Here is a 45,080-nt window from a genome sequence, read left to right on the forward strand (position 1 = left end):
GCTTGTTCATACAACGCGTCTAACGGCATGGATTCACGAAGTGAATCCTTCGCCGACAGACTTTTGCAACAACGCCCGTTCGGGCCGCCAAGATGCGCCCCGGGTTTTTTGGGCCGCTGCAGGGCGCCTTTGGGACCTGCCCCCAAGACCCTGCGTCTTGATGCTCGGGCAGAGGTGTGGCACCTTGCAGCGAAATCTGCGAAATTTAATTTCGCATAGTAAAACGATTGGGCGTCATGAACCGATTGAAACGCGCCGCAATGCGGGGCCGCGCGGACGAGACCGTTGATCCCCCGACCAAAGCGTGCACCAGTTTGCTCCAGGCAGGGCCGATCGCGACGCCGGGCGTCGCCGTCCCGGCGGTGTCGCGCCCGATCCCGCAGGGCACGCCATGACCGACCAGAGCCAAGGCCCGAGCGACCGCAAATTCGCCAAAACGCTGGCGCGGGGCCTGTCGGTTCTGCGCGCCTTTCGGGCGGGCGACAACGGCCTGACCCACCGCCAGATCGCCGAGCGCACCGGGCTGGTGGGAGCGACGGTCACACGGCTGACCTATACCCTGTGCGAGTTGGGGTACCTCAGCCAGCAGAACGGACTTTACCGGCTGGGCCCGGCCACCACGGCGCTGGGATCGGTGGCGGCGGCGGCCTCGTCGTTCCTCGATCTGGCCGGCGCGCCGATGCAGGCGCTGGCCGACGCCACGGGCACGCTGGCGTTGGTCGCGGTGCGCGATGGCGACCGGATGCTGCTGGCCAAGACCTGGCGCCCGCAAGGCACCGCCTCGATCTGGCTCGAACCGGGGCACCGGATCCCGATCCTGGGCTCGTCGTCGGGGCAGGCGGTTCTGGCGGCGCTCGACGACCCACGGTTCGAGGCGCTCCGGCCCGACCCTGCGCTGCGCGATTTCCGGGCGCATGGGTTTAGCCAGCTTGTGGCGCAAGGCTTTGCCATCACGCCCGACGCGCTGCGCTACGCCCGCACGGTCAACGCCGTCGCGGTGCCCTACGTCGCGGGCGATTTCGGCGAACCCGTCGCCTTTACCTGCGGCGCCCTGCCCGATCACCTGACGCGCGAGCGCATGATGGCCGAGGTCGGCCCGAAACTGCGCGATCTCGTGCGCGATCTTGAACGACAGACCGGCACCTCCTCGGCGCTGGCCCGTCGCGGTTAACGAAAGGAAATCCATGTCCGACATCGTCCGTTACGACCGCATCGGCGACATCGCCGTGCTGACCGCAGACAACCCGCCGGTGAATGCCCTGGGCCACGCGGTGCGCGTGGGGCTGGTGACCGCGCTCGACCGTGCCGTGGCCGACGGGGCGCGCGCCGTCGTCCTGACCTGTGCGGGCCGCACCTGGCACGCCGGCGCCGACATCCGCGAATTCGGCAAGCCGCCGGTCGATCCCTGGCTGCCCGAGGTCTGCAACCGGACCGAGGCCTGCCCGCTGCCGGTGGTGGCCGCGTTGCACGGCACGGCACTTGGCGGCGGGCTCGAGGTGGCGATGGGCGCGCATTACCGCGTCGCCGTGCCGGGCACCCGCGTCGGCCTGCCCGAGGTGCATCTGGGCATCCTGCCCGGCGCGGGCGGCACCCAGCGCCTGCCCCGGTTGGCCGGTCTGGACGCCTCGGTCGACATCATCACCACCGGCCGCCACGTGCCCGCCGCTGAGGCGTTGTCGCTGGGCATCCTCGACCGCGTGGCCGAGGGCGAACCGCGCGCGCTTGGCCTGGCCTTCGCCCAGGACCTGCTGGCCCAGGGCGCGGGCCCGCGCCCGACCCGCGATCTGCCTCCGCCCGAGCCGGTGGATTTCGACGCGCTCTACGACCGGGTTCTGAAAAAGGGCCGTGGTCAGCTGTCGCCCGCCACCGCCGTGCGCGCCATTCAGGCCGCCTGCGAGCTGCCCTTCGAAGACGGCCTCGCGCGTGAGAGGGCGCTTTTCAACGAGCTGATGGAAACCGACCAGCGCAAAGGTCTGATCCATGCGTTCTTTGCCGAACGGCAGGTCAGCAAACTGCCCGAACTTGAAGGTGTAACCGCCCGGGATTGCGAGCATATCGGCGTGATTGGCGGCGGCACGATGGGGGCCGGCATCGCCACCGCCGCGCTTTTGGCGGGGCTGAACGTTACGCTGGTCGAGATGTCCAAAGACGCCGCAGAGACCGCCAAAGGGCGGATCGGGGGCAACCTGAAAGGCGCGTTGAAACGTGGCAAGATCACGCCGGAAGCGTTTGATCATATGATGGAAACTGCCCTGACGCTCGCCACCGGCCCCGAGGCGCTGACCGACGCGGACGTCATCATCGAAGCGGTGTTCGAGGACATGGCCGTCAAGAAAGAGCTCTTCGCCCGCCTCGACCAGATCGCCCGGCCCGGCGCGGTTCTGGCGACGAACACCTCTTATCTCGACGTCAACGAGATCGCCAGGGCCACGTCGCGGCCCGAGGACGTGATCGGGCTGCACTTCTTTTCGCCCGCGCATGTTATGAAACTGCTCGAGGTCGTGGTCGCCGACCGCACCGCGCCCGACGTTGTCGCCACCGGATTTGCGCTGGGTAAGGCGTTGAAAAAGATCACAGTTCGGGCCGGAGTCTGCGACGGGTTCATCGGAAACCGCATCCTGTCGGTCTATCGCGCCGCCGCCGACCACATGGTTCTGGACGGCGCCTCACCGCATCAGATCGATGCCGCGCTCGAGGCGTTCGGCTTTGCCATGGGGCCCTTTGCCGTGGCCGATCTGGCCGGGCTGGACATCGGCTGGGCCAACCGCAAACGCCTGGCCCCAACCCGCGATCCGCGCGAACGGGTGCCCACCTATGCCGACAAGCTTTGCGAGGCGGGGCATCTGGGCCAGAAAACCGGGCGCGGCTATTACATCTACGACGGCCGCAACCGAACGCCGAACCCCGATGTGCTCGCCCTAATTGAAGCCGAGCGTGAAGAACGGGGCATAACACCCCGGGAATTCAGCGATTCCGAGATTCAGAGCACCTATCTGGCCGCCATGGTGAACGAGGCGGCCAAGGTCGTCGGCGACGGCATCGCGCGGCGGCCCCTGGATGTGGATATGGTTCTGCTCTTCGGCTACGGCTTTCCACGGTATCACGGCGGGCCGTTGAAATGGGCCGATATGCAGGGGCTGGACAAGGTCCTTTCGAAGATCCGCAAGCTGGCGGAGACCGACAGCTTCTTCTGGCAACCCGCGCCGTTGCTTGAAAAACTCGTGGCCGAGGGCGGCTCTTTCGACGATCTGAACAGGGCGGTTTCCTGACGCGCTGCGGGACGCGCGATTCAGGACCGCAGGACTGATCGAGATATCTCAATGAAAAGAGACGGTTGATGGACTTATCTTATTCCCCGGATGAACAAGCCTTCCGCCAAGAGGTGCGCCGCTTTCTGGCTGACGAACTGCCCAAGGCGCTCTCGGACAAGGTGCGGATGGGCGAGGCGCTCACCAAGGGCGACCACGAAAGCTGGCACGCCATTCTGAACGCCCGCGGCTGGCTTGCGCCGAACTGGCCCAAAGCCTATGGCGGGGCGGAATGGAACGCGGTGCAGCGCCACATCTTTGAAGAGGAATGCGCCCTGCTTCACGCCCCGCGCATCGTGCCCTTCGGTCTGGCAATGCTGGGGCCGGTGCTGCAGAAATACGGCAGCGACGCGCAAAAGGCCCACTATCTGCCGCGTATTCTGAACGGCGACGACTGGTGGTGCCAGGGCTATTCCGAACCGGGGGCCGGGTCGGATCTGGCCAGTCTCAAGACCCGCGCGGTGCGCGATAGCGACCATTACATCGTCAACGGGCAAAAGACCTGGACCACGCTGGGCCAGCACGCCGATATGATCTTTTGCCTGGTGCGCACCGACCCCGACGCAAAGCCGCAAGAGGGTATCTCGTTCTTGCTGATCGACATGGCGACCCCGGGGATCGAGGTGCGGCCCATCGTGCTGCTCGACGGCTCGGCCGAGGTCAACGAGGTTTGGTTCACCGACGTGAAGGTCCCCGTGCAAAACCTTGTCGGGGAAGAGAATAAGGGCTGGACGTATGCCAAATACCTGCTGACGCACGAGCGCACGAACATCGCGGGCGTCGGCTTTTCCAAGGCCGGGCTCGAGGCGGTGAAACGCATTGCGCGGGCCGAGCGGACGAACGGCCGGCCGCTGATCGAAAACCCGCATTTCGCCGCGCGTCTGGCGCGGGCCGAGATCGACCTCATGGCGCTCGCCACCACCAACCTGCGCATGATCAGCAAGGCGGCGGCGGGTCAGGCGCCGGGGGTCGAAAGCTCGATGCTGAAGGTCAAGGGCACGGTGATCCGGCAGGAAATCAACGATCTCGCGCGGCGTGCCTGCGGGCCTCACGCCCTGCCCTTCGCCTCCGAGGCGATCGAGGGCGACAATGCTCTGCCCGGGCCCGACTACGCCCGCCCGGTGGCGGCGCAATATTTCAACAATCGCAAGCTGTCGATCTACGGCGGGTCGAACGAAATTCAGCGCAATATTATCGCCAAGACGATGCTGGGAGGGGGCCGATGAACTTCGATCTGACCGAAGAGCGGCAGATGCTGCAGGACACGCTGCGCCGCTTCCTGCGCGACCGCTATACCTCCGATTTGCGCAACGAGATCGTTGCTGGCGATACGGGCTTTTCGCCTGAAATCTGGGCCGAGCTGGGCGATCTCGGCGTGATCGGCGCGCTTTTTACCGAAGCGGACGGTGGCTTTGGCGGCGCCGGTTTCGACATCGCCGTGGTGTTCGAGGAAGTGGGCCGCGCTGGCATGGTCGATCCCTTTCTCGACACCGCCGTGCTGGGTGGCGGGCTACTGAGCGCGCTTGGCGCCAACGATCAGCGCGCGCTGATAGACGAGGTGATCGGCGGCGGGCTGCATCTGGCGCTGGCGCATGGCGAACCGGCCAGCCGGTATGATCTGACCCATGTCGAGACGCGGTTGAAAACCGACGGCGACGCGGTGATCCTTTCGGGGCGCAAATCCGTGGTCGTGAATGCCGAGGCGGCCGATCATCTTGTGGTCAGCGCGCGCGAGTCCGGCGCGGCGGACGATGCCGAAGGGATCAGCCTGATATTGGTGCCGCGCGACACGGCCGGCGTGACGCTGCACGGCTCGCCGCTGATCTCGGGCGGGCGTGCGGCCGAGGTGACGCTCGACGACGTGCGCCTGCCCGCGACGCAGCGCCTCGGCGCGCCTGGCGTGGCCTGGCCGGCGCTGGACGCTGTTTTCGCGCGCGCGCATGTGGCCATCGCCGCCGAAACGCTGGGCGCGATGGAAACCGCCACGTCGCTGACGCGAGAGTACCTCGGGCAGCGCAGGCAATTCGGCCGGCCCATCGGCAGCTTTCAGGCCTTGCAGCACCGCATGGCCGATCTGCTGATCGAGCTGGAACAGGCGCGCTCGGCCGTGATCGGGGCGGCGGGCCATCTGGACGGGCCACAGGGCGCGCTGCACATCGCGGCGGCGCGTAACCTTGTGGCGCGGGCGGGCCGGATGGTGGCCGAAGAGGCGATCCAGATGCATGGCGGCATCGCGATGACGCAGGAATATGCCCTTGGCCATATCGCCAAGCGTATCGTGATGGCCGAGCATCGGCTGGGCGATGCGGATTGGCATATGGAGCGGTTTATCGCCCTATCGGCGGCCTAAACGGGCATGTTCGGTATTTCATGAAATAGCGAACAAGGCTCACCGACCGTACCTTCGGCGTCAACGCGTCGCTGCGGCCAAGGCTGGTGCCAGGCCCTGGGAAAAACTGGACCGCTTCGTGGCCGAGCGTTTGGCGGGCGACGAGCGGTCTGGGTGTATTGTTCTGATCGGCAGGCTGCCAGAAGAACCTGCCGGATAATTTATTAAAAGCAGTACGTTAGAGTTATTTCCTGAAGCGCCGGGTCGGGATTATCGCCCCTTCCACACCGGGTCGCGCTTTTCGGCGAAGGCCCGCGCGCCTTCCTTCTGATCCTCCGAGGCATAGAGCACATCGACGGTCTCGAATTGCCGTTTGGTGATGCGGTTCAGGGCGTCCTGGAACTTCATATCCTCGGCCTCGCGCACGATCTCTTTGATGGCCGCATAGACCAGCGGCGGGCCGCTGGCGATCAGATCGGCAAGCTTGGCTGCCTCGGCCACGAGATCGCCACCGGGGTAGACGTGGTTGACGATCCCCCAGCGCGCGGCTTCTTCCGCGTCGATCCAGCGTCCGGTCAGCAGCATCTCCATCGCGATGTGATAGGGAATGCGCTTGGGCAACTTGAGGCTCGCGGCATCCGCCACCGTGCCAGACCGGATTTCCGGCAGGGCAAAACTGGCGTGGTCGGCAGCCAGGATGATGTCGGCGCTCAGCGCCAGTTCCAGCCCGCCGCCGCAGCAGATGCCGTTGACCGCCGCGATGACCGGCTTGTTGAGCCCGCGCAATTCCTGCAGCCCGCCAAAGCCGCCGACCCCGTAATCGCCATCGACCGCGTCGCCGTCGTTGGCGGCCTTCAGGTCCCAGCCGGGACAGAAGAACTTGTCGCCCGCGCCGGTCAGCACCGCGACCCGCAAGTCGGGATCGTCACGGAAACCGGCAAAGACCTCGCCCATGATGCGGCTGATCGCGAGGTCGATGGCGTTGGCCTTTGGCCGGTCGAGCGTCACCTCGAACACATGGCCGCGTTTCGCTGTCCTGACCGGAGAGGTCATGCTGCCCTGCCCTTTCTGTCGATGGTTCCTGTCATTGGTCCGCCTCGGTCTTGCGGACCAAGGCGTCGACCGCCACGGCGCGGGTCGGCGTGACGATCAGCGGATTGATCTCGATCTCGACGATCTGCTGCGCATGGTCCGTGACGTAATCCTGCACCGCCATCACCGCGCTGACAATGGCCGCCTGATCGGCCGCAGGCAGGCCGCGATAGCCGTGCAGCAGCGGCGCGATGCGCAAACGATCGAGCGCCTGGGCGATCTCTTCGCGGCGCACGGGCAACAGAAGGTTGACAGTGTCCGCCCACAATTCGGTCAGCGTCCCCCCGGCCCCGAGGGTCAGCACGAAGCCATGCGCGGGGTCGGCCAGAACGCCGATCAAGAGCTCGGCCACGCCGTCGGTCACCATCTCTTCGACAAGAAAGCGCGTGCCGCCGATGCGCCGCGCGGCATTCGTCACCGCCTCCGGGCTGCAAAGGTTCAGCGCCACCGCGCCCGCTTCGGTCTTGTGCGCCAAACCCAGCCCCTTGAGCGCCAGCGCGGGCCGTCCGTGCGCCCAGTCCGCCGCCGCCTCGGGCGTCGCGACCACGGCGCTTTGCGGGGTTTCGACGCCGTATCGCGACAGATCCGTCTTGACTTCGGCCTCGGTCAGGGTGACGGGCGTCCCGATGGCCGGGCCTGGCAAAACCGGCGGCGCAAAGACTTGCGGCGCGCCGAGCGCGATGCAGGCCGCGACCGCGTCCAGCGCCGGCTCCAGCCCGCAAAGCGGGATCAGCCCGGCCTGCGACAGCCGCAGCGCCATCGCTTCGGGCATGGTGTCGGGCAGGGTCGACAGGATGGCCAGCGGCATCCCCACCCGGCGCTGCGCGGCCGTGGCGGCGGCGACCAGCACCTCCCAATCCTGCGTGGCGCAGCGGTCGCTCCGCGGGAAATCGGCCACCAGCAGAGTGATGACGGCCCCGCCCGCCATCATCTCGGCAAAGACCATCTCCATCCGCTCGGCATCGCCCCAGATGAAGGCGTGATAATCCAGCGGGTTGGCCAGCGTCACCAGCGGCCCCAGCGCATCGGCGAGCCGCGCTTTCTGGCTGTCGCCGAGGGGTGCGAATGTCAGGCCGCGCGCAGCGGCGGCGTCGGCGATCAGCCCCGCCTCGCCCCCCGAGCACGACAGCGCGGCCAGCCGGTTGGCGGGCAATGGGCCGATGGCGTGGGCCAGTTTCAGCGCCTCCAGCAGCGCCTCGAGCGACGCGACCCGCGCCATTCCTAGCCGCGCCAGCAATGCCGCCGCCCCGGCATCCGACCCCGCGAGCGACGCGGTATGCGACACCGCCGCCACCCGCGCCGCATCCGACCGGCCGGATTTAAGCGCGATCACCGGCTTGCCAAGGCGGCGCGCGGTGGCGGCCATCGCCTCGAACGCCGCGATGTCGCCGAAGCCCTCGATATGCAGGCCAAGCCCGGTGATCCGGTCTTCGGCCAGCAAGGCCTCGGCCATTTCGGCCATCCCGGTCTGCGCCTGATTGCCCACCGTGCCGACAAAGGCCACCGGCAGGCCACGGGTCTGCATCGTCAGGTTCAGCGCGATGTTCGAGCTTTGGGTCAGGATCGCGACGCCCCGGTCGACCGGCACCAGCCCGTGGATATCGGGCCAGAGCGCGGTAGCGTCGAGCGCATTGATGAAGCCGTAGCAATTGGGCCCGACGATGGGCATGTCGCCGGCGGCTTCGATCAGGTCCCGGCTCAGCGCGCCGCCATCGCCGCTTTCGGCAAAGCCGCTGGCGAAACAGACCGCCCCGCCCGCGCCCATCTTGGCCAGTTCGCGCACGACGCCGATGGTGGCCTTGCGGTTGACGCCGATGAAAACGGCGTCGGGCGGGCTGTCTAACCAGCGCAGATCCGCGACGGCCTTGACCCCTTCGAGCGTGTCCGCGCGTGGATGCACCGCCTGCAGCGTCCCGGCAAAGCCCATCTTTTGCAGCCCGCGCAGCACCGCCCGCCCCCAGGCGCCGCCGCCGACCACGGCAACCGAGCGCGGCCGCAACAGGCGCGACAGATCGCGCGGCACCGGGTCAGGACCCAAGCGGGCGCAAAAGCTCGCGCCCGATGATATGCCGCTGGATCTCGCTGGTGCCGTCCCAGATCCGCTCGACCCGCGCATCGCGCCAGAATCGCTCGATGGGCAGGTCCGACATCAGCCCCATCCCGCCGTGGATCTGCAGCGCGGCGTCGGTGACCCGCGCCAGCATCTCGGTTGCATACAGCTTGGCGCTGGCGATCTCGCGGTTGGCGGGCAGGCCCTGATCCAGCCGCCAGGCCGAGGAAAGGGTCAGCCAATCGGATGCGTCGATCTCGGTGATCATGTCGGCGATTTGAAAGCTGACGCCCTGAAAGCGCCCGATGGGCTGGCCGAACTGACGCCGCTCGGCCGCATGGGCCAGCGCCAGATCAAAGACCCGGCGCGCACGGCCGACAGACATGGTGGCGACAGTGATCCGCGTGGCGTAAAGCCATTCGTTCATCACCGCAAAGCCACCATCCACCTCGCCCAGCAACTGCGCATCTGGCAGGCGGCAATCGTCGAATTCCAGAATGCAGTTCTTATACCCACGGTGGCTGACGCTGTCATAGCCCGCGCGAACAATAAATCCGGGATGGCCCCGGTCGACCAGGAAACAGCTGATCCGTTTCTTGGGGCCATGGGCTGTCTGGTCCTCACCCGTAGCGACGAAAACGATAAAGAAATCCGCGTGATCCGCGCCGGAGATAAAGTGTTTTGTGCCGTTGAGAACCCAGTCGCCTCCATCACGCCGCGCTGTGGTCTTCATGCCGCGCACGTCCGATCCGGCGTCGGGTTCGGTCATCGCCAGCGCGTCCATCCGCTCGCCGCGCACGGCGGGCAGAAGGTAGCGGTCGCGTTGATCGCCCTCGCAGGCCATCAGGATATTCTGCGGTCGCCCAAAGAAATGCGTGAGCGCCATGGACCCGCGCCCCAGCTCGCGCTCGACCAGCGCAAAATCAAGGTGGCCTAGCCCCGCGCCACCCACCTCTTCGGGGAAATTGCAGGCGTAAAAACCCAGCCCGATCACCTTGCGCTTGATCTCTTGCGCGATCTCTTGCGGCACCTCTCCACTGCGCTCGACCGCGGCCTCGTGCGGATAGATCTCGCGCTCGACGAAATCGCGCACGGTCGCGACGATCATTTCCTGTTCGTCTGTCAGCCCGAAATGCATGGTCAGCCCTCCGCGTGGCGTCGGGCCAGCCGTTCGACGGCGGCCTGCACTTTCGGCAGCGGCGGACACGAGCGGCGCGTCTCAAGCGAGACATGCAGCAGGAACTGGTCGCAGGTGGCCATGACCCCTGCATCAGCATCGCGCCGCATCTCGTGGAAAAGACGCAGTTTCTTGCCCTCACCCAAAGTCACCCTTGTGGTCACGTGCACCGTCTCGCCCGCATGGGTTTCGTTGAGGTACTTGATCGTGGATTCGGCGGTGAAATAGCTGTTGCCCGCGTCAACATAAGCCTGATCTGCGCCCACATGGGCCATCAGCACCTCCGACGCGTCGCTGAAGATCTGGCCGTAACGCCCCTCGTTCATGTGGCCGTTCATGTCGGTCCAATCCACCGGGATCACCCGCCGCACCGTGGTCAGCGGCACCTCGTCGGCAAGCGCGGGCCAGCGCGTCTTTTCGTGATCGCGGATCAGCGCGCCCGCTGCCGCGCCCTGCTGTTTCAGCGCGCGCATCATCGCGACAAGGTTGTTGTCACGAAGCCGTTCCAACTGCCGGATCGACATCTGCCCCGATTGCGCGTCGGATTGATCGGCGATCAGATCGACCAGCTCGTCAGTGAACTCGGGCACATCCATCAGCTTGGTCCAGGGCCATTTCAGGCAAGGACCGAACTGCGCCATGAAGTGGCGCATTCCGGCCTCGCCCCCGGCCACGCGGTAGGTCTCGAACAGCCCCATCTGCCCCCAACGCAGGCCAAACCCATAGCGGATCGCGTTGTCGATTTCCTCGGTCGTGGCGATGCCGTCCTTGACCAGCCAGAGCGCCTCGCGCCAGACGGCCTCGAGAAAGCGGTCAGCGATATGCGCGTCGATCTCGGCCCGGACATGAAGCGGATACATTCCGATTCCTGTCAGGATATCCTTCGCCTTTTCAATGGCCTCCGGGTCGGTCTTCACGCTTGGCACCAGCTCGACCAACGGCAACAGGTAGACCGGATTGAACGGATGCGCGACGACGATCCGCGCAGCCAGCGGCTGATCCTGCTGCAGCTCGGACGGTTTGAACCCAGAGGTCGAGGAACCGATCACCACGTCAGGTGAGATATGCGGCGCAATCTCATGATAAACATTGTGTTTCAGGTCCAGCCGCTCGGGCACGCTTTCCTGCACCCAGGCCGCGCCCTGCACCGCCTCGGCCAGAGTGGCGCAAAAGGTGATGCGGCCGCGTTCGGGCATAGGCGCCTCGTAGAGCATGGGCAACGTGCGGGCGGCGTTGGCCATGACCTCGGCCAGCTTGCGCTCGGCCTCCGGGTCGGGGTCGAAGACCCGAACGTCCCAACCCATCAGGGCAAAGCGCGCGGCCCAGCCGCCGCCGATCACGCCACCGCCGAGAATGGCCGCTGTTTGTGTCATGGCGTCAAAGTCTCCGTATGTCCGTCGATGGCCAGGATCTGGCCGGAAATCTTGCGCGCGCCGTCCGAGGCGAGCCAGAGCACAGTGTCGGTCACATCCTGGGCGGTGACCCAGCTGCGCAGCGACACGCCCTTGACGTATTGCGCGCGCACCGCGTCTGGATCGAGGCCCGAGGCCGCGGATTCCATCGCCACGACACGGTCCATCCGGTCGCCCTCGACCGCGCCGGGGCAGATGGCGTTGACGCGGATGCCGGCGGGGCCAAGCTCCATCGCGAGCGTCTTGGTCAGCCCGACGATGCCCCATTTCACCGTGGCATAGGGCGCACGCAGCGGATAGCCGAATTGCCCGGCGGTGGACGAGGTCAGCACGATCAGCCCGGCGCCCTGCGCGCGCATCAGCCGTGCGGCCCAGCGGCAGGTCAGGAAAGCCCCGGTCAGGTTGACGTCGATGCAGGCGCGCCAGCCTTCCAGCGGCAGATCCTCGATCCGGCCTGCCGGGCCGCCGGTGCCGGCATTTGCACAGACCACGTCGATGCCGCCCCAGGCGTCTTCGACGGCCTGCAGGAATGCCTGCATCTGGCCTTCGTCGGTCACATCTGCGACCGCGCCGATGTGACCCGGAAAATCCGCCTGGAACGCCGCCACCGCGCCCGCGTCGGCGTCGCAGATCGCCACCCGGTCGCCGCGCGCGGCGAAACCGGCGGCCATGGCCCGGCCCAGCCCGCTGGCCCCGCCGGTGATCAGAACGCGGCTCATGCGCCGCTCATCCGGTCGAGGTCATAGCCGTACCACGTTAGGATCTTGCGTGCCGCCGCCAGCCGGTCGCCCGGCGCGCCGGTGCGGTCCATGATCCAGACCCGCGATCCGTTGGGGTCGCCAAGCGCGGCGGTGCGGTTGCCGATGTCGAGCCAATGCACCCAGACCGGATCGCCGCCCACGAGCAGACGCCCCTCTCCGGTGTCGGCGAGCGCCAGGGCGACACCGTCCAGCTCCAGCGTCTTGGCCGTCACCCGAACCCTGGTGCCAGGTGCCAGCCCCGCGCCGGAGACGACGATCCATTCTCCCGCCAACCGCTTGAGCGTCACATCAGCCTGTGAGGCGATGGGGGCCGTGGGGTTGCGCAGGGGAATGTCCACCCGCGGCAACGTCGCCGCCGTAGTGCAGCCCGCCAGCACGAGGGGCAAAACCCATTTCATCCGTCGATCCGCGCCAGCTGACCGGCCACCACCCGCGCCATGGCCGCGCCAAAGCTCTGGTGCGCCTCGGCCTCCCAATGCACGCCGTCGGTGTCCGACACGGTGACGTGGTCGCCCGCATTCACGAAGCCACAACCGATCCGGGCGGCGGCGGCCTCGATCTGGCCGGCCATCCCGGTCTGGCGCGCCTCGGCCCCGGCGAAGACATCTGTCAGAACGCCGGTTTCGCGCACCGGCGGCGGCGCGATCAGAAGGTCGGCGGAATGCACGCCCTCGGCCCGCGCCGCGCGGATCATCCGTTCGAGCGAGCGGGCGATTTCATAGGCGCTCACGGTGAAGCGCGGTTTGAGGTCGTTCGTTCCAAGCATGATAATCATCAGGTCGACGGGCTTATGCGAATGCAGGATCGCGGGCAGCACGGCGAGGCCGTTGCGCACGCCGCCCTCGACCGGATCGTCGTGCACGGTGGTGCGGCCCGGCAGGCCCTCGGTGATCACGCGCACCTTGGGGCCCAAAGCCTCAGCCATGACGTCCGGCCAGGGCGTGCCGGGGGCATAGCGGCGCGATTCCCCGGCGACGAGCATCGGCTTGGTGCCGTGACTGTTGCTGTCGCCGTAGATCAGAACGGTTTTCATCCGCGTGGCGCCTGCTTGGTCAGGCCCAGCTTTGTGCGGACCTCCTCGGGGCCGATAACCCGCGCGCCCAGCCGCTCGACGATCCCGACCGCGCGGTCCACAAGCTGGGCGTTGGTGGCCAGGACGCCCTTGTCGAGAAAGAGGTTGTCCTCGAGCCCCACGCGCACGTTGCCGCCCGCCAGGACCGACGCCGCGACAAAAGGCATCTGGTTGCGCCCCAGCGCGAAGGCGCTGAAGGTCCAGCCCGCGGGCACGTTGTTCACCATCGCCATGAAAGTGTTCAGATCGTCCGGCGCGCCCCAGGGCACGCCCATGCAAAGCTGCACCAGCGCGGGGTCGTCCAGAACGCCCTCCTTGACCAATTCCTGCGCGAACCACAGATGGCCGGTGTCAAACGCCTCGATCTCGGGCTTGACGCCCAGATCGGTCATCATCCGGCCCATGGCCCGCAGCATGCCGGGGGTGTTGGTCATGACGTAATCGGCCTCGGCAAAGTTCATCGTGCCGCAATCGAGCGTGCAGATCTCGGGCCGGCATTCGGCCACATGAGCCACCCGTTCGGTCGCGCCGATCATGTCGGTGCCTGCGGCGTCCACCGGCAGAGGTGTCTCGACCCCGCCAAAGGTGATGTCGCCGCCCATGCCGGCGGTCAGGTTCAGCACCACATCCACATCCGCCGCGCGGATGCGGTCGGTCACCTCGCGGTAATATTCGGTCTTGCGCGAGGGCGCGCCGGTTTCGGGGTCGCGAACGTGGCAATGCACCACCGCCGCGCCGGCACGCGCGGCCTCGATCGCGCTGTCGGCGATCTCTTTCGGCGAGCGCGGCACATGCGGGCTCCGGTCCTGTGTGCCGCCCGATCCGGTCACGGCACAGGTGATGAAAACCTCGCGGTTCATGGTGAGTGGCATCGCGTCCTCCGTCCGACCTGCCCGCTCAGCATTGGCGCTGGCGCGGCGGCTCACCTTGCGGTATCAGACAAAACCATGCGTAATCGGACAGAAGCCTGCGACATCGCCTTTTTGCTGCTGCCGCGGTTTTCAAACCTGTGCCTGTCCAATTGCCTCGAGCCGCTGCGCGCCGCCAACAGCTTCCTCAGCGCGCCGCATTACCGCTGGCAGTTTCTCAGCGTGGATGGCGGCGTTGTCCGGTCAAGCTCGGACATGCCGGTTCAGCCCGGCGCAGGGCTGGCGGATATGGCGCCGGTGTCGCGGCTCTATATCATTTCAAGCTATGAACACCTGGCCCACGACACCGCCGCGCTGCGCCGGGCGCTCCGGCGCGCGTCGGCGCGGTCGGGGATGGTGTTGGGGCTCGATTCCGGGGCCTGGCTGATGGCGGCGGCGGGGCTGCTGGACGGGCGGCAGGCAACGATCCACTGGGATCTGCTCGAGGCCTTCGACGAGCGCTTTCACCGCGTGCAAGCGCAGCGGCAATCCTATGTGCGCGACGGCGACCGGGTGACCTGCGGCGGTGCGATGGCGGCCTTCGACCTGACGCGCGACATGATCCGGCGCGACCTTGGCCCGGCGATCACCCTGGACGTCGAGGGGCTGTTCCGGCCGCGCGCGCCCGCGCCGGACGTGCCGCAAGGCGATCCGCTGGTGGCGCGGATGGTGGCGCGGATGCGTGCGCGGATCGAGGACCCGCAGCCCCTGCCCCAGCTCGCGCGTGATCTGGGCACCACGCCGCGCACGCTGGCGCGGCGCGTGCAGGCGGCGACGGGGCAAAGCCCCTCGGCGCTCTATCGTCACCTGCGCCTGACCGCCGCGCGGCAGATGATCGAGACCGGCGCGGCCTCGGTCACCGAGGTGGCGCTGCGCTGCGGCTACGAAGACCCCACGGCGCTGACCCGCGCGTTCAAGGCGCGTTTCGGGCAGAGCCCGCAGGCGCTTCGCCGGACGATGGCCGCAAACCGGGCATGGTAACGCTTAAAATCGGCCGTATTCATCGGCGATACACCGCGCTGGGGCATCATCATCGCCGGGTTCACCGGCCGGAGCGCGCCATGCGTCACAGTCAAGAAATCGGTCCGCCGCCGTCGCGCCGGTCTCGTTATGCCCGGCTCTTCGCCTTGCACCGGCAGGTCTTTCCGACCGCCGGTGCGAACGCGGGTTTTCAGGAAATCCGGGTCGTGTCGCCGCAGTTCGCGCGGTTCTTTCAGCAGACCGCCATCGCGTCGCTGATGGCGCCAAAGCAGCCCGTCACTCCGACCCGAACAGAAGATTGAGTGCGGTGGCCTTCTGCACCGCCTGCACCGAGTTGGTGACCTGAAGCGCCTGGCGCGCGCCTTTCAGGTGCTTTTCGATGGTCGGTGCGCTCAGCCCCATGATGACGGCGATGTCCTGGGTGGTCTTGCCTTCGGCCATCCATTCCAGCACCTCGCGCTGACGGGTGGTCAGCGGACGGCTTTGCATCGGCTGCGGCAGCGACGCCACGCGCAGCTGGAAAAGGTTGCAGAGCAGCACGATCTCGTCCCCGTGTTCGGCCCAGAGCGCATCTGCCACGTCCTGCCCCTGCCCGCCGCCAGGCGAGAGGCCCATCACGGCCCCGCCCCGCCCGCCGGTGGACACCAGGCTGATCACATAGCCCCCCATCAACCCGTGTTCGGCATTGAGCGCCAGCATCCGTTTCACCTCGGGCCGCTGCGCCCAGTCGGAATATTGCCGGCCGACCTCGGCCCAGCTGGCGGCACCGGTGTGATGCATGGCCCAGTCGTAGGTCGGCGAATGCAGATAGAGCTCTTCGCCCAGATAGGCGTCGGAATAGCTTTGCGGCCCCTGGTGCAGGATCAGCGCCTCGTCGAGCTGGCCGACAATGCCGCGATGCGCGATGCGCGAGCCGCCGTAGATCAGGCTGGGAAAACCGCATTCGGTCATGCGCGTGGCCAGAATGTCCCAGGCGCCGACAACCTCGCGGGCGGCCATCAAACGGGTCATCACATCGTGCAGCGCGGAATCCATGGGGTCTGCGGTCCTTTCCGTGGCGGAAAGTACCAGCATTGTGCCCGTCGGGATAGGGTCAGTCGGCGGCTCCGCGGAACCCGGTGGCGACCACGAACTTTTCCGAGGAATCCTGCCGCGACGCCGGCGGCTTGACGTTGGCGACCTTGGCAAAGCGCTGTTTCAGCAGCTTCTGCAGCTCGCCCTCGGCCCCGCCCGCCAGAACCTTGGCGACAAAGGTGCCGCCCTCCTCCAGCACGTCGAAGGCGAAATAAGCGGCGGTCTCGCACAGGTGGATGATGCGCAAATGGTCGGTCTGTTTGTGCCCCGACGAGGCCGCGGCCATGTCCGACATCACGACGTCGGCCTTGCCGCCGAGCCAGCGCTTGACCTGCTCTTCCGCATCGTCGGCCAGAAAGTCGAGCACATGCAGCTCGGCCCCGGCGATCGGTTCGACCTCTTGCAGGTCGATGCCCAGCACTGTGCCGATGGCCTTGCCGCTTTTCTCGCCAAGCGCGTTGACGCGCTTGACCGCCACCTGGCACCAGCCGCCGGGCGCACAGCCCAGGTCGACGACGCGCGCGCCGGGCACGAGAAAACGGAATTTCTCGTCCAGTTCCAGGATCTTGTAGGCCGCGCGGCCGCGATAGCCCTCGGCCTGGGCGCGCTTGACATACGGGTCGTTCAGCTGCCGCTGCAACCAGCGGGTCGAGCTGAGCTTGCGCCCGCGCGCGGTCTTGACCTTGACCTTCAGATCGCGCTGCCCGCGCCCCGATGTGTTCTTGCCGTTCGGCCCCTTGGCCATATCGCGCCTCTTGCTGTGATCGCCTGCCCCTAGCGTATATAGGGCGGAATGCCAAAGACCCTAAGCCCGCAGGGGCGTCAATAGGGCCCGTCCTCCAGCACGCCGTCGGCGGACATCTGGGCATAGAGCAGCCCCTCGCGCAGGCCACGGTCTGCCACCGACAGGCGGTCGGTGGGCCAGCAGCGCAAGAGCGCCTGCAGAATCGCCGCGCCGGACATAATCAGCGCCTGCCGGTCCTGCCCGATGCGCGGATCGCGGCGCCGCCCGGCCGGACCCAGCGCCAGATAACGGCGGATCACCGCCTCGATCTGGTCGCCGGTCATGCGCAGCCCGTCCACCTTGGTGCGGTCATAACGCTTCAGCCCCAGATGCGAGGCCGCAACGGTCGTCACCGTGCCGCTGGTGCCCACGATCTGAAAGCCCTTGCGGGTCTGTTCGTCCTTGTAAGGCGCGAATTCGGCGAGGTTTTCCTCGAAATACCAGCTCATGAGCGCATAACGCGCCGCGTCGTCCTCGACATCCGAGAACTGGTCGCGCAGGGTCGCCACTCCCAGCGGTACGCTGATCCAGTCCACGACCTTGGCGGCGGGAAACGGGCTGTTGGTGGTGTGAAACCCGGCGTGAAGGCGCATGATCGCGCGCGGCCTTTCGCGCGCCGGAACCGAGCTGAGGTCGATCCAGACCAGTTCGGTCGAGCCGCCGCCGATATCGACCACCAGCAGCTGATCGGTCTGCGTGCTGACCAGCGGCGCGCAGGAAATCACAGCCAGCCGCGCCTCTTCCTCGGGCTGGATGATCTCGAGGCTGAGCCCGGTCTCGCGCTTGATCTGGCGGATGAATTCGGCGGCGTTCTTGGCGCGGCGGCAAGCCTCTGTCGCCACCAGCCGCATCCGGTGCACGTTGTGACGGCGGATTTTCTGCTGGCACACCCGCAGCGCCGCAACCGTGCGGCCCATCGACCCACGACTAAGCCGCCCGGTACGCTCCAGACCATAGCCCAGCTGAACGGATTTCGAAAAGCTGTCCACGACGTGAAATTGACTGCCCTTGGGCTGGGCAATCAGCATGCGACAGCTGTTCGTGCCCAGATCCAGCGCGGCATAAAGCTCGCTTGGATCCGGCGGCTTTGGCGCGGGGCTTTCGACCGGCTTCGGGAACGCGCCCGCACCAGTGGGACGCTTTGGCGCCATGATTTCGCGCCTTTCAATATCAAGTTGCCTCCACACTACGCAGAGCGGCATTGCGTCGCAAGGGATTTGGGCGGGGCCTAAAGCGGATTGTCGTAATAGCCGGATAGATGGGCATATTCGCGGTCCAGATGCGGCAGGATCGCCGCAAAGGTGCGCGGTTTCAGATCGTCCAGCGTCAGTTTGAACGAGCTTTTGTTTTCGCGCGGCATTTCAACGGGTTGCCCGCTGATTTCGGTCAGCTTTCTGGCCAGTTCGTCCATTTCTTCGACCTTATAGACCCGGCTGTAGCGGGTCAGATCCGGGCCGGTGAAAAGCCAGCTTCCCAGCGCGTGATGCTTGATCGACGAGCTGGCCTCGCGATAGGCCTTGAGGTTCTGAAAAAAGAAATCCGGATCGGGGTCTTTGGGCAGATCGACACGGCCGCGCAGGATCTTCCGGCAATTGTGCAGCTCTTTCAGCTCGACCACCCGATTGACGTAACACGACATCAGCCGCCGCACCGGATCGCGCACCACGGTGAAGCGGAACCAGTCGTCGTCCTCGAAAGCTTGCCAGCGCTGCGGGCGAAATCGTTTGGTGGGATAAATGGCGTGCCAGGTGTACACGTCACGCTCGGCTTCGGGCGGCAGCGTGACCGACGGGTCGATATGCGCCAGCGCCCGTTTGACCGACGAACAGCCTGCCTTGGGCACCGCCATATAGGCGATTTTATGCGCGTCTATTGCGATGACCATGACTGCCCGGCCCTTTTTCTCGCCTTTGCGCCAGCCTATCTGTGGCAGCCGCCGCGCGCAAGTTAGCCTCGGAACCCTTGCCAGTTGATGAAAATCGCTCAGCTTCTGGCTGAGGATTTTTCCACTCCGCCCCGGTGGCGCCCCCGGCCCGGGGCGCCTATTCTTGCTGACGTCGCTCATGTACGCAGCGGTGTCGAAATTCGACCCCGGCGCGGTTCGGGGGGCGGGTAAGTAAGCCCATCGGATAAGGGAATCAGGCACATGCCCGACGTCACAATCGTATACTGGCGCGACATCCCCGCTCAGGTGATCGTGGGCAAGGGTCGCCGCGGAACCAAGATGCCGCTGCCCGAACGTTTCGAGCAGGCCATCGACCGCGCCGCCATGAAAACCGGGGCCGCGGGCACCGACGAATACCTGGCGGAATGGCGCAAGGCCGCCCCCTATCCGGTCGAAGGCGAGGCCGAAGCCGTCGCCGCATCCGAGGCCGCGCGTCTCGATGCCGAATACGATCAGGACCGCATCAAGCACCTGATCGCCAACGATGGCTGGGCCTGAAACCCGTGACCCTTTGGGAGAGAGCGATGGCGCTTTTGAATTTCCGTAAACGTGCAGAAGCCCCCCGCGCCGTCAGCGGCGATCTGGAGGCGTTTCTGAAGGATTACTCGATCGAGGTGATGCCGCGCACCGCCGAGAAGGTCGAGGATTTCCGCGCGCTCCTGCCCGAGGGCACCCGCGTCTACATCGCCCATATCGAAGGCACGCCGATCGCCGACATGGTGAGCACCGCCGCCCGGCTGGCGCGCGACGGCTACAAGGTCATGCCGCATTTCCCCGCGCGCATCATCAAGGACAAGGCGACCCTGGCCGACTGGATCGCGCGCTATCAGGGTGAGGCGGGCGTCGATCAGGCGCTGCTGCTGGCGGGCGGCGTGGCGCAGCCGGTGGGCGACTTCCACTGCTCGATGCAGCTGATGGAGACCGGGCTTTTTGACAAGGCCGGGTTCAAGCGTCTGCACGTGGCGGGCCACCCCGAGGGCAACCGCGACATCGACCCCGACGGCGGCATGAAGAACGTCACGGAAGCGCTTCGCTGGAAACAGAAATTTTCCGAAACCACCGACGCGCAGATGGCGCTGGCGACGCAATTCGCATTCGACGCCAAGCCGATCATCAAATGGGCCGACGATCTGGCTTCCGCCGGCATCACCCTGCCGATTCACATCGGCATCGCGGGCCCGGCCAAGCTGCAGACCCTGATAAAGTTCGCCATCGCCTGCGGCGTGGGCCCGTCGCTCAAGGTGCTGCAAAAGCGCGCGATGGACGTCTCGAAACTGCTGCTGCCCTACGAGCCGACCGACGTGCTGACCCAGCTTGCCGCCCACAAGGCCGCGAACCCCGGGTTCAACATCGAGCGGGTGCACTTCTTCCCGCTGGGCGGCATCAAGACCAACGCGCAATGGGCCATCGACAACGGCGGCGCCTCCGCCGCGCCCGCAGCCCAGACCGCCTGAGGAACCAAGCCCGGAATGCCCTTTGCCCTGCTCTTCGATCTCGACGGTACGCTGCTGGAAAGCGACGGGATCCACGAAGCGGTGTTCCGGGAACTGTTGGCCAAAAGGGGCATCGACATGGACGAAGGGTTCTATGCGCGCCATATCCACGGTCGGCTGAACGTGGATTTCTTTGCCGAATTCCTGCCGTCCGAGCCTGACCCGCAGGCTTTGTCCGAACACAAAGAGGCGCTCTTTCGCGACCGCCTGCCGCGTGACTACCCCGCCATGCCGGGCGCTCAGGCGCTGCTGGACCGGGCGCAGGCGCAAGGCTGGCGTGTGGCGGCGGTCACCAACGCCATGCGCGCCAATGCCGAGGCGATGCTGGCGGCCATCGGCCTGCGCGAGCGTTTCGACACCATCGTAATCGGCGAGGAATGCGACCGCGCCAAGCCGCATCCAGATCCCTATCTCGCCGCGATGGCGGCCCTTGGCGCGGCACCCGGCCAGACCCTCGCGTTCGAGGACAGCCCCTCGGGCCTCGCCTCGGCCCGCGCCGCGGGCGCGCGCGTGGTCGGGCTGCGCTCATCGCTGGACGACGCCGCGCTCTGCGCCGCCGGGGCGCACGTCAGCATCCAAGATTTCACCGACCCCGCGCTGGAAACAGAATTGCAGCGCCTTACTGGAGTTCCCGCATGACCCGCACGATTGTCGAATCCAAATCCAAGACGGCCATCATCGGCTTTGACCAGCCGTTCTGTGTGATCGGAGAGCGCATCAACCCCACCGGCCGCAAGAAGCTGGCGGCCGAGCTGGAGGCGGGCGATTTCTCGACCGTGGAAAAGGACGCGCTGGCACAGGTGGTGGCCGGGGCTAGCATTCTCGACATCAACGCGGGCGTGGTCTACAACTCGAACCCCAACCCGAACGAGACCGAACCGCCGCTGATGACCGCGATTATCGAGCTGGTTCAGGGGCTGACGGACATCCCGCTTTGCATCGACAGCTCGGTGCCCGCCGCACTTGAGGCGGGGCTCAAGGCAGCCCACGGTCGCCCGCTGCTGAACTCGGTCACGGGCGAGGAAGAGCGGCTGGAATTCGTGCTGCCGCTGGTCAAGAAGTACAACGTACCGGTGGTGGCGATCTCGAACGACGACACCGGGATCTCTGAAGATCCGGACGTGCGTTTCGCCGTCGCCAAGAAAATCGTCGAGCGCGCCGCCGATTTCGGCATCCCTGCGCATGACATCGTGGTCGACCCGCTGGTCATGCCCATCGGCGCGATGGCGACGGCCGGCAAGCAGGTCTTTACTCTGGTCCGCCGCCTGCGCGAAGAGCTGGGCGTGAACACCACCTGCGGCGCGTCCAACATCAGCTTTGGCCTGCCCAACCGTCACGGCATCAACAACGCCTTCCTGCCCATGGCCATGGGCGCGGGCATGACCAGCGCGATCATGAACCCGGTCGCCCTGCCCGTCCCTGCCGCCAAGATCGCCGAGAAGCGCGCCGAGGTGGCCGCCGCCGGGATCGTGCTGCCCGAGGACATGGACGACGAGGCGTTCTGCCAGTTGTTCGGCCTGGGCTCGACCCAGCCGCGCCCGGGCAAAGAGATGGAGGCCATCCGCGCCGCCAACCTGCTGACCGACAACGACGCCCACGGCGGCGCATGGATCGAGTTCAACAAGGTCGCGCCCAAGGCCGGGCATGAAGGCCGCGGCCGCGCCGGTCGCACCGGCGGACGCCGCCGCCGGGCGTGACCCGGGACCTCAACGCCAAACGAAAGGCCCCGGATCAGATCCGGGGCCGACGCGAACGTCCCGTGATCGCGCGTCTCAGGGAATGATGCGGGTGTATTTCACGCCTTCCAGCGTCGCGCCCAGCCGCAGGCCGGACTGGCCGAAGATCACCGCGATCACCGGCGCGGTCGAGGTCGTGGTTTCCGCAGCCAGCGTCTCGCCCCCTTCGGGGATCGCATATTCGATGTTGGCCCCTGCGGCCCAGCCCGGCGACCGGCGGAAGTTCAGCAGCGCATCTTCGGTCATGAAGAACAGCACATGCGCATATTGCTGCGCGCCGATCTGCAGGCCGCCGCTGGCCTTGGTGACGGAATAATAATCCACCGTCACGTCGCTGACCCGCAGCGCGCCACGCCCGTATGCCCCGCCGACACCCAGACCCGCCTCGGTCACAAGCGGCATCACCAGGATGCCGGTGGCCTTGTCGCGCAACGTCTCGGTGCCGGGATATTGCGCGTAAAGCTGGCTGAGCGTCGCATCGACGCGCGCGTCGATGGTGGCCCCGCCGTTGCTGCCGATGCCGTTCCCGCAAGCGGCCAAAAGCCCCGCGGCCCCGAGCCCCAGGGTTACACTGCGTCGTGTCAGGTTCATGATACTGCCTCTCTTGCCGATGCCTCTGACCCGGCTGTACCGCCGGTTTGCGCGCTATCATAGCGGCGCGGCGCGGCCCTGTCACGCGAGTTGACGCCCGCAGGCGACAACCCGCTAGCCGTTCAAGAGCCGCGAGGCCGCCGGCGCGAAATAGGTTAGCACCCCGTCGCAGCCCGCCCGCTTGAAGGCCATCAGGCTTTCCAGCATCACCTTCTCGCCATCGACCCAGCCGCGCTCGCCCGCGCCCGCGATCATCGCGTACTCGCCGCTGACCTGATAGGCGAAGGTCGGCGCGCCAAAGGCGTCCTTGGCGCGGCGGCAGATGTCGAGATAAGGCATCCCGGGCTTGACCATCACCATGTCCGCCCCTTCGGACAGATCGCGCTCGATCAGGCGCAGCGCCTCGTCGGAATTGGCCGGGTCCATCTGATAGGTCTTCTTGTCGCCCTTGAGCGCGCCCGACGCCCCCACCGCATCGCGGAAGGGGCCGTAAAACGCGCTGGCGTATTTCGCGGCATAGCTGAGGATCAGCACGTTTGAATGCCCCTCGGCCTCGAGTGCGGCGCGCATCGCGCCGATGCGCCCGTCCATCATGTCCGACGGCCCGATGATATCGGCCCCGGCGGCGGCCTGGCTGAGGGTCTGCTTGACCAGCGCCTCGACCGTGCGGTCGTTCACGATCTCGCCGTTTTCGACAAAGCCGTCATGGCCGTTGATGTTGTAAGGGTCGAGCGCCACATCGGTCATCACCGCGATATCCGGCACCGCGTCCTTGATCGCGCGGGTGGCGCGGTTCGAAAGGTTCTCAGGGTTCCAGGCCTCGGCGCAATCCTCGGTCTTCAGCGCGGGGTCGGTGTAGGGAAAAAGACAGATCGCCGGGATCCCCAGCGCATGGGCCTCGCGCGCGGCCTCGACCACCTTGTCGACCGACAGCCGGTTCACCCCGGGCATCGAGGCGATGGGTTCGACCACGCCTTCGCCGTCGCGCACGAACACCGGCCAGATGAAATCCGCGGGGCTGAGGGAATTCTGCGACACCATCGCGCGGATGGCGGGGGATTTGCGCAGGCGGCGCAGACGTGTGGCGGGAAAGGCGGCAATCGTGGGTTTCATCGCGGTGGTCCTTGTCATCGTGCGACTTGGGTGGCATGGAATGCCGATCATCACAAGGGCCGAGCGCCCGTTCGCTACCTCGGGGCAGGCGTTGGACTGGTACGAAACCGTCTTTGAAGTCATCGACATGCGGTCGTTCTCGAACCTGTGGTTTTGGATCGCGCTGGCGGTTGTGTGGTCGTCGGCGGCGCATTGGGTGCTGGGCGTTCCCTTCGACATGGTGACGCGGGCCAGGCGCAAGGGCGGCCAGGCGACCGAAGACCTGCACGACATGGTGCGCGTCAACACCACCCGCATCCTCTTTATCGCGGCCGAGGCCGGGGTCTGGATCGTCGCACTGGGGTCCGCCTTTGTGACCGGGTTGGCGGTGCTGGGCTTTTACTACGGGATCGAGCTGGCGCAGGCGGTGTTCCTGCTGGCCTTCCCGATGTCGCTGGTCGGCCTGCTGAGCGTCACCACCGCCCGGCGCATCCGGCGCGAGGCGCTCGAGGGTGCGGCGCTCTGGCGGCGGCTCTGGCTGCACCGGGTCTGGACGCAGGTCATCGGGATGGTGTCGATCTTCGTCACTTCGCTCTGGGGGATGTACCAGAACCTCAGTCTTGGCGCGTTGCACGGTTGACGCCCGCCCCCACAAGGCCCATTTGACCGCCTCATGGCAGAAACCCGACATATCACCATGGGCGGCGCGCCCGAAGGTTTCGACGCGCGCCTGATCCTGCAAGAGCTGGAGCGCGCGGGCGGTCCGGTGATCCATGTCGCGCGCGACGACAAGCGGCTGGCGCAGACCCGCGACGCGCTGGCGTTCTTTGCGCCCTCCATGCCCGTCGTCGCCTTCCCCGGATGGGATTGCCTGCCCTATGACCGGGTGTCGCCCAACCCCGACATTTCCGCCGCGCGCATGGCGACGCTGGCGGGGCTGGTGCACGGGATGCCCGACCGCTTCGTGCTGCTGACCACGCTCAATGCCGCAACCCAGCGGGTGCCGGCGCGCGAGGTGCTGCGCGAGGCGGCCTTTACCGCCCATGTGGGCGGCCAGTTGGATGAAGAGGCGCTGCGCAACTTCCTGGTGCGTATGGGTTTTTCCCAGGCCCCCACGGTGCTCGAGCCGGGCGATTACGCCATTCGCGGCGGCATCATCGACATCTACCCGCCGGGCGATCTGGGCCCGGTGCGGCTCGACCTTTTCGGCGATGTGCTGGACGGCGCGCGGCGCTTCGACCCGGTGTCGCAGCGCACCACCGAGAAACTCTCGGTCGTCGAGCTCGCCCCGGTCAGCGAGGTGATCCTCGACGACGCCGCGATCACCCGCTTCCGCCAGAACTACCGCATTGAATTCGGCGCGGCGGGCACCGACGATCCGCTTTACGAGGCCGTCAGCGCCGGGCGCAAGCATCAGGGGATCGAGCACTGGCTGCCCTTCTTCCATGAGCGGCTCGAGACGCTCTTCGACTACCTGCCCGGCGTACCCGTTTTGCTGGACGACCAGTCGACGCCATCGCGGCTTGCCCGCTGGGACAGCATCGCCGACCAATACGACACCCGCAAACACGCGATGACGCAGAAGAACCGGATGGGCAGCGTCTACAAACCTGCGCCACCCGCTCTGCTCTATCTCGACGACGACGCCTGGGGCGCGGCGGTGGCCGACCGGCGCGTGGTACAGTTTCATCCGCTGGCGCAGGCCTCGGGTCCTTCGGTGGTGGATGCCGGCGGACGCATCGGGCGCAATTTTTCGCCGGAACGCCAGCAGGAATCCATCAGCCTTTTCGGTGCCTTGGCGAGCCATGTTAAGGAAAGACTCGAACAAGGCCCCGTCGTCATCGCCAGCTATTCCGAAGGCGCGCGCGAACGCCTGACGGGCCTGATCGAGGACGAGGGCCTGGCCGAGGCGATCCCCATCCCCGACGCCACCCGCATCGGCAAGCGCGGCCTGCATCTGGCGGTCTGGGCGCTGGAACACGGGTTCGAGGCCCCGGGCCTCACGGTAATCAGCGAACAGGATGTGCTGGGCGACCGACTGATCCGCAAGCCGCAAAAGCGCCGCAAGGCCGAAAACTTCCTGACCGAGACGCAATCGCTCAGCCCCGGCGATCTGGTCGTGCATGTGGATCACGGCATCGGCCGCTATCAGGGGATGGAGGTGATCACCGCCGCCGGTGCGGCCCATGAATGCCTGCTGCTGGAATATGCCGAGAGCGCCCGGCTTTACCTGCCGGTGGAAAACATCGAGCTGCTGTCGAAATACGGCCACGAGGAAGGCCTGCTCGACCGGCTGGGCGGGGGCGCTTGGCAGGCCAAGAAGGCCAAGCTCAAGGAACGCATCCGCGAGATGGCCGACCGGCTGATCCGCATCGCCGCCGAGCGCGCCCTGCGCAAGGCCCCGGTGATGGACCCGCCGCCGGGGGCATGGGACGCCTTCTCGGCCCGCTTTCCCTACCAGGAAACCGACGATCAGCTCAAAGCCATCGAAGACGTGATGACCGACATGCATTCGGGCCAGCCGATGGACCGGCTGATCTGCGGCGATGTCGGCTTTGGCAAGACCGAGGTGGCCATGCGCGCGGCCTTCGTCGCCGCCATGTCAGGGGTGCAGGTGGCGGTGATCGCCCCCACCACCCTGCTCGCCCGCCAGCATTACAAAAGCTTCGCCGACCGCTTCCGCGGCTTTCCGCTGGACGTCCGGCCCTTGTCGCGCTTCGTGTCCGCGAAGGACGCCGCCGCCACCCGCGACGGGCTGTCGCGCGGCACGGTGGACATCGTCATCGGCACCCATGCTCTGCTGGCCAAGGGCATCCGGTTTCAGAACCTCGGCCTGCTGATCATCGACGAGGAACAACATTTCGGCGTCGCCCATAAAGAGCGGCTGAAGCAGCTGCGCTCGGACATCCACGTGCTGACCCTGACCGCCACGCCGATCCCGCGCACGCTGCAGCTCAGCCTGACGGGCGTGCGCGATCTGTCGATCATCGGCACACCGCCCGTGGATCGCCTCTCGATCCGCACCTATGTCAGCGAGTTCGACGCGGTGACCATCCGCGAGGCGCTCTTGCGCGAACATTACCGCGGCGGGCAGTCGTTCTATGTCGTCCCCCGTATTTCCGATCTTCCCGAAATAGAGGAATTCCTGCGCGAACAGGTGCCCGAGGTGTCCGTCGTTGTGGCCCATGGCCAGATGGCCGCGGGCGAACTCGACGACCGCATGAATGCGTTTTACGACGGCAAATACGACGTGCTGCTGGCCACGACGATTGTGGAATCCGGTCTCGATATCCCCACCGCCAACACCATGGTGGTGCACCGCGCGGATATGTTCGGGCTGGCGCAACTTTACCAGATCCGCGGCCGCGTGGGCCGGTCCAAGACCCGCGCCTACGCCTATCTAACAACGAAACCGCGCGCCAAACTGACCCCGGCGGCCGAAAAGCGGCTGCGCGTTCTGGGCAGTCTCGACACGCTCGGCGCAGGCTTCACACTGGCCTCACAGGATCTGGACATTCGCGGCGCGGGCAACCTGCTGGGCGAGGAACAATCGGGCCAAATGCGCGACGTGGGCTACGAACTCTACCAGTCGATGCTGGAAGAGGCGATCGCCAAGATCAAGGCGGGCGAGCTCGAGGGGCTGTCGGACGCCGACGACCAATGGGCACCGCAGATCAATCTCGGCGTGCCGGTCCTGATCCCCGAGGACTACATCCCCGATCTCGACGTGCGCCTGGGCCTCTACCGCCGCCTGTCGTCGCTGTCGACCAAGGTCGAGCTCGAAGGCTTCGCCGCCGAACTGATCGACCGCTTCGGCAAGCTGCCGAAAGAGGTCAACACCTTGCTTCTGGTCGTCCGGATCAAGGCGATGTGCAAACGCGCCGGCATCGCCAAGCTCGACGGCGGGCCCAAGGGCGCCACGATCCAGTTCCACAACGACAAGTTCGCCCGGCCCGAGGGTCTGGTGGAATTCCTCAAGGATCAAAAGGACCTGGCCAAGGTCAAGGACAACAAGATCGTGGTGCGCCGCGACTGGAAGAACGACCGCGACAAGATCCAGGGCGCCTTCGCCATCGCCCGCGACCTGGCCGAGAAGGCCGGCAAGATCAAGCGCAAGCAACCGGCCTGAGCGCCCCCTGCCGAGGAAAGGCCGCAAGGGCTTGACGAGGCGCGCCCCCCGCCCTCAGTGGTAGTTGAATTCGCCCACCACCTGCCGCCATTCCCCCGGCGCGATCATCTTGCGGTGGGTAAAGCGCACCGAATGCAGCGGGCCCTCGATCTCGTCCTGCCAGAACTCGATGAACTTGAAGAGATTTGGATGATCCGGGGCCAGATCGTAATCCTGCCAGATATATGTGTTCAGCACATTCCGGTAATCGGGCATCCGGTAAAAGAACTCTGCCGTGGTCAGCCCGTATCCGCGCAACATCAGCTCTGTCTCGCTTGGTGTCATATCGCACCTTCATCGTTGACTGTCGATATTTCGAATCATGCCAAGGTGATCTTTACTTTTCAATAAAAACAGTGTGTTAGCAGGCGCTCCCCTTGGCTGCCAGAAATAGCCCTCCGATGGCATTGCGCCCCATATCCTGTCTCTGATATACCTTTTGCAACTAAATATGGCAGCATCCCAGGACAGGCCCTTCACGTGAGCGATACGCCCGAACCCCCTGATAACACGGACGAAACCCGCCCGGAAAAGCCTCTGCACGACGGACCGTCGATCTCGATCACCGACGAGATGAAGGCCTCCTACCTCGATTACGCCATGAGCGTGATCGTCAGCCGCGCCATTCCAGATCTGCGCGACGGCCTGAAACCTGTGCACCGTCGCATCCTTTATACGCTCTGGGAAAACGGCCAGACCAAGTCCAAAAGCTACCGCAAATGCGCGACCGCCGTGGGCGACGTCATGGGCCGCTATCACCCCCATGGCGACAGCGCGGTCTATGACGCGCTGGTGCGCATGGCGCAGGATTTCTCGATGTCGCTGCGGCTGATCGACGGTCAGGGGAATTTCGGCTCGATGGACGGCGACCCGCCCGCCGCCTACCGCTACACCGAAGCCCGGCTCGAATCCTCGGCTGAAAGCCTGTTGACGGACATCGACAAGGAAACCGTCGATTTCGTCCCGAACTACGCCAACGAACGCCAGGAACCCACCGTCCTGCCCGCGCGCTATCCAAACGTGCTGGTCAACGGCGCCGAGGGGATCGCGGTGGGCATGGCCACGCGCATCCCGCCGCACAACCTGGGCGAGGTGATCGACGCCACGCTGGCGCTGATCGAAAACCCCGATCTCAGCTCGGAACAGCTGATCGACTACATTCCCGCCCCGGATTTCCCGACCGGCGGCGTGATCCTGGGCCGTTCGGGCGCGCGCAAGGCGTATCTCGAGGGCCGCGGCAGCGTGATCATCCGCGCCAAGACCCGGATCGAGGAGATCCGCAAGGACCGCTACGCCATCGTCATCGACGAGATCCCCTATCAGGTCAACAAGGCCACCATGATCGAGCGGATTGCCGAAACCGTTCGCGACAAGAAGATCGAAGGCATCGCCCATGTTCAGGACGAATCCGACCGCTCAGGCGTGCGCGTGGTGGTCGAGCTCAAACGCGACGCCACCGCCGAGGTGGTGCTGAACCAGCTTTTCCGCTTCACCCCGATGCAGACCTCGTTCGGCTGCAACATGCTGGCGCTGAACGGCGGACGGCCCGAACAGCTGACCCTGCGCAGCTTCCTGACCGCCTTCCTCGACTTCCGCGAGGACGTGGTCGCCCGCCGCACCGCCTATCTGCTGCGCAAGGCGCGCGAACGCAGCCATATCCTCTGCGGTCTGGCCGTGGCCGTCAGCAATGTCGACGAGGTCGTGGCGACCATCCGCGCCTCCGCCGACGCCGCCGAGGCGCGCGAAAAGCTGATGACCCGGCGCTGGCCCGCGGGCGACATCCTGCCCTATATCGCGCTGATCGACGATCCGACCCACAAGGCCAACGACGACGGCACCTACAACCTCTCCGAGGCGCAGGCCCGCGCCATCCTCGACCTGCGCCTGCAACGCCTGACCCAGCTCGGCGTCAAAGAGGTGACGGACGAGCTCGAGGAACTGGCAGGCAAGATCAAGGAATATCTCGACATCCTCTCCAGCCGCGAGCGGATCATGGAGATCATCTCGGACGAGTTGACCGAGGTAAGAGACAAATTCGCCGTCCCGCGCCGGACCGAGATCGTCGACTGGGCCGGCGACATGGAAGACGAGGACCTGATCGAGCGTGAAGACATGGTCGTGACGGTCACCCAGTCGGGCTATATCAAACGCACCGCACTGGCCGACTTCCGCTCGCAAAAGCGCGGCGGCAAGGGGCTGTCAGGCATGGCGACCAAGGACGACGACGTGGTCACCACGCTCTTCGTCGCCAACACGCATACGCAGCTGTTGTTCTTCACTACCGACGGGATGGTCTACAAGCTCAAGACCTGGCGTCTTCCGCTGGGCGGGCGCACCTCGCGCGGCAAGGCCATCGTCAACATCCTGCCGATCCCCACCGGCGTCAGCATCGCCGCGATCATGCCGGTGGACCGCGACGAAGAGGATTGGGTCGACCTGCAGATCGTCTTTGCCACCAGCGCCGGCGACGTGCGCCGCAATGCGCTGTCGGATTTCACCAACGTGATGCGCAACGGCAAGATCGCCATGGACCTGCCCGAAGGGGTCGAGCTGGTGAACGCCCGCATAGCGTCCGAGGATGACGACATCATGCTGGTCACCGATTCCGGCCGCGCGATCCGCTTTCCTACCACCGCCGTTCGCGTCTTCAAGGGGCGCAAATCCACCGGCGTGCGCGGGATCCGGCTGTCGAACGGCGACCGGGTCGTGTCGATGGCCGTGATCCGGCATTTCGAGGCCAGCCCGGACGAACGCGCCGCCTATCTGAAGATGCGCCGCGCGGTTGCGGGCCTTGCCGACGATGCCGAGACCCCCGAGGAAGAGGGCGTCAGCGCCGACGCCACCATCAGCCAGGAACGCTATGCCGAGATGTCGGCGGCCGAGAACCTGATCCTGACCATCACCGCCAAGGGCACGGGCAAGCTCAGTTCCAGCCACGATTACCCGGTGCGCGGCCGCGGCGGCCAGGGGGTCATGGCGATGGACAAGGCCCTGCGCGGCGGCCCGCTTGTGGCCTCCTTCCCGGTCGAGATGGACGACCAGATCATGCTCGCCACCTCCAAGGGCCAGTCGATCCGCGTGCCGGTCGAGGGGATCTCGTTCCGTTCGCGCAACGCCGGTGGCGTCAAGATCTTCAACACTGGCGCGGGCGAGACCGTGGTCAGCGTCGCCTGGATCGCCGATCAGGGCGAGGCCGAAGACGGGGACGAGGGCGAACCCGTCGAATAACGCGAAAAGGCCCTCGCCACATCGGCGAGGGCCTTTCGGTTCCGGCGAAGCCCGGGGCGTTACAGCCCGTAAATCGCGCCGAATTTATCCTCGAGATAAGCCAGCAAAGGCGCCTCGGACGGCGCGCCGCCGCAGGCCTGTTCGATGACCTCGCGCGGGTGGTAAAGCCCGCCGTGCCGCTGCACATTCTCGCGCAGCCAGCCGGTCGCCGCCTCCAGATCGCCCGCGCCCAGCTTGTCGTCCAGATCCGGCACCGCGCGGCGCAGCGCCTCGTGCAGGCAGCCGGCATAGACATTGCCCAGCGAATAGGTCGGGAAATAGCCGAAAAGCCCCACCGACCAATGCACATCCTGCAGCACGCCGTTCGAGGGCCGGTCAACGGCAAAGCCGAAATCCGCCTCGAACCGGTCGTTCCAGGCGGCTTCCAGATCGTCCACCTCGAGCGCGCGAGAGATCAGCGCGCGCTCCAGATCGAAGCGCAGCAGCACATGCAGATTGTATTGCACCTCGTCCGCCTCGGTACGGATAAAGCCGTTCTGCACGCGGTTCACCACCGCATAAAAGCTGTCCTCGTCCGGGATGCCGAAATCGCCGAAGGTGTCCACCATCTGGCCATAGAGCCAGCCGCAAAACGCGCGGCTGCGGCCCAGCTGATTTTCGTAGATGCGGCTCTGGCTTTCGTGCACGCCCATCGACACGCCCTGCCCCAGCGGCGTCAACCGGTAGGCCGGGTCGATGCCCTGCTCATAGGCGGCGTGCCCGACCTCGTGGATGGTCGAGTAAAGGCAGTTGAAAGGATCGGTGGGATTGGTCCGCGTGGTGATGCGCACATCGTCGCCCGAGCCCGAGCTGAACGGATGCACCGCCTTGTCCACCCGCCCGCGCGCCATGTCGTAGCCAAAGGTCTTGGCCACGGCGCGTGTCAGCTTCATCTGCGCGGCCTCGTCGAATTCCTGCCCCAGACCGTCGGGGATGGGATGCGCCAGCACCTTTTCGCGCAGCTCGACCAGGCGCGGGCGCAGCGCACCGAACATCGCCTCCAGATTGGCGGCGGTGGCGCCCGGTTCGTAATCGTCCAGCAGCGCGTCATAGACATCGCCTCCGTCCGACAGCGCGGCACCCTCTTCACGTTTCAGCGCCAGCACCTCGCGCAGGGTCGGCGCGAAAGCGTCGAAATCGTCCGCCGCGCGGGCCTCGGCCCAGATGCCCTGCGCGGCCGAGGTGACGCGGGCGATCTCGGCGGCCAGCCGCGCGGGGATCTTCGACGTGCGTTCAAAGCTGCGCCGGATCTGGCGCAGTTGCGCCTGCCCGACCGCGTCCAGCGCGCCGTGGTCGATCGCCGCCAGCCAATCGCCGACCCGTGGGTCGGTGCGGCGGGCGTGCAGCACGCCCTCCATCGCGGCCATTTCCTCGGCCCGCTGTCCGGCCGCGCCGCGCGGCATCATCGTCTCTTGATCCCAGCCCAGCCGACCGGCGATCTGCGACAACGCGACCGTCTCGCGGGTGTGCTCCATCAGGGCGTCAAAAGCGTTCATCAGCGGGATCCTTTCAAGGATTGAAACACGGGGTATTGCGCGGCAAAGCGCGCGCGCAGGATCAGCACCCAAAGCAGCACCGCCCCGAACTGGTGTACGATGGCGATCTGCCACGGCGCCATGTACAGCACGGTCACGATGCCCAGCACCATCTGCAGCACCATCATCGCCATCACCGCGTTGAAGCGATAGCGCGTGTCGGTGTTGGGCGAACGGCGCGCGCGCAGCCAGACGACGATGCCGAAGGCCATCAGCAGATAGCCCGCGATGCGGTGCATGAACTGCACCAGCCCGGCGTTTTCAAAGAAGTTGCGCCAGACCGGCTCGATATCGAAGGGGAACGGCGGCAGGAACGCACCCGCCATCAGCGGCCAGTCGTTATAGGTGCGGCCCGCGTCGATGCCGGCGACCAGCGCGCCCAGCAGGATTTGCAGAAAGGCGAAATGCATCAGCCCCGTGGACATGCTGAAAAGCCGCGCCTCGCGCGAGCGGCGCGCCTGCATCAGCGCGCGCTCTTCTCGGCCAAGCTGGAAGACATACCAGGCGATCAGGCCGAGGATCACGAAGGCCAGCCCCAGATGCGTCGCAAGGCGGTAGCTGGCCACATCCAGCATCTCGCCCCCCAGCCCCGAGGCCACCATCCACCAGCCGATCGCCCCCTGCGCGCCGCCAAGCGCGCCGAGGCCCAGCAGGCGAGGCGTCCAGCCGGTGGGGATCTTCCGCGCGATCAGGAAGCCGAAGAACCCGATGGCCCAGACCAACCCGATGAACCGGCCCAGCTGGCGGTGGCCCCATTCCCACCAGTAGATGAACTGGAATTCCGCCAGCGACATGCCCTTGTTCTGCAACTGGTATTCCGGGATGGCGCGGTATTTCTCGAATTCCGCCTCCCAGGCGGCGGCATCCATGGGGGGCAGCGCGCCGGTGATCGGGCGCCATTCGGTGATCGAAAGCCCGCTGTCGGTCAGCCTTGTGAGGCCCCCCACGGCGATCATCACCACCACGAGCGCGAAAAGTAGCATCAGCCAGAGGCGGATCGCCCCGCGCGCGCCGCGCTTGCCTGCGTCGATCATGCCGCCCGCGGGCTTGTCACCGCGCGAGGATTGCGTGCCAACCTCTTCGAAAAGCTTGCGATTTCCGCTCATGCCTCTCTCCTTGTCTGGGCCGAAGATAGGGCCGCCGCGGGGCGGCGTCCAGTCATCCGCCGCGCTCTTTCCAGCGCACCATTTGCCGCAGGATGCCGTGCAGCATCTGCACATCCGCGCGCGTCAGGGGCATCCGGCTCCAGAGGTTGCGCAGGTTGACCTTCATGTTCTCGGCCTTGGCGGCGGGAAAGAAGAACCCTGCCTCCTCCAGCCGCTCTTCGTAATGGCGCGCGAGATGCGCCATCTCGGACGCATTGGCCCAGTCGGTGCCCGCCAGCTCATGGGCCAGCGCCGTCACCTCGGCGGTGTTGCGCCGCCATTCGTAACCGGTCAGCAGCACGCATTGCGCCAGGTTCAGCGACGGGAAATCGGGGTTCACGGGGACGCTGACGATGGCGTTTGCCAAAGCGATGTCCTCGTTTTCAAGCCCCGCGCGTTCGGGTCCGAAAAGCACCGCCACCTTTTCGCCGCCCGCGATCTTTTGCGCCGCGACGCGCATCGCCTCTTCGGGGCTGTAGACGGGCTTGGTCAGCCCCCGCTGCCGCGCCGTGGTGGCGAAGACATAGGTGCAATCGGCCACCGCGCCCTCAAGCGTGTCGGTCAACATCGCCTCATCCAGCAGACGCCCGGCCCCGCTGGCCATGGCGTCGGCCTTGGGGTTGGGCCAGCCGTCGCGCGGCGCGACGATGCGCATCCGGTCGAGCCCGAAGTTCCACATCGCCCGCGCCGCCGCACCGATGTTCTCTCCCATCTGCGGGCGCACCAGAACGAAGGCGGGTTGAGGCGTGTCGCTGGGCATGGCTCCTCCAAAAGCTTTGATGGCGACTTACGTCGGCGGCCCGTAAAGAACAAGGCGCGTGCGAAACTTCTGGGGGATCGACATCCCCCGGCGTATGGTTGGCCACAAAGAAAGGGACACCATGCCAGCAGACCCCGGACTTGTGGACCTGATGCGCGACGATATCGGCGCGCGCCCCGGCCTGCGCGAAAAGCGCATGTTCGGCGGGCTGTGTTTCATGCTGGACGGGCATATGTTCTGCGGTGTGCACAAGGACGGCGCGATGTACCGCGTCGGCAAACCGCGCGAGGCGCAGGCCATGGCCCTGCCCGGCGCGCGGCCCATGGCCTTTACCGGCCGGCCCATGAAAGGCTTCGTCGAGGTCGCGTCCGAGGACATGGGCGATGACGCCGCCCGCGCCGAATGGCTGCGCCTGGCGCTGGAGAACGTGGCCAGCCTGCCGCCAAAATCGGCCTAGCCCCTTGGCACCGCTCCACTTTGCGCGGTATAGCCACCGCAACCGCAGGAGCGCACCATGGCAGAGCCCGAGCAGCCGCAGATTTACCTCATCACCCCGCCCGAATTCGACCTCAGCGCCTTTCCCGCGCAATTGTCGGCGGTGCTGGAAAGCGCCGACATCGCCTGTCTGCGCCTCAGCCTCGCCACCCGCGACGAGGATCGCATCCTGCGCGCCGCCGACGCGGTGCGCGAGGTGGCCCATGCCCATGACGTGGCGCTGGTGATCGACACGCATGTTGTTCTGGCGCAGCGGCTGGGGCTTGATGGCGTGCACCTGACCGATGGCGCGCGGTCGGTGCGAATGGCGCGCAAGGAACTGGGGCCCGACGCCATCGTCGGCGCGTTCTGCGGCCAGTCCCGCCACGACGGTATGAACGCGGGCGAGGCGGGGGCCGACTACGTCAGCTTCGGCCCGGTCGGCGCCAGCACGCTGGGCGACGGGGCCGTCGCACCGTTCGAACTTTTCGACTGGTGGTCGCAGATGATCGAGCTGCCGGTGGTGGCCGAAGGCAGCCTTGACGCCGATCTGGTGCGCGCGCTGGCCCCGGTCACGGATTTCTTCGGCATCGGCGAGGAAATCTGGGGCACGGACGATCCCGCCGCCACGCTTAGGGCGCTGACCGAGGCGATGGGCTGACCGTCAGTCCTCGGTCGCCTTGATCGCCAGCGCGTGCCCGTCGCGCACCTGGCCCTCCAAGTATCGGGCGAGCGATTTGCGGTTGGGAAATTCATCCACCGCGACAGGCGGATGATAGATCAGCTCGACCCGGCCCTGCCGTCTGGCCGCGAGCATGGTCACCAGATGTGGGCCAAAGTCCATATCCCCCCACCAGCCGTAGAACCGCGGATCGGCGCCACCGGGCGCGTGATAGACGACACTGACCGGCTGGATGCTCATGTCATGGCGCAGGTTTTCCGCGAAGAACGCCGCGAAGAGCGTTGATTTGAATGGCAAAACCCGCATTCCGTCGGTCGACGTACCCTCGGGGAAAAACAGCAGCCGATGCCCCTGCAACAACCGCTCGCGAAAGGTCTCGGTCTGGGCGGCGGCCTCGCGCGGGTCGCGGCGGATGAACACCGTGCCGGTCGCGCGGGCCAGCCAGCCGATCCCGGGCCAGCCCGCGACCTCGGATTTCGACACGAAATAGACGTTCTTGCGGGCGTTGAGCGCAAAGATATCCAGCCACGAGGAATGGTTGGCCACCACCGCGCCCGGCCCCTTGATGCGCGGGCCGCGCACCGTCAGCGGCAGCCGCAGGATAACAAAGGCCATCCGGCAGACGCCTTGCGTGATCCAGGGTGTGACCGGGCGGCGCATCCCGAAAACCGGACGCTCGACCAGCCGCACCAGCAACAAGAGCCCCAGACCCCCGAAGGTCACCGCCCCCAGCGCCCCGCCGCGCCAGGCCACGCGCCACCAGCCGCCCGGGCCGATGCGCGGCGGCGGGGGCGGGTCCTCGTCTGACCATGTCGGGCTCATGACGCGGCGTCTTTCGCGTAAAGCGCTTTTTGCCGGGCGTTCAGGCGGGCGGTGTCCATCACCATGCAAACATCGGTCGTGTTGAAGCCGTGGTCGACAAAGGCGCCCTCGCCCACCATGCCGCCCAGCCGCAGATAGGCCTTGATCAGCGCGGGCGTCTCGAGCATGGCGCGGCGGCGGTCGACCTTGTCGGCGGGCAGAATGTCCATCCGTTGGGCCACGCGGGCGCGCACGCGCAGCGCCTCGGGCGCGCGGTATTGGTGATGCAGGTTCGACAGCGGATGCGCCAGCGCCTGCGGATCGGTGCCGTGAAAGCTTGCCACGCCAAAGAGGATCTCGATCCCGTGGTCCTTCACGTAATCGGCGATCCCCTGCCAGAGCTGCATCATCGCCGTGCCGCCGCGGTATTCGCGGCGCAGGCAAGAGCGGCCCAACTCGAGCAGGCTGCGGCCCGAGCGGTAGAGCGGCGACAGGTCGTATTCCTCTTCGGAGTAGAACCGTCCGGCGGCCCGGGCGTGGTGGCACTGCATCAGGCGGTAGACGCCCACCACCGGATCGCCCGCCCGCTGGGTGTCGAGGACGAGCAGGTGATCGGCGACCTCGTCGAAGCGGTCCCGCTCCAGCCCCAGCGCGTGATCGACCGACCCGCCGGTCGCGCCCAGTTCGCGCGCGAAGACCTCGTAGCGCAGCCGCTGCGCGGCGCGCAGATCCTCTGTCGTTCGCGCCAGCCGGACCGAAAAATCGATTTTTGACAAGGACATGACAAAAGCCCCGTAATATTTGCGTCAATCCGGCAACGCGGCAGTATGGTTAACAATTCTTAAACCTTCTGGGGTCTAAGACGACGCATCGAATACCGGAACCAGAAAGACCCTTGTGCCGTCAATTGTCACTTTTCCTTCCTCGCGGAAGTTGACGGTTATGCGGCCGCCGATGTTCGATTGCACCTGGCCGGTGCCCCAATCCGGCCTGTCCGGATGCTGAACCAGCATCCCGGGTTCCAGAAGTGCGTTCATGTCTTCCATTTCTCACCTCTCGCTGCCGGAGCATGTGATGACCCAGGATACCATAGCGCTCGCCGCCCTGATCGGGTCGCGCATCTGTCATGATCTTATCAGCCCGATCGGCGCGATAAACAATGGGCTCGAGCTGATTTCGCTGTCCGGTCAGGCCGGGGCGAGCGGGCCCGAGATGGAACTGATCCAGCAAAGCTGCGACAATGCCACCGCCAAGATCCGGTTCTTTCGGATTGCCTTTGGCGGCGCAAGCTCCCAGCAGATCGTGCGCCATGCCGAGGCGCGGGAAACGCTGGAACAGCTGGCGGCGGGCAGCCGCATGCATCCGCATTGGGAGGCAGAGGTGAACCTGCCCCGCGCCGAGGTGCAGCTGGCCTATCTCGCCTATCTCTGCCTGGAAACCGCCCTGCCCATGGGCGGCGAGCTGACGGTCCGCCACGACGGCGCGCGTTGGCTTTTGACCGCGCACTCGTAGCGCATTCTGGATCTGGCCGATCTCTGGGCCTCTCTGGACGCCCCCGACGACCTCGGGCTCGCGGCGCCGGGCAACGTGCAATTCGCGCTGCTGGGCCTCGTGTCGCGCGCGACGGGGCGTTCGGTCAGCCTTGATCTCGGCGAAGACCGGATCGCGCTGACGGTCTGAGGGCGCTCAGCCGCGCGTCACGCCGTCGCCGGTCACCACGTATTTGAAGCTGGTCAGCTGCATCGCGCCCACCGGGCCGCGCGCGTGCAGCTTGCCGGTGGCGATGCCGATCTCGGCCCCCATGCCGAACTCGCCCCCGTCGGCGAACTGGGTCGAGACATTGTGCATCACGATGGCGCTGTCCACCCGCTCGATGAACAATTCGGCGGCGGCGGGATCCTCGGTCAGGATGCAATCGGTATGATTCGAACCATGCTCGCGGATATGCGCGATGGCGGCGTCGATATCGGGCACGACGCGGGCGGCGATGATCTTGTCGAGGAATTCGCGCCCCCAATCGTCGTCGCTGGCGGCGGTGGTGCCCGGAATGACCTGCAAGGTCTCGTCGGCACGCACCTCGACCCCGGCGTCGAGCAGCGCGCGAATGACGCCCTGCCCGACCGTATCCACCGCGTCGCGGTGGATCAGCAGGCATTCGGCGGCGCCGCAGATGCCGGTGCGGCGGGTCTTGGCGTTCAGCACCACGTCCAGCGCCTTGACCGGGTCGGCGGCGGCGTCGATGTAGATGTGCACGATCCCCTCGAGATGGGCAAAGACCGGCACTCGCGCCTCGCGCTGCACAAGGCCCACCAGGCCCTTGCCGCCACGGGGCACGATCACGTCGACATACTCGGTCATGGTCAGCAGCTCGGACACCGCCGCGCGGTCGCGGGTGGGGATCAGCTGGATCGCGTCTTCGGGCAGCCCGGCGGCCCTCAGCCCTTCGATCAGACAGGCATGGATCGCGCCCGAGCTGTGAAAGCCCTCGGACCCGCCGCGCAGGATCACCGCGTTGCCCGATTTCAGGCAGAGCGCGCCCGCATCGGCGGTCACGTTGGGGCGCGATTCGTAGATCACGCCGATCACACCCAGCGGCGTGCGCACGCGCTTGATGTGTAGCCCGCTGGGCTGGTCCCATTCCTCCATTACCTGGCCTACCGGATCCTCCTGCGCCGCCACGGCGCGCAGGCCCGTCACGATGGTCTTGACCCGGTCCTCGTTCAGCAAGAGCCGGTCCATCATCGCGTCCGACAGCCCCTTGTCACGGCCATAGTCCAGATCCTTGGCATTGGCCGCGATGATCGCGTCGCGCTGCGCCCAGACCGCATCGGCGGCCACCTCGAGCGCCTTGGCGCGCCGGTCGGCCGGGGCGAAGGCCAGCGTGGCGGCGGCGGCCTTGGCGCGCTGGCCGATGTCTTGCATCAGGGCGGGGATGTCTGCGAGGTCTTTCATGGGACGTGTCCAGTCGTCTGGCTTGGGGTGTGTGAGTGCGAAACCGGCGGGCGGATCAGAGCGCCATGTCGTCACGGTGTATTACCACGGCGCGGCCCGGGTAGCCCAGAATTTCCTCGATCTCCGACGAACGATGCCCCCGGATCGCCTGCGCCTCGGCGGCGGTGTAGCGGCTGAGCCCCTGCCCCAGCGCGCGCCCGTCGGCGGCGCGGATGGTCACCGGATCGCCGCGCCCGAAGCTGCCTTCGACCCGGGCGATCCCGGCGGGCAAGAGCGACGTGCCCCGCGCCAGCGCCGCCACTGCACCGTCGTCGAGCGTCAGCGTACCCTGCGGCTTCATCGCCGCGATCCAGCGTTTGCGGGCGGCGTGCGGGTCGAGCTGCGGGGTGAACCAGGTGGCGTTGGCCCCGTCCTGCAGCGCGCGCAACGGATGCAGCGGCGCGCCGTCGGTGATCGCCATCGCGCAGCCCGCCGCCGTGGCGGTCTTGGCGGCCATCAGCTTGGTCTTCATACCGCCCTTGGACAGGCCCGAACCGGCGTCGCCGGCCATCGCCTCGATCTCGGGGGTGATGACGTCGATGGTGTCGAAGCGGCGGGCGTCCGGGTCGCTGGAGGGGTTGGCGGAATAGAAGCCGTCCACATCCGACAGCAGGATCAGCTGATCGGCCGCCACCGTCACCGCCACCTGTGCCGCCAGACGGTCGTTGTCGCCATAGCGGATCTCGTCGGTGGCGACGGTGTCGTTCTCGTTGACGATGGGCACGGTGCCGAAGCCCAGAAGCGTCTCCATCGTGGCGCGGGAATTGAGATACCGGCGGCGGTCGGCGCTGTCCTCCAGCGTGACCAGCACCTGCGCGGTGGTGATGCCGTGGGGGGCCAGCGCCTCTTCCCAGGCGCGGGCCAGCCGGATCTGCCCGACCGCGGCAGCGGCCTGGGATTGTTCCAGCGGCAGATGGGCCGAGGCCAGCCCCAGCACCCCGCGCCCCAAGGCGATCGAGCCCGAGGACACCAGCACCACATCCGCCCCGCCGGATTTCAGCGCGGCCACATCGGCGGCGATCGAGGTCAGCCAGTCGCGGCGCAGCTGGCCGGTGACCTTGTCCACCAAGAGGGCCGAGCCGATCTTGACGACCAGCCGTCTGGCGTCGCTCAGGGTTGCCATGTCCCGCCCTCGTCCTCGTCTTCTTCGGCGGCCTTGGGGCGGCGGTTGCGGTCGACCCAGGGCCGCAGCTCGCGCAGCACCTCGGTCACGCCCTCACCGCTCGCACCGGACATATGCAGGATCTTGCCGGCACCCGCGGCCTGCAGCTCTTCGGTCAGGAACGTGCGTTCCTCGGCATCCAGCGCGTCGACCTTGTTCAGCACGGTCACCCGCGGTTTGTCCGCCAGCCCCGCTCCATAGGCGTCGAGTTCCGACAGGATGGTCTGGTAATCCTCGATCAGCGTGCCCGACGTGCCGTCGATCAGGTGCAAGAGCACCGCGCAGCGTTCCACATGACCCAGGAAGGTGTCGCCCAGGCCCCGTCCCTCGCTCGCGCCTTCGATCAGGCCGGGGATGTCGGCGACGACGAATTCGGTGTCGTCCACGCCCACGACGCCCAGATTGGGATGCAGCGTGGTGAAGGGGTAATCGGCGATCTTGGGCCGCGCGTTCGACGTGGCCGCCAGAAAGGTCGATTTGCCCGCGTTGGGCAGACCCACGAGACCCACATCGGCAATCAGCTTGAGCCGCAGCCAGATCGTGCGCTCGATCCCAGCCTGGCCGGGGTTGGCGCGGCGCGGGGCCTGGTTGGTCGAGGTCTTGAAATGCAGGTTGCCCCAGCCGCCATTGCCGCCCTTGGCCAGCAACACGCGGGCCCCCAGCTCGGTCAGGTCGGCCAGCACGGTTTCCTGATCTTCGTCGAGGATCTCGGTCCCGACGGGGACCCGCAGCAGGATATCCTCGCCGTCGCGCCCGGTGCGCTGACGCCCCATGCCCGCCTTGCCGTTCTCGGCGAAGAAATGCTGCTGATAGCGAAAGTCGATCAGCGTGTTGAGCCCGTCGACCGCCTCGACCCAGACGTCGCCGCCATGGCCGCCGTCGCCACCATCGGGGCCGCCGTATTCGATGTACTTTTCGCGCCGGAAGCTGATGCATCCGTTGCCGCCCGAACCGGAGCGGATGTAGACCTTGCAGAGATCGAGGAATTTCATGGAATGCGCTTTCAGGGCTGGGACGGCGGGGCAGCTTTAGCCTGCCCTGCCCGCGGCCTCAAGCGGCAGAGCGATGGCAGGGTCAGGCCGCCGCTGGGGTGTAACGTTTGATGTAGGTCCAGGTCGGCACAGTGGCGCCGCGCGCCACGCTGAAGGCCTCGGCATCGCCGATGTAGTCGAAGCCGCAGTTGGTCAGCACCCGGGCCGAGGCCGGATTGTCCTGAAACACCGACCCGAAGAGCGTGGCGTTCTGCATCGGGTTGGCATGCACAAGCGCACAGACCGCATCCGACGCAAGGCCCGTGTTCCAGAACGCGGGCGCGACCCAATAGCCGATCTCGCACTGGTTGCGATCCATCCGCGTCAGCGAAATCAGCCCCAACAGCTCGGACCCGCCGGATTTGGTGGCATCCATCGCCCAGACGTCTTCGTCGCGTTCGGCGGCCTGAGCGCGGGTCACGAAGGCCTCGATCGCGCCGGGCGGCATCGGGTGCGGGATCGACGTGGTCATGCGCGCCACGCGTTCGTCCGCGGTGTAAAGGCCGATCAGGCCCGCATCCGAGGCGCGCACCGGGCGCAGAGTCAGTCTTTCCGTTTCGACAACGGGCTGGTTCGAAGTGGTGTCGAGGCTCATGTGCATCTCCTCGGAAGCACGGGGGCGGGGGTCATCCGCCGCTTGCTCTGCTCCTCCACAGATGGGCACGGCGGCCCTGAATTACCATGGCGGGGGCGCAGGCCTGTGCGCCAAATTCACGCCGAAGTCGTTAATTCAGAAACGAAAAAGGGGACCGGCTGTGCTGCCGATCCCCTGTCTTGATTGCCTTCGGGTCGGCTTACTCTGCGGCCTCCGCCACTGGCAGGACCGAAATGAAGGTGCGGCCCTTGAGGCCCTTGTGGAAGGTCACAGCGCCATCGACGGTCGCAAAGATCGTGTGATCCTTGCCCATGCCCACGCCGTTGCCCGGCCAGAACTTGGTGCCGCGCTGACGCACGATGATGTTGCCGGGGATGGCGGCCTGACCGCCGTAGAGCTTCACGCCGAGGCGGCGACCCGCAGAGTCGCGACCGTTGCGGGAGGAACCGCCTGCTTTTTTATGTGCCATGAGTGTCTCTCCTGATTTCTACGGGCCCTCAGGCCAGTTCCTTGGCCTGCTCAACCCACTCGGGCTTGACCTTGGGGCCCTCGAAGGTGTCCGCGTCGATGGCGGCCAGCTGGGCGAAGGTGGTGATGCCCGCCTCGTTCAGCTTCTTCGCGGCGGCCGGGCCGACGCCGGTGATCTGGGTGAGGTCGTCACCTTCGGCGGCAGTGGCGGCGGCGGGCGCTGCGGCGGCTTTCGCCGGGCCCGGTGCGGCTGCGGCGGCCTTGGGGGCCGAGCCGGCGCCGATCGCGGCCTTGACGCCCGACTTGTCCGCGCCCGAGGCCAGAATGTCGGTCACGCGCACCAGCGTCAGCTGCTGGCGGTGGCCCTTGGTGCGCTGCGAGCTGTGCTTGCGGCGGCGCTTGACGAAGTGGATGACCTTGTCACCCTTGATCTGGTCGATCACCTCGGCCTGGACGGCGGCGCCGTCGACCGTGGGGCTGCCGACCACGACAGTGTCGCCGCCAAGCATCAGAATGTCGTTGAACTGAACGGTTTCACCCGTGTCGGCCGCCAGCTTTTCGATCCGGAGCGTATCGCCCGACTGGACCTTGTATTGCTTGCCGCCGGTTTTCATCACCGCAAACATGCGTCTATCCTTTGCTTCCGCGTCCTGTGGCCCCCGCCCTGCGGGTGTTTCGGCTTTCGCCGCCTCGAACAGCGCGCCCGGGTCCGGGCGTTGTGTCAGAAAATCATACGCCGGGCATGACACCCGGCGATGAGCCGCGCTTATCGGGTGCAGTGCGCCGATTGTCAAGCGTCTTTGTGCCGCCCGGCGAGGGCGTCCCGCCCCGCGTGGAACGGCGTACCGCTACAGCTCCTGCGCCTGCATCTGGCGCGCCGCCGCCAGACCCATCATGTAGGAAATATCGTTATACATCCGGTTGAACGCTGCAAAGAGCGCTGCGTTGAGCGCCCGCCCCGAGCGGGTCTCGGACAGGGCGGTGTAATCCTCGACCTCCTGGTCGGACAGCGGCCCATAAGCGAGGTTCAGATAGGCGTAAAGCCATTCGCGCGTGTCGGCGCCCGTCTCTTCCTCCTGGCTCCAGACGTCCGCCAGGATGTCCTCTTCCGACATCTCGAAGCCGCCGCCGTCGACGAGCCCGAGGAAAAAGCGATAACTGGCGTTCAGCGCCCCGACGACATTGGCCTCCAGCAGGTCGTTCGCCGCCACGAAGGCCCTCAGCGTGTCGAGCCGCGGGTCGTTCTCCATCTCCATCTCTCGAAAGACGGCGCGGGCCTCCTGCTCGACATGCGTATCGACCATGGCCCGGCGCGCGCCCAGTTCCAGCGACACGATCCGCTGGCCCAGATCGGACGAGAAGAACGCCAACATCGGCGGAATCGAGTCCTCGGGCATGGTCTCGCCAAAGCTTTTGCGGACGGCGTCGTACATCAGATCGGTGTCGTAGATGCGCGAGATCGTCCGGGCCCAGTCCGGCCCCGCCTTCCCGACCATCAAATCCGCCTCCATCTCGGCGCCGTAGGCGAGGCCCTCGTCGCGCATGATGTCGATGATCGCCGGCACCTGAAGCGCCTCCAGAAGATCGTCCGCCGGTTCGGCCGGCGCCGCAAGCGGCACGACGAAACAAGCGGCGATCACAAGGCATTGAACCAGGAACATGGGGAGGTCTTTCGTGCCGGAGACGCGTTGCATCCAACCTAGGCGCCTTGCCCGGCAATGCCAACCGCGCCGCCGCCCGGACGGGGCGAAATGACGCGCATAAATTCATGGTTGCGCACGGCCGCGCATGCCGCTAAACGCACCCCGACCCCCGCGGAGAGGTGCCGGAGTGGTCGAACGGGGCGGTCTCGAAAACCGTTGTGGGCGCAAGTCCACCCAGGGTTCGAATCCCTGTCTCTCCGCCACCAAGGCATAGAAACGTAACTATTTCCAAAGTCTTGTCTGGAAATGGGATTACATATCCACACATAATCCCCCACGCTGACGTGGACTGCCCCGGAAATTGCTGGATCAACGTGGCAAGTTGACGTCAAGTTGGTTCGTTTGAGAGGATTTGGGTGAGCAGGCTTATTCGGCGGCCAACAACAGAAGTTTATCACGGTCTTCTCTTTGCCGTTCTTAGGCTCAGGACCTATTGATTTCAGCGGAAGGGCATGATTCACCGCGCGAAAACAGAGCGGTGATATGTCTGATC

The 45,080-nt window shown here is 66.3% G+C and carries 44 protein-coding genes and 1 tRNA gene; 17 read left to right on the top strand and 28 right to left on the bottom strand.

Going from position 1 to position 45,080, the window contains the following annotated elements; genetic code table 11:
• Positions 1–391 precede the first annotated feature (391 nt).
• The 4 genes from RXV88_RS17635 (at position 392) to RXV88_RS17650 (ending at position 5,658) form a co-directional block, all read left to right on the top strand.
• Positions 392–1,171, top strand: coding sequence for an IclR family transcriptional regulator (locus tag RXV88_RS17635; RefSeq protein WP_316294815.1), 780 nt, complete (start codon positions 392–394; stop codon positions 1,169–1,171).
• Positions 1,172–1,184: 13 nt separating this feature from the next.
• Positions 1,185–3,269: an FAD-dependent oxidoreductase gene (locus RXV88_RS17640; protein ID WP_316294816.1), complete on the top strand. Its 2,085-nt coding sequence runs from the start codon at positions 1,185–1,187 to the stop codon at positions 3,267–3,269.
• Between the two features lie 68 nt (positions 3,270–3,337).
• Positions 3,338–4,534, top strand: a complete 1,197-nt coding sequence (locus tag RXV88_RS17645; protein ID WP_316294817.1) for an acyl-CoA dehydrogenase family protein — start codon at positions 3,338–3,340, stop codon at positions 4,532–4,534.
• The gene (locus RXV88_RS17650; RefSeq protein WP_316294818.1) at positions 4,531–5,658 is read left to right on the top strand and encodes an acyl-CoA dehydrogenase; all 1,128 of its coding nucleotides are present in this window, start codon (positions 4,531–4,533) and stop codon (positions 5,656–5,658) included. Before RXV88_RS17645 ends, RXV88_RS17650 begins: the two co-directional genes overlap by 4 nt.
• A 249-nt stretch (positions 5,659–5,907) precedes the next feature.
• Here RXV88_RS17650 and RXV88_RS17655 read toward each other — a convergent pair whose 3' ends face one another.
• The 8 genes from RXV88_RS17655 to RXV88_RS17690 are packed head-to-tail and all read right to left on the bottom strand — an operon-like array spanning position 5,908 to position 14,073.
• Positions 5,908–6,690 (bottom strand): carnitinyl-CoA dehydratase, encoded by a 783-nt coding sequence (locus RXV88_RS17655; RefSeq protein ID WP_316294819.1) that lies wholly within the window; start codon positions 6,688–6,690, stop codon positions 5,908–5,910.
• Between the two features lie 31 nt (positions 6,691–6,721).
• A complete protein-coding gene (locus RXV88_RS17660) occupies positions 6,722–8,767 on the bottom strand; it encodes an acetate--CoA ligase family protein (RefSeq protein ID WP_316294820.1) in 2,046 nt (681 codons plus the stop codon).
• Positions 8,757–9,917 carry an acyl-CoA dehydrogenase family protein gene (locus RXV88_RS17665; RefSeq protein ID WP_316294821.1) on the bottom strand — a complete coding sequence of 387 codons (1,161 nt, stop codon included), beginning with the start codon at positions 9,915–9,917 and terminating at the stop codon, positions 8,757–8,759. The genes RXV88_RS17660 and RXV88_RS17665 overlap by 11 nt, the downstream gene beginning before the upstream one ends.
• A gap of 2 nt (positions 9,918–9,919) precedes the next feature.
• On the bottom strand, positions 9,920–11,329 hold the full coding sequence (locus RXV88_RS17670; RefSeq protein WP_316294822.1) for a carnitine 3-dehydrogenase: 1,410 nt from the start codon (positions 11,327–11,329) through the stop codon (positions 9,920–9,922).
• Positions 11,326–12,087 (bottom strand): SDR family oxidoreductase, encoded by a 762-nt coding sequence (locus RXV88_RS17675; RefSeq protein WP_316294823.1) that lies wholly within the window; start codon positions 12,085–12,087, stop codon positions 11,326–11,328. Before RXV88_RS17675 ends, RXV88_RS17670 begins: the two co-directional genes overlap by 4 nt.
• Complete coding sequence (locus RXV88_RS17680; RefSeq protein ID WP_316294824.1) at positions 12,084–12,527, bottom strand: lipocalin; 444 nt, start codon at positions 12,525–12,527, stop codon at positions 12,084–12,086. Before RXV88_RS17680 ends, RXV88_RS17675 begins: the two co-directional genes overlap by 4 nt.
• Entirely contained in the window at positions 12,524–13,162 is a 639-nt protein-coding gene (locus RXV88_RS17685; RefSeq protein WP_316294825.1) for an SGNH/GDSL hydrolase family protein, read from the bottom strand. The genes RXV88_RS17680 and RXV88_RS17685 overlap by 4 nt, the downstream gene beginning before the upstream one ends.
• Positions 13,159–14,073 carry a 3-keto-5-aminohexanoate cleavage protein gene (locus RXV88_RS17690; protein ID WP_316294826.1) on the bottom strand — a complete coding sequence of 305 codons (915 nt, stop codon included), beginning with the start codon at positions 14,071–14,073 and terminating at the stop codon, positions 13,159–13,161. The genes RXV88_RS17685 and RXV88_RS17690 overlap by 4 nt, the downstream gene beginning before the upstream one ends.
• Before the next feature lie 75 nt (positions 14,074–14,148).
• Between RXV88_RS17690 and RXV88_RS17695 the strand changes: the two genes are divergently transcribed.
• Together RXV88_RS17695 and RXV88_RS17700 are read left to right on the top strand one after the other, a co-directional pair.
• A complete protein-coding gene (locus RXV88_RS17695) occupies positions 14,149–15,090 on the top strand; it encodes a GlxA family transcriptional regulator (protein ID WP_316294827.1) in 942 nt (313 codons plus the stop codon).
• Entirely contained in the window at positions 15,084–15,392 is a 309-nt protein-coding gene (locus tag RXV88_RS17700; protein WP_316294828.1) for a hypothetical protein, read from the top strand. The genes RXV88_RS17695 and RXV88_RS17700 overlap by 7 nt, the downstream gene beginning before the upstream one ends.
• Here the strand turns inward: RXV88_RS17700 and RXV88_RS17705 are convergent.
• The 4 genes from RXV88_RS17705 to RXV88_RS17720 form a co-directional block, all read right to left on the bottom strand.
• Positions 15,367–16,125, bottom strand: coding sequence for a LuxR family transcriptional regulator (locus tag RXV88_RS17705; RefSeq protein WP_316294829.1), 759 nt, complete (start codon positions 16,123–16,125; stop codon positions 15,367–15,369). The two genes, RXV88_RS17700 and RXV88_RS17705, sit on opposite strands and share 26 nt — an antisense overlap.
• A gap of 58 nt (positions 16,126–16,183) precedes the next feature.
• Positions 16,184–16,909, bottom strand: a complete 726-nt coding sequence (locus RXV88_RS17710; RefSeq protein WP_316294830.1) for an RlmE family RNA methyltransferase — start codon at positions 16,907–16,909, stop codon at positions 16,184–16,186.
• A 77-nt stretch (positions 16,910–16,986) separates the two neighbouring features.
• Positions 16,987–18,099: a Ppx/GppA phosphatase family protein gene (locus RXV88_RS17715; RefSeq protein ID WP_316294831.1), complete on the bottom strand. Its 1,113-nt coding sequence runs from the start codon at positions 18,097–18,099 to the stop codon at positions 16,987–16,989.
• A 77-nt stretch (positions 18,100–18,176) separates the two neighbouring features.
• On the bottom strand, positions 18,177–18,833 hold the full coding sequence (locus RXV88_RS17720; RefSeq protein WP_316294832.1) for a sulfotransferase family 2 domain-containing protein: 657 nt from the start codon (positions 18,831–18,833) through the stop codon (positions 18,177–18,179).
• Positions 18,834–19,094: 261 nt separating this feature from the next.
• Here RXV88_RS17720 and RXV88_RS17725 point away from each other — a divergent pair, with 261 nt between their 5' ends.
• The 4 genes from RXV88_RS17725 to RXV88_RS17740 are packed head-to-tail and all read left to right on the top strand — an operon-like array spanning position 19,095 to position 22,083.
• Positions 19,095–19,391 (top strand): virulence factor, encoded by a 297-nt coding sequence (locus RXV88_RS17725; protein WP_316294833.1) that lies wholly within the window; start codon positions 19,095–19,097, stop codon positions 19,389–19,391.
• Between the two features lie 26 nt (positions 19,392–19,417).
• Complete coding sequence (locus RXV88_RS17730) at positions 19,418–20,347, top strand: methylenetetrahydrofolate reductase (RefSeq protein WP_316294834.1); 930 nt, start codon at positions 19,418–19,420, stop codon at positions 20,345–20,347.
• 15 nt (positions 20,348–20,362) lie between these two features.
• The gene (locus RXV88_RS17735; protein ID WP_316294835.1) at positions 20,363–21,025 is read left to right on the top strand and encodes an HAD-IA family hydrolase; all 663 of its coding nucleotides are present in this window, start codon (positions 20,363–20,365) and stop codon (positions 21,023–21,025) included.
• A complete protein-coding gene (locus RXV88_RS17740) occupies positions 21,022–22,083 on the top strand; it encodes a methyltetrahydrofolate cobalamin methyltransferase (RefSeq protein WP_316294836.1) in 1,062 nt (353 codons plus the stop codon). Before RXV88_RS17735 ends, RXV88_RS17740 begins: the two co-directional genes overlap by 4 nt.
• A 75-nt stretch (positions 22,084–22,158) precedes the next feature.
• Here the strand turns inward: RXV88_RS17740 and RXV88_RS17745 are convergent, their stop codons facing one another.
• Both RXV88_RS17745 and hemB read right to left on the bottom strand, forming a co-directional pair.
• Entirely contained in the window at positions 22,159–22,713 is a 555-nt protein-coding gene (locus RXV88_RS17745) for a YSC84-related protein (protein ID WP_316294837.1), read from the bottom strand.
• 114 nt (positions 22,714–22,827) lie between these two features.
• Positions 22,828–23,826 (bottom strand): porphobilinogen synthase, encoded by a 999-nt coding sequence (gene hemB, locus RXV88_RS17750; RefSeq protein ID WP_316294838.1) that lies wholly within the window; start codon positions 23,824–23,826, stop codon positions 22,828–22,830.
• Positions 23,827–23,917: 91 nt separating this feature from the next.
• Between hemB and RXV88_RS17755 the strand changes: the two genes are divergently transcribed.
• Both RXV88_RS17755 and mfd read left to right on the top strand, forming a co-directional pair.
• Complete coding sequence (locus RXV88_RS17755; RefSeq protein WP_316294858.1) at positions 23,918–24,445, top strand: component of SufBCD complex; 528 nt, start codon at positions 23,918–23,920, stop codon at positions 24,443–24,445.
• Positions 24,446–24,478: 33 nt separating this feature from the next.
• Positions 24,479–27,934: a transcription-repair coupling factor gene (gene mfd / locus RXV88_RS17760; protein ID WP_316294839.1), complete on the top strand. Its 3,456-nt coding sequence runs from the start codon at positions 24,479–24,481 to the stop codon at positions 27,932–27,934.
• A gap of 54 nt (positions 27,935–27,988) precedes the next feature.
• Here the strand turns inward: mfd and RXV88_RS17765 are convergent, their stop codons facing one another.
• A complete protein-coding gene (locus tag RXV88_RS17765) occupies positions 27,989–28,258 on the bottom strand; it encodes an usg protein (protein WP_316294840.1) in 270 nt (89 codons plus the stop codon).
• Positions 28,259–28,453: 195 nt separating this feature from the next.
• Between RXV88_RS17765 and gyrA the strand changes: the two genes are divergently transcribed.
• Entirely contained in the window at positions 28,454–31,201 is a 2,748-nt protein-coding gene (gene gyrA / locus RXV88_RS17770; protein WP_316294841.1) for a DNA gyrase subunit A, read from the top strand.
• Positions 31,202–31,260: 59 nt separating this feature from the next.
• Here gyrA and RXV88_RS17775 read toward each other — a convergent pair whose 3' ends face one another.
• The 3 genes from RXV88_RS17775 to RXV88_RS17785 are packed head-to-tail and all read right to left on the bottom strand — an operon-like array spanning position 31,261 to position 34,680.
• Entirely contained in the window at positions 31,261–32,736 is a 1,476-nt protein-coding gene (locus tag RXV88_RS17775; RefSeq protein WP_316294842.1) for a carboxypeptidase M32, read from the bottom strand.
• Positions 32,736–33,881, bottom strand: a complete 1,146-nt coding sequence (gene ctaA, locus RXV88_RS17780; protein WP_316294843.1) for a heme A synthase — start codon at positions 33,879–33,881, stop codon at positions 32,736–32,738. The genes RXV88_RS17775 and ctaA overlap by 1 nt, the downstream gene beginning before the upstream one ends.
• 52 nt (positions 33,882–33,933) lie before the next feature.
• On the bottom strand, positions 33,934–34,680 hold the full coding sequence (locus RXV88_RS17785) for an RNA methyltransferase (protein ID WP_316294844.1): 747 nt from the start codon (positions 34,678–34,680) through the stop codon (positions 33,934–33,936).
• 121 nt (positions 34,681–34,801) lie between these two features.
• On the opposite strand from RXV88_RS17785, the gene RXV88_RS17790 reads away from it, so the two are divergent.
• Together RXV88_RS17790 and RXV88_RS17795 are read left to right on the top strand one after the other, a co-directional pair.
• Positions 34,802–35,137, top strand: a complete 336-nt coding sequence (locus RXV88_RS17790; RefSeq protein WP_316294845.1) for a TfoX/Sxy family protein — start codon at positions 34,802–34,804, stop codon at positions 35,135–35,137.
• A 57-nt stretch (positions 35,138–35,194) separates the two neighbouring features.
• The gene (locus tag RXV88_RS17795) at positions 35,195–35,815 is read left to right on the top strand and encodes a thiamine phosphate synthase (protein WP_316294846.1); all 621 of its coding nucleotides are present in this window, start codon (positions 35,195–35,197) and stop codon (positions 35,813–35,815) included.
• A gap of 3 nt (positions 35,816–35,818) precedes the next feature.
• Here RXV88_RS17795 and RXV88_RS17800 read toward each other — a convergent pair whose 3' ends face one another.
• The 3 genes from RXV88_RS17800 to RXV88_RS17810 form a co-directional block, all read right to left on the bottom strand.
• Positions 35,819–36,658: a lysophospholipid acyltransferase family protein gene (locus RXV88_RS17800; RefSeq protein ID WP_316294847.1), complete on the bottom strand. Its 840-nt coding sequence runs from the start codon at positions 36,656–36,658 to the stop codon at positions 35,819–35,821.
• Positions 36,655–37,419: a GNAT family N-acetyltransferase gene (locus tag RXV88_RS17805; RefSeq protein WP_316294848.1), complete on the bottom strand. Its 765-nt coding sequence runs from the start codon at positions 37,417–37,419 to the stop codon at positions 36,655–36,657. Before RXV88_RS17805 ends, RXV88_RS17800 begins: the two co-directional genes overlap by 4 nt.
• A gap of 75 nt (positions 37,420–37,494) precedes the next feature.
• Positions 37,495–37,683 carry a DUF3553 domain-containing protein gene (locus tag RXV88_RS17810; protein WP_316294849.1) on the bottom strand — a complete coding sequence of 63 codons (189 nt, stop codon included), beginning with the start codon at positions 37,681–37,683 and terminating at the stop codon, positions 37,495–37,497.
• A gap of 28 nt (positions 37,684–37,711) precedes the next feature.
• Here RXV88_RS17810 and RXV88_RS17815 point away from each other — a divergent pair, with 28 nt between their 5' ends.
• Positions 37,712–38,149 carry a histidine phosphotransferase family protein gene (locus RXV88_RS17815; RefSeq protein WP_316294850.1) on the top strand — a complete coding sequence of 146 codons (438 nt, stop codon included), beginning with the start codon at positions 37,712–37,714 and terminating at the stop codon, positions 38,147–38,149.
• A 174-nt stretch (positions 38,150–38,323) separates the two neighbouring features.
• On the opposite strand, the gene RXV88_RS17820 is transcribed toward RXV88_RS17815, so the two are convergent.
• The 7 genes from RXV88_RS17820 to RXV88_RS17850 form a co-directional block, all read right to left on the bottom strand.
• Positions 38,324–39,589 carry a glutamate-5-semialdehyde dehydrogenase gene (locus RXV88_RS17820; protein ID WP_316294851.1) on the bottom strand — a complete coding sequence of 422 codons (1,266 nt, stop codon included), beginning with the start codon at positions 39,587–39,589 and terminating at the stop codon, positions 38,324–38,326.
• Between the two features lie 55 nt (positions 39,590–39,644).
• On the bottom strand, positions 39,645–40,751 hold the full coding sequence (gene proB, locus RXV88_RS17825; RefSeq protein ID WP_316294852.1) for a glutamate 5-kinase: 1,107 nt from the start codon (positions 40,749–40,751) through the stop codon (positions 39,645–39,647).
• On the bottom strand, positions 40,739–41,782 hold the full coding sequence (gene obgE, locus RXV88_RS17830) for a GTPase ObgE (protein WP_316294853.1): 1,044 nt from the start codon (positions 41,780–41,782) through the stop codon (positions 40,739–40,741). The genes proB and obgE overlap by 13 nt, the downstream gene beginning before the upstream one ends.
• Positions 41,783–41,864: 82 nt before the next feature.
• Positions 41,865–42,416: a GNAT family N-acetyltransferase gene (locus RXV88_RS17835; RefSeq protein ID WP_316294854.1), complete on the bottom strand. Its 552-nt coding sequence runs from the start codon at positions 42,414–42,416 to the stop codon at positions 41,865–41,867.
• A gap of 199 nt (positions 42,417–42,615) precedes the next feature.
• Complete coding sequence (gene rpmA / locus RXV88_RS17840) at positions 42,616–42,885, bottom strand: 50S ribosomal protein L27 (RefSeq protein ID WP_316294855.1); 270 nt, start codon at positions 42,883–42,885, stop codon at positions 42,616–42,618.
• A gap of 28 nt (positions 42,886–42,913) precedes the next feature.
• A complete protein-coding gene (locus RXV88_RS17845; protein WP_316294856.1) occupies positions 42,914–43,510 on the bottom strand; it encodes a 50S ribosomal protein L21 in 597 nt (198 codons plus the stop codon).
• Between the two features lie 222 nt (positions 43,511–43,732).
• A complete protein-coding gene (locus RXV88_RS17850) occupies positions 43,733–44,545 on the bottom strand; it encodes a DUF2059 domain-containing protein (protein ID WP_316294857.1) in 813 nt (270 codons plus the stop codon).
• A gap of 155 nt (positions 44,546–44,700) precedes the next feature.
• On the opposite strand from RXV88_RS17850, the gene RXV88_RS17855 reads away from it, so the two are divergent.
• Positions 44,701–44,790: transfer RNA gene (locus RXV88_RS17855), tRNA-Ser, on the top strand.
• Positions 44,791–45,080: the final 290 nt, after the last annotated feature.

It is taken from the genome of Aestuariicoccus sp. MJ-SS9 (assembly GCF_032586235.1).
Classification (GTDB): domain Bacteria; phylum Pseudomonadota; class Alphaproteobacteria; order Rhodobacterales; family Rhodobacteraceae; genus Aestuariicoccus.

Excerpts from the sequence above, each read along its gene's own strand:
- RXV88_RS17790 (WP_316294845.1), top strand. The coding sequence starts at position 34,802 with ATGCCAGCAGACCCCGGACTTGTGGACCTGATGCGCGACGATATCGGC.
- RXV88_RS17795 (WP_316294846.1), top strand. The coding sequence starts at position 35,195 with ATGGCAGAGCCCGAGCAGCCGCAGATTTACCTCATCACCCCGCCCGAA.
- RXV88_RS17740 (WP_316294836.1), top strand. The coding sequence starts at position 21,022 with ATGACCCGCACGATTGTCGAATCCAAATCCAAGACGGCCATCATCGGC.
- RXV88_RS17635 (WP_316294815.1), top strand. The coding sequence starts at position 392 with ATGACCGACCAGAGCCAAGGCCCGAGCGACCGCAAATTCGCCAAAACG.
- RXV88_RS17665 (WP_316294821.1), bottom strand. The coding sequence starts at position 9,917 with ATGCATTTCGGGCTGACAGACGAACAGGAAATGATCGTCGCGACCGTG.
- RXV88_RS17680 (WP_316294824.1), bottom strand. The coding sequence starts at position 12,527 with ATGAAATGGGTTTTGCCCCTCGTGCTGGCGGGCTGCACTACGGCGGCG.
- obgE (WP_316294853.1), bottom strand. The coding sequence starts at position 41,782 with ATGAAATTCCTCGATCTCTGCAAGGTCTACATCCGCTCCGGTTCGGGC.
- RXV88_RS17670 (WP_316294822.1), bottom strand. The coding sequence starts at position 11,329 with ATGACACAAACAGCGGCCATTCTCGGCGGTGGCGTGATCGGCGGCGGC.
- RXV88_RS17645 (WP_316294817.1), top strand. The coding sequence starts at position 3,338 with ATGGACTTATCTTATTCCCCGGATGAACAAGCCTTCCGCCAAGAGGTG.
- ctaA (WP_316294843.1), bottom strand. The coding sequence starts at position 33,881 with ATGAGCGGAAATCGCAAGCTTTTCGAAGAGGTTGGCACGCAATCCTCG.
- RXV88_RS17805 (WP_316294848.1), bottom strand. The coding sequence starts at position 37,419 with ATGTCCTTGTCAAAAATCGATTTTTCGGTCCGGCTGGCGCGAACGACA.
- RXV88_RS17695 (WP_316294827.1), top strand. The coding sequence starts at position 14,149 with ATGCGTAATCGGACAGAAGCCTGCGACATCGCCTTTTTGCTGCTGCCG.
- RXV88_RS17690 (WP_316294826.1), bottom strand. The coding sequence starts at position 14,073 with ATGCCACTCACCATGAACCGCGAGGTTTTCATCACCTGTGCCGTGACC.
- RXV88_RS17715 (WP_316294831.1), bottom strand. The coding sequence starts at position 18,099 with ATGGCGCCAAAGCGTCCCACTGGTGCGGGCGCGTTCCCGAAGCCGGTC.
- RXV88_RS17775 (WP_316294842.1), bottom strand. The coding sequence starts at position 32,736 with ATGAACGCTTTTGACGCCCTGATGGAGCACACCCGCGAGACGGTCGCG.
- RXV88_RS17745 (WP_316294837.1), bottom strand. The coding sequence starts at position 22,713 with ATGAACCTGACACGACGCAGTGTAACCCTGGGGCTCGGGGCCGCGGGG.
- RXV88_RS17850 (WP_316294857.1), bottom strand. The coding sequence starts at position 44,545 with ATGTTCCTGGTTCAATGCCTTGTGATCGCCGCTTGTTTCGTCGTGCCG.
- RXV88_RS17655 (WP_316294819.1), bottom strand. The coding sequence starts at position 6,690 with ATGACCTCTCCGGTCAGGACAGCGAAACGCGGCCATGTGTTCGAGGTG.
- RXV88_RS17685 (WP_316294825.1), bottom strand. The coding sequence starts at position 13,162 with ATGAAAACCGTTCTGATCTACGGCGACAGCAACAGTCACGGCACCAAG.
- RXV88_RS17705 (WP_316294829.1), bottom strand. The coding sequence starts at position 16,125 with ATGGATTCCGCGCTGCACGATGTGATGACCCGTTTGATGGCCGCCCGC.
- RXV88_RS17735 (WP_316294835.1), top strand. The coding sequence starts at position 20,363 with ATGCCCTTTGCCCTGCTCTTCGATCTCGACGGTACGCTGCTGGAAAGC.
- RXV88_RS17710 (WP_316294830.1), bottom strand. The coding sequence starts at position 16,909 with ATGGCCAAGGGGCCGAACGGCAAGAACACATCGGGGCGCGGGCAGCGC.
- RXV88_RS17800 (WP_316294847.1), bottom strand. The coding sequence starts at position 36,658 with ATGAGCCCGACATGGTCAGACGAGGACCCGCCCCCGCCGCCGCGCATC.
- RXV88_RS17675 (WP_316294823.1), bottom strand. The coding sequence starts at position 12,087 with ATGAGCCGCGTTCTGATCACCGGCGGGGCCAGCGGGCTGGGCCGGGCC.
- RXV88_RS17820 (WP_316294851.1), bottom strand. The coding sequence starts at position 39,589 with ATGAAAGACCTCGCAGACATCCCCGCCCTGATGCAAGACATCGGCCAG.
- proB (WP_316294852.1), bottom strand. The coding sequence starts at position 40,751 with ATGGCAACCCTGAGCGACGCCAGACGGCTGGTCGTCAAGATCGGCTCG.
- mfd (WP_316294839.1), top strand. The coding sequence starts at position 24,479 with ATGGCAGAAACCCGACATATCACCATGGGCGGCGCGCCCGAAGGTTTC.
- hemB (WP_316294838.1), bottom strand. The coding sequence starts at position 23,826 with ATGAAACCCACGATTGCCGCCTTTCCCGCCACACGTCTGCGCCGCCTG.
- RXV88_RS17640 (WP_316294816.1), top strand. The coding sequence starts at position 1,185 with ATGTCCGACATCGTCCGTTACGACCGCATCGGCGACATCGCCGTGCTG.
- RXV88_RS17785 (WP_316294844.1), bottom strand. The coding sequence starts at position 34,680 with ATGCCCAGCGACACGCCTCAACCCGCCTTCGTTCTGGTGCGCCCGCAG.
- RXV88_RS17650 (WP_316294818.1), top strand. The coding sequence starts at position 4,531 with ATGAACTTCGATCTGACCGAAGAGCGGCAGATGCTGCAGGACACGCTG.
- RXV88_RS17810 (WP_316294849.1), bottom strand. The coding sequence starts at position 37,683 with ATGGAAGACATGAACGCACTTCTGGAACCCGGGATGCTGGTTCAGCAT.
- RXV88_RS17730 (WP_316294834.1), top strand. The coding sequence starts at position 19,418 with ATGGCGCTTTTGAATTTCCGTAAACGTGCAGAAGCCCCCCGCGCCGTC.
- RXV88_RS17765 (WP_316294840.1), bottom strand. The coding sequence starts at position 28,258 with ATGACACCAAGCGAGACAGAGCTGATGTTGCGCGGATACGGGCTGACC.
- RXV88_RS17835 (WP_316294854.1), bottom strand. The coding sequence starts at position 42,416 with ATGAGCCTCGACACCACTTCGAACCAGCCCGTTGTCGAAACGGAAAGA.
- RXV88_RS17725 (WP_316294833.1), top strand. The coding sequence starts at position 19,095 with ATGCCCGACGTCACAATCGTATACTGGCGCGACATCCCCGCTCAGGTG.
- RXV88_RS17720 (WP_316294832.1), bottom strand. The coding sequence starts at position 18,833 with ATGGTCATCGCAATAGACGCGCATAAAATCGCCTATATGGCGGTGCCC.
- rpmA (WP_316294855.1), bottom strand. The coding sequence starts at position 42,885 with ATGGCACATAAAAAAGCAGGCGGTTCCTCCCGCAACGGTCGCGACTCT.
- RXV88_RS17815 (WP_316294850.1), top strand. The coding sequence starts at position 37,712 with ATGACCCAGGATACCATAGCGCTCGCCGCCCTGATCGGGTCGCGCATC.
- RXV88_RS17845 (WP_316294856.1), bottom strand. The coding sequence starts at position 43,510 with ATGTTTGCGGTGATGAAAACCGGCGGCAAGCAATACAAGGTCCAGTCG.
- RXV88_RS17700 (WP_316294828.1), top strand. The coding sequence starts at position 15,084 with ATGGTAACGCTTAAAATCGGCCGTATTCATCGGCGATACACCGCGCTG.